This is a genomic window from Isoalcanivorax pacificus W11-5 (assembly GCF_000299335.2).
Lineage (GTDB): Bacteria > Pseudomonadota > Gammaproteobacteria > Pseudomonadales > Alcanivoracaceae > Isoalcanivorax > Isoalcanivorax pacificus.
The window spans coordinates 1,949,428-2,006,040 of sequence record NZ_CP004387.1 but is presented as its reverse complement, the minus strand read 5'-3'; the positions used below and the strand labels follow the sequence as shown (position 1 = coordinate 2,006,040).

General features: G+C 63.9%; 54 protein-coding genes (2 of these 54 cut by a window edge). 26 read left to right on the top strand and 28 right to left on the bottom strand.

Translation table 11 applies throughout. From position 1 onward, the window contains the following. Positions 1–107 carry the 3' end of a DsrE family protein gene (locus S7S_RS09035; RefSeq protein ID WP_008737676.1) on the top strand. Its footprint begins 223 nt before the window's first position, so only the last 107 of its 330 coding nucleotides appear in the window; its start codon lies off the left edge, out of view; the stop codon is at positions 105–107. A 2-nt stretch (positions 108–109) separates the two neighbouring features. Continuing rightward, positions 110–385 (top strand): hypothetical protein, encoded by a 276-nt coding sequence (locus S7S_RS09030; RefSeq protein ID WP_008737675.1) that lies wholly within the window; start codon positions 110–112, stop codon positions 383–385. A gap of 6 nt (positions 386–391) precedes the next feature. On the opposite strand, the gene cysG is transcribed toward S7S_RS09030, so the two are convergent. The 5 genes from cysG to S7S_RS09005 form a co-directional block, all read right to left on the bottom strand. Then, the gene (gene cysG, locus S7S_RS09025; protein WP_008737674.1) at positions 392–1,777 is read right to left on the bottom strand and encodes a siroheme synthase CysG; all 1,386 of its coding nucleotides are present in this window, start codon (positions 1,775–1,777) and stop codon (positions 392–394) included. Between the two features lies 1 nt (position 1,778). Further along, positions 1,779–3,071 (bottom strand): serine--tRNA ligase, encoded by a 1,293-nt coding sequence (gene serS, locus S7S_RS09020; RefSeq protein ID WP_008737672.1) that lies wholly within the window; start codon positions 3,069–3,071, stop codon positions 1,779–1,781. Positions 3,072–3,434: 363 nt separating this feature from the next. Further along, positions 3,435–4,760, bottom strand: a complete 1,326-nt coding sequence (locus S7S_RS09015) for a replication-associated recombination protein A (RefSeq protein WP_008737669.1) — start codon at positions 4,758–4,760, stop codon at positions 3,435–3,437. Further along, positions 4,757–5,371, bottom strand: a complete 615-nt coding sequence (lolA, locus tag S7S_RS09010; RefSeq protein ID WP_008737668.1) for an outer membrane lipoprotein periplasmic chaperone LolA — start codon at positions 5,369–5,371, stop codon at positions 4,757–4,759. The genes S7S_RS09015 and lolA overlap by 4 nt, the downstream gene beginning before the upstream one ends. Before the next feature lie 31 nt (positions 5,372–5,402). Then, positions 5,403–7,721 (bottom strand): DNA translocase FtsK, encoded by a 2,319-nt coding sequence (locus S7S_RS09005; RefSeq protein ID WP_008737665.1) that lies wholly within the window; start codon positions 7,719–7,721, stop codon positions 5,403–5,405. A gap of 376 nt (positions 7,722–8,097) precedes the next feature. On the opposite strand from S7S_RS09005, the gene trxB reads away from it, so the two are divergent. The 4 genes from trxB (at position 8,098) to infA (ending at position 10,942) form a co-directional block, all read left to right on the top strand. Further along, positions 8,098–9,042 (top strand): thioredoxin-disulfide reductase, encoded by a 945-nt coding sequence (trxB, locus tag S7S_RS09000; RefSeq protein ID WP_008737664.1) that lies wholly within the window; start codon positions 8,098–8,100, stop codon positions 9,040–9,042. Positions 9,043–9,048: 6 nt separating this feature from the next. Next, positions 9,049–9,846, top strand: coding sequence for a leucyl/phenylalanyl-tRNA--protein transferase (gene aat, locus S7S_RS08995; RefSeq protein WP_008737661.1), 798 nt, complete (start codon positions 9,049–9,051; stop codon positions 9,844–9,846). A 30-nt stretch (positions 9,847–9,876) separates the two neighbouring features. Continuing rightward, positions 9,877–10,593, top strand: coding sequence for an arginyltransferase (locus S7S_RS08990; protein WP_008737659.1), 717 nt, complete (start codon positions 9,877–9,879; stop codon positions 10,591–10,593). 130 nt (positions 10,594–10,723) lie between these two features. Beyond that, entirely contained in the window at positions 10,724–10,942 is a 219-nt protein-coding gene (gene infA, locus S7S_RS08985) for a translation initiation factor IF-1 (RefSeq protein WP_008737658.1), read from the top strand. Positions 10,943–11,364: 422 nt separating this feature from the next. On the opposite strand, the gene clpA is transcribed toward infA, so the two are convergent. Together clpA and clpS are read right to left on the bottom strand one after the other, a co-directional pair. Further along, positions 11,365–13,632 carry an ATP-dependent Clp protease ATP-binding subunit ClpA gene (gene clpA / locus S7S_RS08980; protein ID WP_008737656.1) on the bottom strand — a complete coding sequence of 756 codons (2,268 nt, stop codon included), beginning with the start codon at positions 13,630–13,632 and terminating at the stop codon, positions 11,365–11,367. A gap of 120 nt (positions 13,633–13,752) precedes the next feature. Further along, positions 13,753–14,121, bottom strand: coding sequence for an ATP-dependent Clp protease adapter ClpS (gene clpS, locus S7S_RS08975; RefSeq protein WP_082027795.1), 369 nt, complete (start codon positions 14,119–14,121; stop codon positions 13,753–13,755). A 317-nt stretch (positions 14,122–14,438) separates the two neighbouring features. Here clpS and cspD point away from each other — a divergent pair, with 317 nt between their 5' ends. Next, the gene (cspD, locus tag S7S_RS08970; protein WP_008737652.1) at positions 14,439–14,711 is read left to right on the top strand and encodes a cold shock domain-containing protein CspD; all 273 of its coding nucleotides are present in this window, start codon (positions 14,439–14,441) and stop codon (positions 14,709–14,711) included. A 196-nt stretch (positions 14,712–14,907) separates the two neighbouring features. On the opposite strand, the gene icd is transcribed toward cspD, so the two are convergent. Then, entirely contained in the window at positions 14,908–16,170 is a 1,263-nt protein-coding gene (icd, locus tag S7S_RS08965) for an NADP-dependent isocitrate dehydrogenase (protein ID WP_008737650.1), read from the bottom strand. Between the two features lie 163 nt (positions 16,171–16,333). Between icd and S7S_RS19255 the strand changes: the two genes are divergently transcribed. Next, positions 16,334–16,957 (top strand): pseudouridine synthase, encoded by a 624-nt coding sequence (locus tag S7S_RS19255; RefSeq protein WP_082027674.1) that lies wholly within the window; start codon positions 16,334–16,336, stop codon positions 16,955–16,957. On the opposite strand, the gene S7S_RS08955 is transcribed toward S7S_RS19255, so the two are convergent. The 3 genes from S7S_RS08955 to moaC are packed head-to-tail and all read right to left on the bottom strand — an operon-like array spanning position 16,863 to position 18,027. Further along, complete coding sequence (locus S7S_RS08955) at positions 16,863–17,327, bottom strand: molybdenum cofactor biosynthesis protein MoaE (RefSeq protein WP_008737645.1); 465 nt, start codon at positions 17,325–17,327, stop codon at positions 16,863–16,865. The two genes, S7S_RS19255 and S7S_RS08955, sit on opposite strands and share 95 nt — an antisense overlap. A gap of 2 nt (positions 17,328–17,329) precedes the next feature. Beyond that, positions 17,330–17,581, bottom strand: coding sequence for a MoaD/ThiS family protein (locus S7S_RS08950; protein WP_008737643.1), 252 nt, complete (start codon positions 17,579–17,581; stop codon positions 17,330–17,332). Next, on the bottom strand, positions 17,578–18,027 hold the full coding sequence (gene moaC, locus S7S_RS08945) for a cyclic pyranopterin monophosphate synthase MoaC (RefSeq protein ID WP_052269316.1): 450 nt from the start codon (positions 18,025–18,027) through the stop codon (positions 17,578–17,580). Before moaC ends, S7S_RS08950 begins: the two co-directional genes overlap by 4 nt. Positions 18,028–18,165: 138 nt before the next feature. On the opposite strand from moaC, the gene S7S_RS08940 reads away from it, so the two are divergent. The 7 genes from S7S_RS08940 (at position 18,166) to S7S_RS18850 (ending at position 23,996) form a co-directional block, all read left to right on the top strand. Next, positions 18,166–18,633, top strand: coding sequence for an NUDIX hydrolase (locus S7S_RS08940; RefSeq protein ID WP_035204906.1), 468 nt, complete (start codon positions 18,166–18,168; stop codon positions 18,631–18,633). Between the two features lie 46 nt (positions 18,634–18,679). Next, positions 18,680–19,789 carry a tRNA 2-thiouridine(34) synthase MnmA gene (mnmA, locus tag S7S_RS08935; protein WP_008737637.1) on the top strand — a complete coding sequence of 370 codons (1,110 nt, stop codon included), beginning with the start codon at positions 18,680–18,682 and terminating at the stop codon, positions 19,787–19,789. Continuing rightward, the gene (gene hflD, locus S7S_RS08930) at positions 19,786–20,424 is read left to right on the top strand and encodes a high frequency lysogenization protein HflD (RefSeq protein WP_008737636.1); all 639 of its coding nucleotides are present in this window, start codon (positions 19,786–19,788) and stop codon (positions 20,422–20,424) included. Before mnmA ends, hflD begins: the two co-directional genes overlap by 4 nt. Before the next feature lie 110 nt (positions 20,425–20,534). Continuing rightward, positions 20,535–21,902: an adenylosuccinate lyase gene (gene purB, locus S7S_RS08925; protein WP_008737633.1), complete on the top strand. Its 1,368-nt coding sequence runs from the start codon at positions 20,535–20,537 to the stop codon at positions 21,900–21,902. 2 nt (positions 21,903–21,904) lie between these two features. Further along, positions 21,905–23,050, top strand: a complete 1,146-nt coding sequence (locus S7S_RS08920) for a JmjC domain-containing protein (RefSeq protein ID WP_041025975.1) — start codon at positions 21,905–21,907, stop codon at positions 23,048–23,050. 7 nt (positions 23,051–23,057) lie between these two features. Further along, entirely contained in the window at positions 23,058–23,483 is a 426-nt protein-coding gene (locus tag S7S_RS08915; protein ID WP_008737629.1) for a GNAT family N-acetyltransferase, read from the top strand. 3 nt (positions 23,484–23,486) lie between these two features. After that, positions 23,487–23,996, top strand: a complete 510-nt coding sequence (locus S7S_RS18850) for a DUF7931 domain-containing protein (RefSeq protein WP_008737627.1) — start codon at positions 23,487–23,489, stop codon at positions 23,994–23,996. On the opposite strand, the gene trmB is transcribed toward S7S_RS18850, so the two are convergent. Beyond that, on the bottom strand, positions 23,993–24,679 hold the full coding sequence (gene trmB / locus S7S_RS08905) for a tRNA (guanine(46)-N(7))-methyltransferase TrmB (RefSeq protein ID WP_035204903.1): 687 nt from the start codon (positions 24,677–24,679) through the stop codon (positions 23,993–23,995). The two genes, S7S_RS18850 and trmB, sit on opposite strands and share 4 nt — an antisense overlap. A 61-nt stretch (positions 24,680–24,740) precedes the next feature. Here trmB and S7S_RS08900 point away from each other — a divergent pair, with 61 nt between their 5' ends. Further along, the gene (locus S7S_RS08900) at positions 24,741–25,490 is read left to right on the top strand and encodes a hypothetical protein (protein WP_008737623.1); all 750 of its coding nucleotides are present in this window, start codon (positions 24,741–24,743) and stop codon (positions 25,488–25,490) included. Between the two features lie 12 nt (positions 25,491–25,502). Here S7S_RS08900 and S7S_RS08895 read toward each other — a convergent pair whose 3' ends face one another. The 7 genes from S7S_RS08895 to S7S_RS08865 form a co-directional block, all read right to left on the bottom strand. After that, positions 25,503–26,021, bottom strand: coding sequence for a type II toxin-antitoxin system YhaV family toxin (locus tag S7S_RS08895; RefSeq protein ID WP_035204855.1), 519 nt, complete (start codon positions 26,019–26,021; stop codon positions 25,503–25,505). Continuing rightward, positions 26,018–26,347: a type II toxin-antitoxin system PrlF family antitoxin gene (locus tag S7S_RS08890; RefSeq protein WP_008737619.1), complete on the bottom strand. Its 330-nt coding sequence runs from the start codon at positions 26,345–26,347 to the stop codon at positions 26,018–26,020. The genes S7S_RS08895 and S7S_RS08890 overlap by 4 nt, the downstream gene beginning before the upstream one ends. 271 nt (positions 26,348–26,618) lie before the next feature. Continuing rightward, positions 26,619–28,790, bottom strand: coding sequence for a malate synthase G (locus S7S_RS08885; protein ID WP_008737615.1), 2,172 nt, complete (start codon positions 28,788–28,790; stop codon positions 26,619–26,621). A 150-nt stretch (positions 28,791–28,940) separates the two neighbouring features. Then, positions 28,941–29,804, bottom strand: a complete 864-nt coding sequence (ttcA, locus tag S7S_RS08880) for a tRNA 2-thiocytidine(32) synthetase TtcA (protein WP_008737614.1) — start codon at positions 29,802–29,804, stop codon at positions 28,941–28,943. 27 nt (positions 29,805–29,831) lie between these two features. Then, positions 29,832–30,635, bottom strand: coding sequence for an SDR family oxidoreductase (locus S7S_RS08875; RefSeq protein WP_008737611.1), 804 nt, complete (start codon positions 30,633–30,635; stop codon positions 29,832–29,834). 98 nt (positions 30,636–30,733) lie between these two features. Continuing rightward, positions 30,734–31,939: an acyl-CoA dehydrogenase family protein gene (locus tag S7S_RS08870; protein WP_041025974.1), complete on the bottom strand. Its 1,206-nt coding sequence runs from the start codon at positions 31,937–31,939 to the stop codon at positions 30,734–30,736. 12 nt (positions 31,940–31,951) lie between these two features. After that, positions 31,952–33,049, bottom strand: a complete 1,098-nt coding sequence (locus S7S_RS08865; protein ID WP_008737606.1) for an acyl-CoA dehydrogenase family protein — start codon at positions 33,047–33,049, stop codon at positions 31,952–31,954. A gap of 787 nt (positions 33,050–33,836) precedes the next feature. On the opposite strand from S7S_RS08865, the gene S7S_RS08860 reads away from it, so the two are divergent. Together S7S_RS08860 and S7S_RS08855 are read left to right on the top strand one after the other, a co-directional pair. Continuing rightward, the gene (locus S7S_RS08860) at positions 33,837–34,907 is read left to right on the top strand and encodes a GGDEF domain-containing protein (protein ID WP_008737605.1); all 1,071 of its coding nucleotides are present in this window, start codon (positions 33,837–33,839) and stop codon (positions 34,905–34,907) included. Between the two features lie 66 nt (positions 34,908–34,973). Next, complete coding sequence (locus S7S_RS08855) at positions 34,974–35,531, top strand: YecA/YgfB family protein (RefSeq protein ID WP_041025973.1); 558 nt, start codon at positions 34,974–34,976, stop codon at positions 35,529–35,531. A gap of 16 nt (positions 35,532–35,547) precedes the next feature. Here S7S_RS08855 and S7S_RS08850 read toward each other — a convergent pair whose 3' ends face one another. Continuing rightward, positions 35,548–36,105 carry a hypothetical protein gene (locus S7S_RS08850; protein WP_008737602.1) on the bottom strand — a complete coding sequence of 186 codons (558 nt, stop codon included), beginning with the start codon at positions 36,103–36,105 and terminating at the stop codon, positions 35,548–35,550. 787 nt (positions 36,106–36,892) lie between these two features. Here S7S_RS08850 and S7S_RS08845 point away from each other — a divergent pair. Continuing rightward, entirely contained in the window at positions 36,893–37,270 is a 378-nt protein-coding gene (locus S7S_RS08845; protein WP_008737600.1) for a DUF4398 domain-containing protein, read from the top strand. A 2-nt stretch (positions 37,271–37,272) separates the two neighbouring features. Further along, positions 37,273–38,031, top strand: a complete 759-nt coding sequence (locus S7S_RS08840) for an OmpA family protein (RefSeq protein ID WP_008737598.1) — start codon at positions 37,273–37,275, stop codon at positions 38,029–38,031. Between the two features lie 93 nt (positions 38,032–38,124). On the opposite strand, the gene S7S_RS08835 is transcribed toward S7S_RS08840, so the two are convergent. Further along, the gene (locus tag S7S_RS08835) at positions 38,125–39,702 is read right to left on the bottom strand and encodes a GMC oxidoreductase (RefSeq protein WP_008737596.1); all 1,578 of its coding nucleotides are present in this window, start codon (positions 39,700–39,702) and stop codon (positions 38,125–38,127) included. Positions 39,703–39,885: 183 nt separating this feature from the next. Between S7S_RS08835 and S7S_RS08830 the strand changes: the two genes are divergently transcribed. Next, positions 39,886–40,794 (top strand): ketopantoate reductase family protein, encoded by a 909-nt coding sequence (locus S7S_RS08830; RefSeq protein ID WP_008737594.1) that lies wholly within the window; start codon positions 39,886–39,888, stop codon positions 40,792–40,794. A 119-nt stretch (positions 40,795–40,913) separates the two neighbouring features. Next, entirely contained in the window at positions 40,914–42,038 is a 1,125-nt protein-coding gene (locus S7S_RS08825) for a prolipoprotein diacylglyceryl transferase family protein (protein WP_008737593.1), read from the top strand. An 11-nt stretch (positions 42,039–42,049) separates the two neighbouring features. On the opposite strand, the gene nirD (S7S_RS08820) is transcribed toward S7S_RS08825, so the two are convergent. The 7 genes from nirD (S7S_RS08820) to nirB all read right to left on the bottom strand — a co-directional run bounded on the left by nirD (S7S_RS08820) (position 42,050) and on the right by nirB (position 51,474). Further along, a complete protein-coding gene (nirD, locus tag S7S_RS08820) occupies positions 42,050–42,415 on the bottom strand; it encodes a nitrite reductase small subunit NirD (RefSeq protein WP_008737591.1) in 366 nt (121 codons plus the stop codon). Between the two features lie 127 nt (positions 42,416–42,542). Then, positions 42,543–43,751: an alginate export family protein gene (locus tag S7S_RS08815; protein ID WP_008737587.1), complete on the bottom strand. Its 1,209-nt coding sequence runs from the start codon at positions 43,749–43,751 to the stop codon at positions 42,543–42,545. A 75-nt stretch (positions 43,752–43,826) separates the two neighbouring features. Next, positions 43,827–44,669 (bottom strand): uroporphyrinogen-III C-methyltransferase, encoded by an 843-nt coding sequence (cobA, locus tag S7S_RS08810; protein ID WP_008737585.1) that lies wholly within the window; start codon positions 44,667–44,669, stop codon positions 43,827–43,829. Next, the gene (locus S7S_RS08805; RefSeq protein ID WP_008737584.1) at positions 44,663–47,347 is read right to left on the bottom strand and encodes a nitrate reductase; all 2,685 of its coding nucleotides are present in this window, start codon (positions 47,345–47,347) and stop codon (positions 44,663–44,665) included. The genes cobA and S7S_RS08805 overlap by 7 nt, the downstream gene beginning before the upstream one ends. Next, positions 47,344–48,558, bottom strand: coding sequence for an NAD(P)/FAD-dependent oxidoreductase (locus S7S_RS08800; RefSeq protein WP_008737582.1), 1,215 nt, complete (start codon positions 48,556–48,558; stop codon positions 47,344–47,346). The genes S7S_RS08805 and S7S_RS08800 overlap by 4 nt, the downstream gene beginning before the upstream one ends. Positions 48,559–48,562: 4 nt before the next feature. Beyond that, positions 48,563–48,931, bottom strand: coding sequence for a nitrite reductase small subunit NirD (gene nirD, locus S7S_RS08795; protein ID WP_008737579.1), 369 nt, complete (start codon positions 48,929–48,931; stop codon positions 48,563–48,565). After that, positions 48,928–51,474 carry a nitrite reductase large subunit NirB gene (gene nirB, locus S7S_RS08790; protein WP_008737578.1) on the bottom strand — a complete coding sequence of 849 codons (2,547 nt, stop codon included), beginning with the start codon at positions 51,472–51,474 and terminating at the stop codon, positions 48,928–48,930. Before nirB ends, nirD (S7S_RS08795) begins: the two co-directional genes overlap by 4 nt. A 612-nt stretch (positions 51,475–52,086) precedes the next feature. Here nirB and S7S_RS08785 point away from each other — a divergent pair. From S7S_RS08785 to S7S_RS08770, 4 genes are all read left to right on the top strand, one after another. After that, positions 52,087–53,562: a NarK family nitrate/nitrite MFS transporter gene (locus S7S_RS08785; RefSeq protein ID WP_008737576.1), complete on the top strand. Its 1,476-nt coding sequence runs from the start codon at positions 52,087–52,089 to the stop codon at positions 53,560–53,562. Further along, the gene (locus S7S_RS08780; protein WP_008737573.1) at positions 53,562–55,226 is read left to right on the top strand and encodes a bifunctional protein-serine/threonine kinase/phosphatase; all 1,665 of its coding nucleotides are present in this window, start codon (positions 53,562–53,564) and stop codon (positions 55,224–55,226) included. Before S7S_RS08785 ends, S7S_RS08780 begins: the two co-directional genes overlap by 1 nt. Before the next feature lie 341 nt (positions 55,227–55,567). Beyond that, complete coding sequence (locus tag S7S_RS08775) at positions 55,568–56,380, top strand: formate/nitrite transporter family protein (RefSeq protein ID WP_008737570.1); 813 nt, start codon at positions 55,568–55,570, stop codon at positions 56,378–56,380. 93 nt (positions 56,381–56,473) lie between these two features. Beyond that, a protein-coding gene (locus S7S_RS08770) for a bifunctional protein-serine/threonine kinase/phosphatase (RefSeq protein WP_035204849.1) crosses the window boundary here: on the top strand, positions 56,474–56,613 show its start. The gene runs 1,600 nt beyond the window's last position; the window shows 140 of its 1,740 coding nt (coding positions 1–140); its start codon is at positions 56,474–56,476; the stop codon falls past the right edge of the window.

Genomic DNA, 56,613 nt, shown 5'->3' with positions numbered 1-56,613 from the left:
CACACAGTGCGCTGGAAACGGTGACGCCGTTCGTGCCAGTCACTGCAGTGAACGACGATGCCCTGCCCGCGCTGCTGGCACAGGCCAGCCACGCCTGGGGGTGGTGAAGATGAGCACGTTGCATCTGGTGGCCTTTTCGCCCTCGCGTACCGACTTGCTCGCGCAGGTGGCCGCGTGCCTGGGGGAGAACGATGAGGTGGTACTGCTCGAAGCTGGCGTGTTTATCGCAGGTAACGCCGCCGCCTGTGCGACGTTCACCGGCACCCGGTGCTACGTGCTGCAGGATGAGACCGTACTGGCTGCGGATGGCATGGCGGCCATCGACTGGGCCACGCTGATCGCGCTCACCGAATCCCACCCACGCTGCCTGAGCTGGTGGCCGTAACCCGCGTCAGCCGAACCAGTTCAGTTGCGCGTGCAGCGCTACCACATCACCGATGATCAGCAAGGTGGGCGCCGGCAGTTGCGCCTGCGCCGCGAGGGCAGGCAGGTTTTCCAGCGTGCCGGTCACGACCTGCTGATCCGCCGTGGTGCCTTGGGACACCAGCGCTGCCGGCGTCTGCGGCGACTTGCCGGCGGCAATCAGGCCACGGCTGATATCCGGCAGGCTTACCAGCCCCATGTAGAACACCAGGGTTTCGTTTGGCGTGGTCAGCGCCGCCCAGGGCAGATTCAACTCGCCGTTTTCCTTGCGGTGCCCGGTGACAAAGCGCACTGACTGGGCATGGTCCCGATGGGTCAGTGGAATGCCGGCATAGGCGGCGCAGCCGGAGGCTGCAGTGATGCCGGGCACCACCTGGAAGCGGATGCCTTCGGCCACTACCCGCTCGATTTCCTCACCGCCCCGGCCGAAGATGAACGGGTCACCGCCTTTCAGGCGGCAGACTTTCTTGCCTTGCCGGGCGTATTGCACCAGCAGTTCGTTGATCTCGTTCTGGGGAATCACATGTTCGGAACGCTTTTTGCCCACGTAGACCAGCTCTGCATCACGGCGCGCCAGTTCCAGCACGCCCGGTGACACCAGCCGGTCGTAGAGCACCACGTCGGCTTTCTGCAACAGGCGCAGCGCCCGGAACGTCAGCAGGTCCGGGTCGCCGGGGCCGGCGCCGACCAGATAGACCTCACCTTCGGACAGCGTGGCGGCATCGGCCTGTTCAATGGCCTTGTCCAATAGTGCCCCGGCCTCTTGCGAACGCCCGGCAAGGCTCTGTTCCACCACCGGGCCGTCCAGTACATTTTCCCAGAACAGCCGGCGCGCCGACACCGCCGGCAGTTTCTCGGCCAGCGCCTTGCGGCGGCTGCCCATCAGGCTGGCCAGCTCCCCCCAGCGGGCCGGCAGCCAGGATTCAATGCGGCTGCGCAGCCAGCGCGCCAGCACCGGCGACGCGCCGCCGGAACTGATGCTCACCAGCAGCGGATCGCGGTCGACGATAGCGGGAAAAATAAAGGTACACAGAGACGGATTGTCGACCACATTGACCGGTATGCCCCGTGCCTGTGCAGCCTCTGACACGGCGCGATTGACGCTGTCGCTGTCGGTGGCCGCAAGCGCCAGTTGCACGCCGTCCAGTTGTGCGGCCTCGAACACCGAGGCCAGACGTTCACCGCCGGTCTGGTCCACCAGTTCCGCCAGTGCCGGCTCGATCTCCGGCGCCACGACCCGCAGGCGGGCACCGGCGCGCGCCAGCAGGCGCGCCTTGCGCAGGGCGATCTCGCCCCCGCCCACCAGCAGCACCCACTGTCCATCGACCCGCCAGGATACCGGCAGATACTGCATATCAGCCTCCGAGGCGTTCCGCCCCGCGCAGATAAGGCCGCAACGCGGCCGGCACGGTGATGCTGCCGTCGGCGTTCTGGCCGTTTTCCAGCAGCGCCACCAGAGTCCGGCCCACCGCCAGGCCGGAGCCGTTCAGGGTATGCACCAGTTCCGGCTTGCCGGTGTCCGGGTTACGCCAGCGCGCCTGCATGCGGCGGGCCTGGTAATCGCGGAAATTCGAGCAGGAGGAAATCTCGCGATAGGTATTCTGGGTCGGCAGCCAGACTTCAATGTCGTAGGTCTTGGCGGCCGAGAAACCGATATCACCGCCACACAGGGTGACGACACGATAAGGCAGCTCCAGCGCCTGCAGAATCGCCTCGGCATGGCCGGTCAGTGCTTCCAGTGCCGCATCGGAGTCCTCCGGGCGCACCAGTTGCACCAGCTCGACTTTTTCGAACTGGTGCTGGCGAATCATGCCGCGGGTATCACGGCCATGGCTGCCCGCTTCGCTGCGGAAACAGGGGGTGTGGCACACACGCTTCTGCGGCAGTTCGGCGGCGTCCAGAATCTCGTCCGCGTACAGGTTGGTGACCGGCACTTCGGCGGTGGGAATCAGATACAGCTCGCGTTCGCCTTCAACACGGAAGAGGTCTTCCGCGAATTTCGGCAACTGGCCGGTGCCACGCAGGGCATCCGGGCCGACCAGATACGGCACATAGGTTTCGGTGTAGCCGTGCTGGCTGGTGTGCACGTCAAGCATGAAATCGATCAGGGCACGGTGCAGGCGCGCGATGCTGCCGCTCATCACGGCAAAGCGGGCGCCGGACAGTTTCGCGGCACGTTCGAAGTCAATGCCGCCATTCATTGCTTCGCCGAGGTCGACGTGATCGCGCGGTGTGAAATCAAACTCGCGCGGCGTGCCCCAGCGGCGCACTTCGACGTTGTCGTCCTCGCTGCGGCCCGGCGGTACATCTTCGTGCGGCACATTGGGCACGCCCATCAAGAATTCACGCAGTTGCTCCTGGATCGCCTGGGCGCGTTGCACTTCGCGGTCCATTTCCGCATCGATCTGCGCCAGCGTCTCGGCCACCTGGGCCTTGGCAGCGTCCACCGACATGCCGGACTGGATCAGGTCACCCACCTGCTTTGAGGCTTTCTTGCGGTCCGCCTGCAGGGCCTGGGAACGCATGTCGGCGTCCTTGCGCTCGGCATCCAGCGCCTCGAAGGCGGCCAGATCCAGTGTGTATCCCCGCAGCGCCAGCCTGGCACTGATCTCTTCCCCTGCTTTGCGCAGCTCGCGAATGTCCAGCATGTGTCTGAATCCAGATCGGTGATAAGTGAAAGGCAGACATTATCGGGAAGTCGGCGCCGGGATGCGAGTGCCAGGGGACCTCTGAATAACTCCCCGGTGGTTCTGCGGGCGCTACAGCATGCAGTAGCAAGGCGCGGCGCGCCGGCAATGGCATCGCCCTTGCCAAGCGACGCAATACCCCATTCGGGGCACAGGCGCGGCTAATGCGTGCTGTAGCGCCCGCCCTTCGGGGCTTTCCGGGCGGCACCTGCTCCGCGTTGCGACTTCTCGACGTAGCCCGCTACGCCTTCGAAGTCGCGCCTTGATCAGGCGTCGCCCGGAAAGCCAGAACCACCGGGGAGTTATTCAGAGGTCCCCTAGCAGTCAGTCCTCGCGCTGCCAGTCGCTCTGGCGGTCCTTCTCGCGCAGGCTGGCCAGTTTTTCGGCCATGCGGATTTCCAGACCACGGGGTACCGGCTGGTAGAACGCCGGGCGCGGGATGGAGGTCGGAAAGTAACTTTCGCCCGGTACATAGGCGTCGGGAAAATCGTGGGCATAGCGATAGTCGTCGCCGTAACCCTCGGCTTTCATCAGCTTGGTGGGGGCATTGCGCAGGTGCAGCGGCACTTCGTCCGTGGGGTGTTCGGCGACGAAGCGGCGTGCCTGGTTGTAGGCGTTATAGACCGCGTTGCTTTTCGCGGCCACGGCCAGATAGACCAGCGCCTGGGCAATGGCCAGCTCGCCTTCCGGCGAACCGAGCCGCTCCTGGACCTCCCAGGCATCCAGCGCCAGCCGCAGCGCACGCGGGTCGGCGTTGCCGATATCCTCGCTGGCCATGCGCACCACGCGGCGGGCGATATACAGCGGGTCGGCGCCGCCGTCGAGCATGCGGGCAAACCAGTACAGCGCGGCATCCGGGTCGGAACCGCGCACGGATTTGTGCAGCGCGCTGATCTGGTCGTAGAAGATATCGCCGCCCTTGTCGAAGCGGCGCAGGCTGTCGCGGAACAGCTCCTTGAGCAGCGGCTCGGTGATCTCGCCGTCTTCCCCCCGGGCCAGGTCAGCGGCAATTTCCAGCAGGTTCAGCAAACGGCGGGCATCACCGTCCACCTGATCCAGCAACAGTGTGCGGGCGCCCTCGCCCATTCGCAGCCCGTCCAGTGGCTCGGTGGCCAGGGCCCGGTCAAGCAGTTGCGCCAGGTCATCGCGCTGCAGCGATTGCAGCCGATAGACCCGCGCCCGCGACAGCAACGCGTTATTCAGTTCAAACGAGGGATTTTCGGTGGTGGCACCGATGAAGATGAGGGTGCCGTCCTCCACGTGTGGCAGGAACGCGTCCTGTTGCGACTTGTTGAAGCGGTGCACTTCGTCCACGAACAGGACTGTCCGGCGCCCCATCGCCAGCCGGTCGCGCGCACGCTCGACTTCGGCACGAATATCCTTCACTCCGGCCAGCACGGCGGACATGGTGACGAAGGCGGCCTGGACATGGTGGGCCAGGATCAGCGCCAGGGTCGTCTTGCCGGTACCGGGCGGGCCCCAGAGGATCATCGAATGCAACTGGCCCTGGTCCAGGGCCCGGCGCAGCGGCTTGCCGGGGCCCACCAGATGTTGCTGGCCGACATACTCTTCCAGCGAGGCCGGTCGCAGGCGGGCCGCCAGCGGCTGATGGCGGCTGTCCTGCCCCGGACCGCTGAACAGGTCACTCATAGTTCGCTGACAACGTCGGCCCCTTCCGGCGGCTCGAACTCGAACAGGCTGCTGTCCAGCGCAGTGTTCAGGCGCACATTGCTGAAGTCGATGGTGGTTTGCTGACCCAGCGCATCCTCCAGCCGCATGCCGCGCGGAGTGTCACCCTCGAAGGTGACTTCCAGCAGACTGAACAACGGCTCCTCGCCTTTCGGACGCAGGCGATAGGTCACCCTGCCACGATGGCGATCGGCTTCCTCGATGGTGAATTCATTCGCGACTTCTTCCGGGTTGCCGCTGAACAGCAGCGCGGGCGTATTGCCCACCTGGTCGCCCAGCGCCCGCTCGATGACCTGATCCAGATCGACATCGTAAATCCAGACCACATCGCCGTTGGAGACCACCAGTTGTTCATAGGGAGAATCCGCATGCCAGCGGAACTGGCGCGGGCGGGACACCTGCATTTCCCCTTTCGCTTCCTGCAACCGGGAGCCGCCGCGATCCAGCACCAGTTGCTCGAAATCGCAGCTCATGGAGCGCACTCCGGCCAGCCGTGACACCAGGTCTTCCGTCGCTCCGGCCCAGGCTGCCGGCGACAACGCCAGCACCACTAACAGATACCATTTCTTCATTGCAGCTCCTGCTTGCATAATCCGGCGGCGCTCAGTCTGACCCGCCGGGCACAATCACTTCACGCTGGCCGTTATGGCCTGCCGCACTGACCACGCCCGCCATTTCCATCGCTTCCACCAGGCGGGCGGCGCGGTTGTAGCCGATCTTCAGCTTGCGCTGCACGGCAGAAATGGAGGCGCGGCGGCTTTCGATGACATGGGCCACTGCTTCGTCGTAGAGCGGGTCCTGTTCGGCGTCGTCGTCACCGCCGCCGTCCATGCCGCCGAAGGCGCCGCCGCCCTCGCCGCCTTCGAGAATCTCCGGCAGGTAGTTTGGCTCGCCCCGTTTGCGCCAGTCGTCGCAGACACGGTGCACTTCCTCATCTGAGACAAAGGCGCCGTGCACACGTTCCGGCACGCTCACGCCCACCGGCAAATAAAGCATGTCGCCATGGCCCAGCAACTGTTCAGCGCCGCCCTGGTCGAGCACGGTGCGGGAATCGATTTTCGAGGACACCTGGAATGCCATCCGCGACGGCACGTTGGCCTTGATCAGGCCGGTGATCACATCCACGGACGGACGCTGCGTGGCCAGGATCAGGTGAATCCCGGCGGCCCGCGCCTTCTGCGCGATACGCGCAATCAGTTCTTCCACCTTCTTGCCGACGATCATCATCATGTCGGCAAATTCGTCCACCACGATGACGATATAAGGCAGCTTCTCCAGCAGTGGCGCCTCTTCCGTCAGATCCATCGGGTCGTTCGGTTTCCACAACGGGTCTTTTAATGGCTTGCCCTGCTTTTCGGCGTCCAGCACCTTGCGGTTGAAACCGGCCAGGTTGCGCACGCCCAGGGACGCCATCAGGCGATAGCGGCGCTCCATTTCGGCCACGCCCCAGCGCAACGCGCTGGCGGCTTCTTTCATATCCGTCACCACCGGCGTCAGCAGATGCGGAATGCCGTCGTACACCGCCAGCTCCAGCATTTTCGGGTCGATCATGATCAGCCGCACATCATCCGGCGCTGATTTGAACAGGATCGACAGCAGCATGGCGTTCAGGCCCACGGATTTACCGGAGCCGGTGGTGCCGGCCACCAGCAGGTGCGGCATGCGCGCCAGGTCCGCCACCACCGGGCGGCCACTGATGTCCTTGCCCAGCGCCAGTGTCAGCGGCGACGGTGAATCATCAAAGGCCTTGCTGGCCACCGCCTCGGTGAAGCGGATCATTTCCCGTTCTTCGTTCGGGATCTCGATGCCCACGGTGGTCTTGCCGGGAATCACTTCCACCACGCGCACGGAAATCACCGCCAGCGAGCGGGCCAGGTCCTTGGCCAGATTGGTGATGCGGCTGACCTTGATGCCCGCCGCCGGCTGGATTTCAAAGCGGGTGATCACCGGTCCGGGCTGGACCGCCACCACTTCCGCTTCGATATTGAAATCACGCAGCTTGATTTCCAGCAGCCGTGACATGGCGTCCAGCGCCTCGTCGGAGAAACCGCCACGGCCGTTTTCATCCACCATATCCAGCAAGCCAATCGCTGGCAGCGTGCCGCTTACCTGGGTGGTAAACAGCGGCTGCTGCTTTTCCTTCTCGGCACGGGCGCTGGTTTCGACTTTCTTGACCGGCGCTGCAATTTTGGGCGGTACACGGGTCGCCGCCTTCTGCTTCGCCACTTCCACCACTTCGCGACGCTGGGCCACGACCACTTTCGCATGGCGCTGGTCCTCACGGCGCTCACGCGCTGCGGCAAACCACTTCAGCATTTTCTGCGCCAGCGCCATCACGCCGGCGCCGAGGCGCTCGGCCAGGCGTATCCAGGAGAGGTCGGTGAAGATGGTCATGCCGATCAGAAACAGCGTGATCAGTACCAGATTGCCGCCGGTGTAATTGAACGCGTGCAGCGAGCCGGTGCCGACGACCTGGCCGAGAATGCCGCCGGCATCTTCCGGCAGCGTGCTGCCATTGCCGGCGAAATGCATGTACGCCAGCCCGGTGCCCGCCATCATGGTCAGGACAAAACCCACCAGCCTCAGGCTGAACATCGGCCAGTTCCCGGCCAGTCCGGCGTGGCGCTCACGCAATACGCGGATACCCCAGAAGGCCACCAGCACCGGGAACAGGAACGCCAGATAGCCGAACAGGAAAAACAGCAGATCAGCGGCGAAGGCCCCGAAACGGCCGCCGGCATTGCTGACCTGGCGCACATCAGACACATAGGACCAGCCCGGATCAGCCGGGTGGTAGGTCACCAGTGCCAGCAACAGATACAGTGACAGCGCCAGCAGGCTGATGATCATGCCTTCCAGCAGCCCGCGCCGCAGATGGCGTGCCCAGCCGGGCGTTTCTGTCTGAACCTTGGAATTGCTCACGTGGGGTATCTCATCCTGCCGTTGCGTGACGTCCTTGCCGGCAAACAAAGAAGCAACTTAAAAAACCGGCGCTAACATAATGAATTTTCAGGGATGTTACGCTTATTGAGCCTGGGACTCCACTCTCCGGCGGCCCAGCGTGACGCGCACACCGGCCCCGGAACAGCCCCTATGATATTGATCGGAAAAAGCACTGGCCAGCCGGACAGCCCGAAAACCCTGCATCGCAGCCCCGGCGGCAGGCCGCAAGCCCCCGGCAAACGGCCCGTCGCGCTTCAACGCACCGGGGAATTAGTGTAGCTTCCTCGCTGCTTGAAGTATCAGTACACAACCCCATTTTTGCGCTGACTTTACGTTTGTTGTTGTGGAGGAATTCATGAGCACTGCCCAGCATCACCGCCTGATCATCCTTGGCTCAGGCCCGGCGGGCTACACCGCTGCGGTGTACGCCGCCCGTGCCAACCTGGCCCCGGTCGTGATCACCGGCATCCAGCCCGGCGGGCAGCTCACCACCACCACCGAGGTGGATAACTGGCCCGGCGACGTCGAAGGACTGCAGGGCCCGGACCTGATGGTGCGCATGCAGCAGCATGCCGAGCGCTTCAATACGCAGATGATCTATGACCACATCAACGAAGCGGACCTGCGCCAGCGCCCGTTCACCCTCAAGGGTGACAACGCCACTTACACCTGCGATGCACTGATCATCGCTACCGGTGCCTCGGCCCGCTATCTGGGCCTGGATTCGGAGGAAGCCTTCAAGGGCAAGGGCGTGTCCGCCTGCGCAACCTGCGACGGCTTTTTCTATCGTGGCCAGAAAGTGGCTGTGATCGGTGGCGGCAACACGGCCGTGGAAGAGGCACTGTATCTTTCCAACATCGCCAGCCATGTGTACCTGGTACACCGTCGCGACACCCTGCGCGCCGAGAAGATCCTGCAGGACAAACTGCTGGCCAAGGACAACATCACGCCGATCTGGCACCACACGCTGGATGAAGTGCTGGGCGACGACTCCGGTGTGACCGGCGCCCGCCTGCGCGCCACCGGCGACGACCAATCCACCCAGGACCTGGATGTCCAGGGCGTGTTCATTGCCATCGGCCACCAGCCGAACACGCAGATTTTCGAAGGCCAGCTCGACATGCACGACGGCTATATCCGCATCAGGAGCGGCAGCGAAGGCAATGCCACGGCCACCAGTGTCCCAGGCGTCTTCGCCGCCGGTGACGTGGCAGACCATGTCTATCGGCAGGCAATCACGTCCGCTGGTGCCGGCTGCATGGCCGCACTGGATGCGGAAAAGTACCTCGACGATCTCTGAGGCCACTTGAAGAACGATGTCGGAGCGCTCCCCTGGCTTGCGCCGGGGGCGCCCTTTCCTGATACCCGGCACGCGCTGGACGATCCGAACGGCCTGCTCGCGATCGGTTCCGACTTGCGGCCCGCGACATTGCTCAGAGCCTACCGCGCCGGCATCTTTCCCTGGTTCAGCGATGACCAGCCGATCCTGTGGTGGTCGCCCAGCCCCAGGCTGATCCTCGCGCCCGCCGAGTTTCACTACAGCACCAGTCTGCGCAAGTTACTGCGCCGCGATCACTTCCGCTTCTCCATCGACCAGGCATTTACCAGGGTGGTCCAGGCCTGTGCCCTGGCGCCCCGCGATGGCCAGGCCGGCACCTGGATTACTGACGACATGCGGGTCGCCTACGCGCAACTGCACCGGCTGGGCCATGCCCACAGCATCGAGGTGTGGCAGGCAGATGAACTGGTTGGCGGCCTGTACGGCATTCACATTGGACGCATGTTCTTCGGCGAGTCCATGTTCAGCGTCGCCGCGAATGCCTCCAAGGCGGCGCTGGCCCTGCTGTGCCTGCTGCAACCCGCACACGGCATTGATCTGGTCGATTGCCAGATGGAAACGTCGCACCTGATGTCACTGGGCGCCCACAGCGTCCCGCGCGCGCAGTTCGAACAGGCGCTGCGTGAACGTGTCGACGTACAGAATGACTGGTCCTGGCCGCACACCCCGACGGCTCTTGCGGAATACGCGCGACGTTATAGACTGGAAACAACGTTGGCCGGCCAGCGTGTCCTGCACCCCACCGCGCACGCCGGTCCGAACTGATTCTCCTGAGCCAGCAATGCCACGGGACCTATGAGCAACCTCGCCACACTCCGCTTCTTCAGCACGCCGGCCCACGCCTGCAGCTACCTGGAGGAACATCAGGCGACCACGCTGTTTGTCGACCCGAAAGCCCGCATTACGCCGGAGCTGTACGGCGACCTGACCCGCATCGGCTTCCGCCGCAGCGGCGACTATCTCTACCGTCCGCATTGCAATGCCTGTACTGCCTGCATCCCGGCCCGGGTGCGCGTGGCCGATTTCACTCCGCGACGCAATCAACGCCGGGTGCTGGCTCGCAATGCCGCCGTGCGTGTGGAAATGATCCGGCCACTGTTCACGAATGAGCTGTACCAGTTGTACAGCCGTTATATCGAGCGCCGGCATGGTGATGGCGACATGTTCCCGCCAACCCAGGAGCAGTTTGCCAGCTTCCTGATGTCCAGCTGGAGCGACACCCGCTTCTGCTGTTTCCGCGACCCGCTTGGCCAGTTGCTGGCGGTGGCGGTGGTCGACCTGCTCTCCGATGGCCTGTCGGCGGTCTATACCTTCTATGACCCGGCCCGCAGCGATCTCAGCCCCGGCTCGCTGGCGGTACTCTGGCAGATCGAGTTCTGCCGCGAGCGTGGCCTGCCCTACGTCTACCTGGGTTACTGGATCCGGCGCTGCCGGAAGATGCGCTACAAGCAGGACTTTCAGCCGCTGGAATTGCTGCTCGATGAGCAGTGGCAGGACTGCCCTCTGGATTGATTCCCCGGCACCGGACGCGGCACACTTCCTGCCCTTCGCCCTGCCGCGGGGAAAGGCTTTGCAGCCCCCGCCGGTTTCCGGCACAATTGCGCCTTCCTTGAAGCTGAGCACCCCCTGGGCTACTGATTGCATGGCGAAAGAAGAGCAGATTGAACTCGAAGGCGTGGTGGTCGACACCCTGCCCAATACCATGTTCCGCGTGAAGCTGGATAATGGTCACGAGATTATCGCCCACATATCGGGCAAGATGCGCAAGCATTACATCCGCATCCTCACCGGCGACCGGGTCAAGGTGGAAATGTCACCTTACGACCTCAGCAAAGGTCGCATTACCTTCCGCATGAAATAATCCTTTCCTGCCCGGGGCATGCCTTGTGCTCCGGGTGGTATCCGCCTTACCGACTCCCTCTTTGTTCCGGCACCGGCCTTGCTGGCGTATGCCTGCGTCTGCGTCATCGGAACAAGAAAGGTGTATCGCGGGTTAGCGGGGAAGGAGTGATGTCAGGGGCGTAGGTCTGACGTCGGACGTCGGACGTCGGACGTCTGACGCCAAAGCCAAAGCCAAAGCCAAAGCCAAAGCGATTCCCCCTCTTCGGGGGCAATCAGCCTGGAACAGGATCAAGCAAACATCGCGCGCCAGGGCAGTGCTGCCCTCCTCAGAATCAAGCGCTTTTGGCGTCCGACGTCAGACGTCCGACGTCCGACCCTTCCTTATCAATGAACCACAAAAAAGGGAGCCCGAAGGCCCCCTGCTCGTACTCTGCCACAACCTCAGGTCGCGGCTTCCGCCTCGGCCTCCTCGACCGTCAGAGACAAGGTGCCATCCCTGACCGACACCAGTACCCGGCCACCGTGCTCGGCCAGTTCGCCGAACAGCAGCTTTTCGGCCAGCGGTTTCTTCAGCTGGTCCTGGATCAGCCGCGCCATCGGGCGGGCGCCCATGTCGCGGTCGTAACCCCGCTCGGCCAGCCAGGCACGGGCAGCATCGTCCACCTGGATGGTAACGCCACGGTCGTCCAGCTGCGCCTGCAGCTCGGTGAGGAACTTGTCCACCACACCGAGAATGGTCTGCGGGTCCAGCGGGCCGAACTGGATGATGGCGTCCAGCCGGTTGCGGAATTCCGGCGTGAACATTTTCTTCAGCGCCTCCATGCCATCCGTGGTGTGGTCCTGTTTGGTGAAACCGATTGACGCCCGGTTCAGCAGTTCCGCGCCCGCGTTGGTGGTCATGATCAGGATCACGTTACGGAAATCCGCCTTGCGACCGTTGTTGTCGGTCAGCGTGGCGTGGTCCATCACCTGCAAGAGCAGGTTGAACACTTCCGGATGCGCCTTTTCAATTTCGTCCAGCAGCAGCACGCAGTGCGGTGACTTGGTAATCGCCTCGGTCAGCAGGCCACCCTGGTCAAAGCCGACGTAGCCCGGCGGCGCGCCGATCAGACGGCTCACGGTATGCCGCTCCATGTACTCGGACATATCGAAACGCACCAGTTCAACGCCCAGTGCCCGCGCCAGTTGCCGGCTGACTTCCGTCTTGCCGACACCCGTCGGCCCGGCAAACATGAAGCTGCCCACCGGCTTATCGGCCGACTTCAGCCCGGCGCGCGACAGCTTGATGGCTGCCGACAGCGCCTCGATGGCCTGGTCCTGACCAAAGACGGTCATCTTCAGATCACGTTCCAGATTGCGCAGCAATTCTTTATCCGATTGCGATACCGATTTCGGCGGAATGCGCGCGATCTTCGCGACCATGGCCTCGATATCACCCACCTCGATCACCTTGCTGCGCTCCGCTTCCGGGCGCAGCCGCTGCCAGGCACCGACCTCGTCGATCACGTCGATGGCCTTGTCCGGCAGGTGGCGGTCGTTGATGTAGCGTGCCGCCAGTTCCGCTGCACTGCGCAGCGCCTCGTCGGTGTATTCCACATCGTGGTGCGATTCGAAGCGTTTTTTCAGGCCGCGCAGAATGCCCACCGTTTCGTCCACGGTCGGCTCCACCACATCAATTTTCTGGAAGCGACGCGACAGCGCGCGGTCCTTCTCGAAGATGCCACGGTATTCCTGGAACGTGGTCGAGCCCATGCACTTGATATCGCCGGACGCCAGCGCCGGCTTGAGCAGGTTGGAGGCGTCCATGACACCGCCTGACGCCGCGCCGGCACCGATGATGGTATGAATCTCATCGATGAACAGGATAGCGTCAGGCTGTTTTTTCAGTTCGTTGAGCAGCGCCTTGAAGCGCTTCTCGAAATCGCCCCGGTACTTGGTGCCGGCCAGCAGCGCGCCCATGTCGAGCGAATACACCACGGCATCGGCCAGCGGCTCAGGCACCTTGCCCTCTTCGATCATCCACGCCAGACCTTCGGCGATGGCGGTCTTGCCCACGCCCGGCTCGCCCACCAGCAGCGGGTTGTTCTTGCGGCGGCGGCAGAGAATCTGTGCGGCGCGCTCGATTTCGAAGGCGCGGCCCACCAGCGGATCAATGCGATCCTGGCGCGCCAGTTCGTTCAGGTTGGTGGTGTAGTTATCCAGTGCGCTGCCACCCGCGGCTTCACCGCCCTCTTCCTGGGTTTCCTGCGGACGCTCGTTTTCCTCGCCTTCGTGAATGCGGGAAATGCCGTGGCTGATGAAGTTCACCACGTCGACACGGTTGATGTTCTGCGCGCGCAGCAGGTAGACCGCCTGGCTTTCCTGCTCGCTGAAGATGGCCACCAGCACGTTGGCGCCGGTGACTTCACGCTTGCCGGAGGATTGCACATGGAACACGGCGCGTTGCAGCACGCGCTGGAAGCCCAGCGTCGGCTGGGTATCGCGTTCCGGGTCATCGTCGGGAATCAGCGGCGTGGTGTCGTCGATGAAACGGTCCAGCGCTTCACGCAGCTCGACCAGATCGGCACCACAGGATTCGAGCACTTCGACAGCAGCCTGGTTATCCAGCAACGCCAGCAGCAAATGCTCCACGGTCATGAATTCATGACGATGGGTGCGGGCGTGACGGAACGCTTCGTTCAGGGTCAGTTCCAGTTCTCTGCTGAGCATGGCTCACCTCACTTGGCAACGTGCGATGCGTACCGGGACGGGTCATTCAAGGATGTGTTCCGTGTTCCCCCTGTCGCGACCTGTCCGGCCCGCTCCTCACGGACATTGGACCTTTTCAGCTTACGCCTGTTCAACCTGGCACATCAGCGGGTGCTGGTTCTCGCGGGCGTAGTCCACCACCTGTGCTGCCTTGGTTTCGGCCACGTCGCGGGTGAAGACTCCGCAGACGGCCCTGCCTTCGGTGTGGACGGTCAGCATGATGCGTGTGGCCTTTTCGCGGTCCATGGCAAAAAAGACCTCCAGTACCTCTACCACAAAATCCATCGGCGTGTAGTCATCGTTGAGCATCAACACCTTGTACATCGCCGGTGGTTTCAGCTTCGGTTTCGCTTCTTCCACCGCCAGATCGCCATGGCGATCCGGTTGCGAAGGCGCGCCGGGTGGCTCCTTCGGTGACGATCCAGACTGACGGGTAATGTGCAAATTCATGCTGCTCTCTGATCGTTTGTATACCTGTGATGCACCACAGGCAATCAAGATATGGTGAATCATCGGGGCTTTTTCAATCCTTGCAGGCAAAACAGCTGCCTGCACAGACCGGGGGACGCGATGTGATCCGGCAAGCCGCGACATCACCGCGATGGCAGACCCGCACTCGACCCAGGCAGGGCTTGACACTCCGCAGGGCTTGATTAAAAGTTGTACGACACCAGCCGGGACACGGGGTTCATTCTACCCCACACACGCGCTGGTCGGGATCATAACAACAAGCATTTCAGCCATCGGAAAGGCATGAGGGAAGCACCATGGCTACGGGAAAGGTCAAGTGGTTCAACAATGCCAAGGGCTACGGCTTCATTCGGCCGGACGCTGGCGGCGAGGACCTGTTCGTTCATTATTCTTACATTCAGATGGATGGTTACCGCAGCCTGAAAGCCGGCCAGCCGGTGGAGTATGAGCTGCAACAGGCCAATAAGGGTTATCACGCCGTGAACTTGCGCCCCGCTGACAACGGCGACGCGGACGGCGGGATGGTGGATGCAGTGGCCAGGGCGGGTACCCCTGTCACCGAGCATTGATCCTCTGATGACACAACAGCCCTGACGGGCTGTTTTGTTATGTCCAACTGTGAACAACCTGTGACATGAGACAACACCCGCCGGCCTGGCCGGAGGGCGTCTCTCATTGTGCCTGCCTGCATCCATTGCATCATGCGGGACGGGACGGCGACGCCGCCCCGGGTCGACCCGGCGTTGCGGCCGGGCCAGGGGCGTGTCAACGCTCCATGTGGCTGATGACAGCCTGACCGAACTGGGAGCATTTGAGCAGCTTGGCGTCCGGCATCAGTCGCTCGAAGTCGTAGGTCACGGTCTTCGCGGCGATGGCGCCTTCCATGCCTTTGATGATCAGGTCCGCCGCTTCGTCCCATTTCAGGTGACGCAGCATCATCTCGGCAGACAGGATCAGCGACCCCGGGTTCACCTTGTCCTGGCCGGCATACTTCGGCGCAGTGCCATGGGTGGCCTCGAACAGCGCCACGGAGCCGCCGATGTTGGCGCCCGGGGCGATACCGATGCCGCCCACTTCCGCTGCCAGCGCGTCGGAAATGTAGTCACCGTTGAGGTTCAGCGTGGCAATCACGCTGTACTCGGCGGGACGCATCAGGATCTGCTGCAGGAAGGCGTCGGCGATCACGTCCTTGATGACGATCTCGCGACCGGTGCGCGGGTTCTTCAGGGTCAGCCACGGGCCGCCATCCAGCAGCTCGGCGCCGAAACGGTCGCGGGCGAGTTCATAGCCCCAGTCTTTGAAGGCACCCTCGGTGTACTTCATGATGTTGCCTTTGTGCACCAGGGTGACGGAATCCTTGTCGTTGTCGATCGCGTACTGGATCGCCTTGCGCACCAGCCGCTGTGTCCCCTCGCGGGACACCGGCTTGATGCCGATACCGCAACCTTCCGGGAAGCGGATCTGGGTGACGCCCATTTCTTCACGCAGGAAGCGGATCAGCTTGGTCGCTTCCGGGCTGTCGGCGGCCCATTCGATACCGGCGTAGATATCCTCAGAGTTCTCCCGGAAGATGATCATGTCGGTGAGTTCGGGGTGGGTAACCGGGCTGGGTACGCCGGGGAACCAGCGCACAGGGCGCATACAGGTGTAAAGGTCGAGTTCCTGGCGCAGGGCCACGTTGAGGGAACGGATGCCGCCACCGACGGGGGTGGTCAGCGGGCCCTTGATGCCGACGGTGAATTCCCGCATGGCTTCAAGGGTTTCTTCCGGCAGCCACACATCCGGTCCGTAGACGCGGGTGGCTTTTTCGCCGGCATAGATCTCCATCCAGGTGATAGCGCGTTTGGTGCCGTAAGCTTTTTCTATTGCTGCATTGACCACGTCGATCATGACCGGCGTGATGTCCACACCAATACCGTCGCCCTCGATATAAGGAATGACGGGATGGTTGGGGACATTAAGGGATAGGTCCGCATTTACGGTGATTTTGTCGCCGTCTGCGGGAACCACGATCTTTTGGTATCCCATCTAACTACTCCCTCTGGAAAAAACCGTACAATTTCTTGGGTGGCGCGATTATAGCATCGGCGCGGCACAGTTTCCTGACCTTTTCAATGGCCGTCGTAACAAAAGGCTTTGCCTATACCTCCGGTGGGCGCGACGGCCAGCATGGCAATGCAACGAGGCTCCCATGGCGCGCCTGCTACTCCTGAACAAACCGTATCGGGTCCTTTCGCAGTTCACCGATGACGCCGGCCGCAGCACGCTGGCGGACCATGTCCCGGTGGCCGGGGTATACCCCGCAGGACGGTTGGACTGGGACTCTGAAGGGCTGCTGTTACTCACCGATGACGGCCCCCTGCAGGCGCGGATCAGCTCGCCCCGCTTCCACTTGCCGAAGACGTATCTGGTGCAGGTGGAGGGCATCCCGGACGATGCGAAGCTTCAGCAACTGCGCGACGGGATTCAATTGAACGATGGTCGAACGCGGCCCGCGCAGGCCACGCTGATCGAGCCGCCCGCGCTCTGGCCACGGCAGCCGCCGGTGCGCGAGCGCCGCCATATTCCCGATTGCTGGCTGAAACTGGTGATCACCGAGGGACGCAACCGGCAGGTGCGGCGCATGACCGCAGCGGTCGGCCACCCCACCCTGCGCCTGGTGCGCTGGCAGATCGGTGACTGGACGCTGGACGGCCTGGCACCGGGGCAATGGCGTGAACTCAGCGTTTATCTTCCACAGGCGGGTGCCAGCGCGCAGCGGCCTCGCGGTCCCGGTCGCGCGCCTCGACCCAGCCGTCCCCGCCGGGGCCGCTAAGTTTCTTCCATAACGGCACTTCCGTCTTCACGCGGTCCATCAGGCAGTCGCACGCTTCGAATGCCTCGCGGCGATGGGCTGCCGCCACGCCCACCAGCACGATGGTTTCGGCCGGCGTCATCACTCCAACGCGGTGCCAGGCCAGCACCCGGGCCAGCGGCCAGCGGGCGGCCACCTGCTCACACAGCTCGCGGAGCCTGCGTTCGCTCATGCCGGGATAATGCTCCAGCGTCAGCGTCTGTACCTGATCACCTTCATCACGCACCAGGCCCGAGAACAGCACCACCGCGCCGGCACCCGGCGCAGCCGCCAGCCACGCCTGCGCGTCTGCCGCCACCAGCGGCGACGGCTGGATACGGACAGAGAACATGCTCACCCTCCGGTGACCGGCGGGAAGAAGGCCACCACGTCGCCGTCGTTCAGTGCCGTCTCCGGCGAGGCCATGACTTCGTTCACCGCACACATCAGCAGGCGTGCACTGCCAAGCTGCGCCGACCAGAGCGGGTCAAGGTCGGCCAGTTGGGTGCGCAGCGCCGCCACCGTCAGGTCAGGCCGGTGCGGCCATTGCAGCGCATCGGTCTGCAACGCCTCACGCACACCGGCAAAAAAACGCACCGTAATCATGCTCCCTGTTCTCCTTCCTCGCGCCGGTAGTGGCCACTGCGGCCGCCGGCTTTCTCCTGCAGGCAGACCGCTTCAATCACCATGCCCCGGTCCACGGCCTTGCACATATCATATAGCGTCAATGCCGCCACGGACGCTGCGGTCAGCGCCTCCATCTCTACCCCGGTCGGGCCTTTTACCCGGCAACGCGCCTCGATCTCGACGCAATCCTCTGCCGGTGCACTCAGCGTCACCTTCACTGACGTCAGTAACAGCGGATGACACAGCGGGATCAGGTCCCAGGTCTTCTTTGCCGCCTGGATACCCGCCAGCCTCGCCACCGCGAACACGTCCCCTTTCGGGTGCCCGCCGGCGAGGATCATCGCCAGAGTGGCCGGCTGCATCCGCACCCGCGCCAGCGCCACGGCAGCGCGGTCCGTGTCCGGCTTGTCGGTGACATCCACCATGGCGGCACGGCCCTGGTCATCCAGATGGCTCAGGCGTGGAGAATCAGCGGGATCGGACACGGGGCCTCCGGCGGCAAACTGTTGGAAAACGGGTGGCTGTTGTACCATGCGCGCCTTGCCGACCGCACGGATAAGAGCATGAACAGTTTCCAGCCACATATTACCGTGGCCACGCTGGTGGAACAGGATGGCCGTTTCCTGCTGGTGCGCGAACAGGCCGATGGCCGCAGCGTGCTGAACCAGCCTGCCGGGCATGTCGAGGCCGGCGAACAGCTGGTGCAGGCCGCGTTTCGCGAGACCCTGGAAGAAACCGCCTGGCAGGTGCGCATCACCGGCCTGCTCGGCCTGTACGTGTACCAGCCCTACCGGGGTGCGGGGGTTTACCACCGTTACTGCTTTATCGCCGAACCGCTGAAGCACGACCCGGGCCAGAAGCTGGACACCGGCATTGAGGCCGCCGTGTGGCTGAGCCTGGATGAGCTGAACGCCTGCCGGGCAGACCATCGCAGCCCGCTGGTGCAGCGCTGTGTCGACGATTATCTCAGCGGCCGCCGGCTGCCGCTGGAGGCCATCTACGAGCACCCCTGGCCGTTGCAAAAGGGCTGAGTTGCCCCCACCTTTTGCCTCACCACCACAGAGAGCGGACCCGCGCATGACGCTGCCCCTGAACAAGCCCCCCGAGGAAACCCGCATCATCGTCGGCATGTCCGGCGGCGTGGATTCCTCCGTGGCCGCCTACCTGCTCAAGCAGGCCGGCTACCAGGTGGAGGGCCTGTTCATGAAGAACTGGAACGAGGACGACGGCACCGAATACTGCACCGCCCGCGAGGACCTGCTGGATGCCATGCAGGTGGCCGGCGTGCTGGATATCGAGCTGCACACCGCCAACTTCGCCAGCGAGTACTGGGACCGGGTGTTCGAGCACTTCCTGGCCGAATACCGCGCCGGCCGCACGCCGAACCCGGACATCCTCTGTAATAAGGAAGTAAAGTTCCGCGCCTTCCTGGACCATGCCCTGACCCTCGGCGCCGACGGCATCGCCACCGGCCATTACGCTCAGGCCAACCACAGCGTCGCACCGGCGGAGCTGCTGCGCGCCGTCGACACCAACAAAGACCAGACCTACTTCCTGCACGCCGTCGGCGGCGAGCAGTTCAGCCGCACCCTGTTCCCGCTCGGGCATATCGCCAAGCCGGAAGTGCGCCGCATCGCCGCCGAGTGCGGCTTTGCCAACCACAAGAAAAAGGATTCCACCGGCATCTGCTTTATCGGCGAGCGCCGCTTCAAGGATTTCCTGCAACGCTACCTGCCGGCGCAGCCGGGCGTGATCGAGGACGACCACGGCCACCGCATCGGCGAGCACAGCGGGTTGATGTACTACACCCTCGGCCAGCGCCAGGGGCTGGGCATCGGCGGGCGCGCCGACGCTGACGAATCGCCCTGGTATGTGGCGGCCAAGGACCTGACGCGCAACGTGCTGATCGCCGTACAGGGCCACGACCATCCCCTGCTGCACAGCCGCCGCCTGGACAGCGGCCCGGTGCACTGGATCAGTGGCGCGCCACCGGCGATGCCGGCGACACTGACGGCCAAGACCCGATACCGTCAACCGGACCAGCACTGCACCCTTGAGCCGCTGGCGGATGGCCGGGTCCGGGTGCATTTCGACACACCACAACGCGCCGTGACGCCGGGCCAGTCCGTGGTCTTTTATGATGGGCCACGCTGCCTGGGCGGCGCTGTGATCGAGACGACCGCATGAGCCATTCTGACGCCGACCTGCATCAAGTCATGGCCCTGGGCGCCATCTTCCAGTCCGCCGCCCTGGCCGACCGCGTCGCCAGCACCGGCCAGTGCCCGGAAGATCAGGCCCGGGTGCTGATCGAAGGCGCCATGAATCTGGCGCCGGCCTCCTATGCGGACGTGTTCCCGTCGGTCACCGCCCTGCGACCTGGCCTGGTGTTGCTGCGCGATGCACTCTCCGGCAGCCAGGACAAGACGCCCGCCAACGCCCGCACTGTGGGCTATGCCCTGGCACTGATGCACCTGTCCGGCCGGCTGCGCCGCGACAGCAGCCTGATGAGCGTGCTGCGCAACCGGCTGGAGGCACTGGATGCCCAGCGCAGCCATTTCGGCGATCTGGCCAGCACCGAGTTCTGCCATCGCCTGGCCGGCATTTACGTGGATACCCTGGGCACACTGAAATTCCGTATCAAAGTACAGGGCGAGCCAAACCACCTGCGCAACGAGGACAATGCCGCACGCATCCGCGCGCTGTTCCTGGCCGGTGTGCGCGCGGCGTTTCTCTGGCACCAGGCCGGCGGGCGTCGCTGGCACCTGCTGTTGCGCCGGCAACGGCTGCTTTCTGCTGCCGAGCACTTTATTAATATCAATTAGTTAAGCTGCTTTTTTAAAGCTGTTTCACGGCAATGCAACGGCGCCGACTTCACGGTCGGAATCATGTATCATGCGCGCCTGATTTCGCCCCGACTTGTGCAGGAGACCTCATGTCCACCCTCGATACGCTGACCGCGCTGTCCCCGGTCGATGGCCGCTATGCCGCCAAGTGCGATGCGCTGCGCCAGATCACCAGCGAATATGGCCTGATCCGTTACCGCGTCATGGTAGAAATCCGCTGGCTGGAAACGCTGGTGAAGACCCGCGAGATCGCCGAAGTCCCCCTGATCAGCGCGGATGCCGCTTACCTGCTGCGCCAGGTCGCCAACAAGTTCGACATGGCTGCCGCCCAGCGCGTCAAAGAAATCGAGCGCACCACCAACCATGACGTCAAGGCGGTGGAGTACTACATCAAGGAGCGCCTGGCCGAAGTGCCCGAGCTGGCCACCATCAGTGAGTTCGTGCACTTTGCCTGCACCTCCGAGGACATCAACAACCTCGCCTACTCGCTGATGCTGGCCAACGCCCGTGACGTGCTGCTGCCGGTGATGGACAAGATCATCGAGCAACTGCGCCGCACCGCGCACCAGTACGCCGACCAGCCGCAACTGTCCCGCACCCATGGCCAGACCGCCTCCCCCACCACGCTGGGCAAAGAGCTGGCGAATGTGGTGGCGCGCCTGCGCCGCCAGCGCGAGCAGTTTGCCGGTGTCGCGCTGATGGGCAAGGTCAACGGTGCCGTCGGCAACTACAACGCCCATCTGGCGGCCTACCCGGAAGTTGACTGGCAAGCCTTCGCGAAGCAGTTCGTCGAGGGCCTGGAACTGACTTTCAACCCCTACACCACCCAGATCGAACCGCACGACTGCGTGGCCGAATATTTCCATGCCCTGATGCGCTTCAACACCGTGCTGCTGGATTTCAACCGCGACGTGTGGGGCTACATCTCGCTGGGCTACTTCAAGCAGCGCACCGTGGAAGGCGAAGTCGGTTCCTCCACCATGCCGCACAAGGTCAACCCGATCGACTTCGAGAACTCCGAGGGCAACCTGGGCCTGGCCAACGCCATCATGGATCACCTGGCCGGCAAGCTGCCGATCTCCCGCTGGCAGCGTGACCTGACCGACTCCACCGTGCTGCGCAATGTCGGCGTCGGCCTGGCGCACAGCCTGATTGCCTATGAATCCACCCTGAAAGGTATCGGCAAGCTGGAAGTGAACAGCCAGCGCCTGAATGAAGACCTGGACAATGCCTGGGAAGTGCTGGCCGAACCGATCCAGACCGTCATGCGCCGCTACGGCGTTGAGCAGCCCTACGAGAAACTCAAGGCGCTGACCCGTGGCAAGGCGATCACCCGCGAAACGCTGGCCGAGTTCATCGACGGCCTGGCCATTCCGGACGACGCCAAAGAGCGCCTGAAAGCCATGACCCCGGCCAGCTATATCGGCAACGCACCGGCCCAGGCACGGAACATCTGAGCATGGCTGCACTGCCGCGCTTCACTCTGCCGCTGCCGGCGGCGGACTTTCTGCGTGACCACTGGCAGCGCAAGCCACTGGTGGCCCGTGGGGCCGCCACCGGCCTCGACCTGCTCGATCCGGACACGCTGGCCGGCCTGTCGCTGGAAGACGGTGTCGAATCGCGCCTGATCCAGGGCGCCGGCAACGGCCCCTGGTCGCTGCGCCATGGCCCTTTCACTGAGCAGGATTTCCAGACGCTGCCCGAGCGCGACTGGACGCTGCTGGTGCAATCCGTGGATCACTGCCTGACGGATGTTTCGCTGCTGCTGGATTGCTTCGATTTCCTGCCCGGCTGGCGCATCGAGGACATCATGGTCAGCTACGCCGTGCGCGGCGGCAGCGTCGGCCCGCATTTCGACCAGTACGACGTGTTCCTGATCCAGGCCAGCGGCCACCGCCGCTGGCAGATCGGGCCGGTCTGCGATGCCGACACCCCGCGCCAGCCCCACGACAGCCTGAAACTGCTGGCCGACATGCCGGTGCGGGAAGAGCATCTGCTCGGCCCCGGCGACGTGCTCTACCTGCCACCGGGCGTGGCCCATCATGGCGTGGCCGAGGACGACGACTGCGTCACCTGGTCGGTGGGCTTTCGCGCACCGCGCCTGGCCGACCTGCTGGCACGCATCACCGACGAAGCCCTGGCCGACACCCAGGACAGCCTGTTCACCGATGCCGGCCGCACCCTGCCCGCCTCATCAGGCCAGCTCAGTGAGACCGATGCCAGCGCCCTGGCACAGCAGGCACTGGGCCTGATATCCCCGGCGGTGACACAGCGTGCGCTCGGTCAACTCCTCAGCGAACCCCGACACCCGGGCCTTGATTTCGAGGTCGATAGCGGGCACATTCGCGCCGCGGCGCCGGAAGCGGTGCTGGTACGCCACGGCAGCACCCGGCTGGTGGCCGACGCGCAAGGCCTGTGGCTCAACGGTGAGCACTGGCCGTTACCAGATGAAACAAAGCCGCTGGGCACTTACCTGGCCAGCCGGCGTCTCTACAGTGCCAAGGCACTGTACCCGCTCCTCGATACCAACGGACGGACGTTAATCAATGAATGGATTGAACAGGGCTACTTCGTCGCACTGCACGAGCCCTTTGACGGCCAATGAGGCAGTTATGGCATTTACCGTGATCAAGACCACCTGGGCGGAGCACGAAGCCGCCTTGCGCGTCATTCGCGAGCAGGTGTTTATCCGCGAGCAGCGTGTGCCCGACGAACTGGAATGGGATGATCAGGACGGTGCCTCCGTGCACTTCCTCGCGCTGGACGGCGCTGGAGCACCGATCGGCTGCATTCGCCTGCTGCCCAATGGCCAGATGAGCCGCCTGTCCGTGCTCAGCGAACACCGTAACCAGGGTATCGGCAAAGCGCTGCTGATCGCGGCCGAGGAAGAGGCGCGTGGCCAGGGCCGCGACGAGATCTTCCTGCACGCCCAGACCCACGCCACCAGCTTCTACGAAGCGGCCGGCTTTTCCGTCACCGGGGGCATTTTCCTGGAAGCGGATATTCCTCACCGGCAGATGTTCAAGGTCCTGAACTGATCCGTGGCCCTGCCCGCCGACTGGCCGACCGAACAGGACAGCCAGCGCCATCCGCTGGAGCACGCTGACGACTTTCTTGGCGCGCTCCAGCGATTGATCCCGCGCACGCGCCGTCATCTGGTGATCCAGGCTCCCACGCTGGATACCGAACTGCTCGGCAGCGCCGACATCGGCGACCTGATCGGGCAGTTCATTCGCCAGAGCCGCTTCTGCCGCGTCCAGCTGCTGTTCAACGACGCCGACAGCGCGCTCGCCGGCAGCCACCGCCTGATCACCCTGGCACGCCGTTTCCCCAGCTACATCACCCTGTTGCAGGCCCAGCCCGACGACCGCCAGCGCGCCGCCTGGCTGATCGCCGACGCCCGGGCGCTGATCTGGCGCCCACGTGAGCGCTATGCCGAAGGGTATGCCTGTGCCGCCGCGCCCCTGGCCGCGCGCGGCCTGTTGCGGGATTTCGAGGACCGCTGGGCGCGGGGCCGGCCGGACCCGCGCTTGCGGCAGCTTTTTCTCTAACGCGCCCGCCGGGCCTCCAGATTGCCAAGCAACTCGCCCAGCGGGTGCTCGCTGGCGAGATACTTCTCCTCGAAATCAGTCACCGGTGTCACATCGCCCGGCAATGGACTGATACTCGCCGTCACACCGGCCAGCGCCAGCGCCAGCCGCATTTCCTCCAGATAGACAGGCCAGTTGCTGCGCAATCGCAGTTGCCCGCCCAGTTGCAGCAACACCGGGAACACCGGATGGCCATGCCAGCGCCGCCGCAGATGCGCGCTTTTTGGCCAGGGGTTGGGATAGAACAGACAGTGCTCCCGCACACGCCAGCCCGCCTCCACCGCCAGCCGCCAGAAATCCGCTGCTTCGGCGCGCAGCAGCAACAGATTCGCCGGCAACGGGTCAAAGCGCAGGTGGCCACGGCGCAGACGCTCACCGGACTGGTCCAGCCCGATCACCAGCGCCTCGGGGTAGTGCCCGGCCAGCCACACCGAGGAGCGCCCGGTACCGCAACCGCTGTCGAGTACCAGCGGCCGGTCCGCGCCCTGTGCGGCGCGCCAGTCAGCCGCCTCGGCAAAGGCCGCGCGGGTGTGTGCCGCCACCGGCGCCCGCCAGGGATGCGCCAGATGGCGCACCACCACCGCCGCCAGTTGCTCGTGCGGGCCGTCCTGGTTGCTGGCCACCTGATGACTGTTTCCGAACACTGACTCGCTCCGATCCACAAGGCCCGGCATGATACCCGATATGCCACGACAGGAGATTCCCATGCGCCCCCTGCTTACTGCCCTGCTTCTGCTGCTGAGCCTCAGCGCCCAGGCTGAACTGCGCACCTTTGTGGTGGAAACCCTGAACGGCGAGAGCGTGGTCGAGGTGATCCGCCCGATGCTGCCCGACGGCGGTTCAGCGGTGCACTATCAGGGCAAGCTGGTGCTGCGCACCACGCCGGAAAACTACGCCGAGATCCGCCGCGTGCTGGAGCAGGTCGATACGCTCCCGAGCACACTGCGCATCAGCCTGCGCCGGCGCGAAGACAGCCAGCGCAGTGACAGCGCCGTGCGCGGCAGCGGCGGCGTGCGTTACCCCGGCGGGCTGGAAGGCAACGTCACCATCATCCGCGAACACGAAGTTCTCAGCGGCCAGCAGGACTACAGCATCAGCACCCTGTCCGGCCACGAAGCCTTCATTGATCGCGGCAGCCTGCTCGCCATCACCGGCGGCTGGCCAGCCAACACCACCGTACTGCCGCTGCTCCAGGGCCTGGAAGTGACACCGGTGCTGCTGCCCAATGGCGACGTGCGCCTGTCATTGCAGCAGCGTTTCGACGAACGCCAGCGCGATGGCCGGCTCACCACCCAGCGCAGCGCCACCACGCTGGTGATCCCGCCGGGGCAATGGCGCAGCATCGGCCAGCTTGGCGGCACCGAACACCGCCAGCAACAGGGATTGAATGGTGTCGGTCAGCAAAGCAGCGAACAGAGCGTGCCGCTGCAGATCAGAGTGGATGTGGTGCGGTAACCAGGCAAGCGTTCACCGCCCGCCTGCAGGTCCGGCCTTTGCCGAGATCGCCCTTAACCTTGGCGACTCTTGCTTCGCCTCGGAAAGAAGATGCTCCCAGTCACCGGGGGGATGGCCGCGCTCCAGCATGCTGCGAAACACCTGATAGGCGTCGTCTGCACTGCCGTAAGCCCGCTTGCTGCCCTCATCGTTCACCCAGGCATAGACGATCACCTTGCTTGAGGCGTGATAGCGAAAGAACAACCGATACTGCTGGAAGAATTTGGCCCGAAACCAATGCCGGTGATCACCGCCGAGCGTATTGCCCTGACGGTATTCCGGCCTTGTCGGGTCCTGCGCTATGACATCGAAGGCCAGCTTTGCGATAGCTGCCAGTCGTCGGGTTGCATTACGGCGGGTGAACCCGGACGGATCTTTTTTCTTGAGTCTTTCAACTTGCAGGAACAACGTTTCAAGCTGATCAAGAAACAACGGGTGGGCATAGATTGTCCACCCGTTGATCATCAGCGGCCCTGATGCTCTCCTGCTCATTCATCGTCTTCCGGCAACGCGGCGTCCAGATCAAGGTCAATGCCACCCACCAGCGACTGGATACGTTCCACCAGCCCGGCATCGAGCCCCTGCAATCGCTCCGGGTGGGCGGCAATGTCATCCGCCAGAAAACCCAGGAACTGCCCCAGCACCGGATCATCGCCCTCATGGGTGGTCGCCCGCGTCAACACCACCTCGCCGTTCTGGCGAATGACATAATGGAGTTTGTCCCGCTTGCCCAGCTTGAGGGCACGGCGAACCGTTTCCGGGACGGTGGTCTGATACCGGTCAGTCAGCGTGGATTCGACTTCGAGAGTAATGGTCATGACGGGCTGCTCCAGAGGGGTGCAATGACCAGATGGTAATGCAGATGCATTACCATCGTCAACGCGCCCCCTTCCTTCAACCCCAACCCGCGCGGTCAAACCGCCAATGAGCGGGAGGTCCAACAGGCAGCTTCCGGTTTGGCGTCCGACGTCCGCCCCTGCTTTATCACGAACCACAAAAAATGCCCGCATCTCTCGATACGGGCATTTCCCACCCCGCTGGCCTGGCCTTTGACAGCCTCGGGTCAGCGAGGATTTTGCTACGGCGCTATCAGCAACCGTACTTGGCCTTCGCCTCCAGGCGGCGACGGTGCAGGACCGGCTCGGTGTAGCCGTTCGGCTGCGCGCGGCCCTGGAATACCAGCTCACAGGCCGCTTCAAAGGCGACGTTGCCTTCGAAATCCGGCGCCATGTTGCGGTAATGCGGGTCCGCCGCGTTCTGCTCGTCCACCACCTTGGCCATGCGCTTCATGGCTTCCATTACCTGCTCTTCCGTGCAGACACCATGATGCAGCCAGTTGGCGATGTGCTGGCTGGAAATCCGTAGTGTGGCGCGGTCTTCCATCAGGCCGATGCCGTTGATGTCCGGCACTTTGGAGCAACCGACGCCGTGGTCGATCCAGCGCACCACATAGCCGAGGATGCCCTGGCAGTTGTTGTCCAGTTCCTGCTTGATTTCCTCGGCGGACCAGTTGGTGTCCGGTGCCAGCGGGATCGTCAGGATCGCATCCAGTGAGGCGCGGGCACGGTTTTTCAGCTGTTCCTGCACGTCGGCAACGCTGACCTGGTGGTAGTGCATCACGTGCAGCGTGGCGGCGGTCGGTGACGGCACCCAGGCACAGCTTGCGCCGGCTTTCGGGTGGCCGATCTTGGCCTCCATCATCGCCTTCATTTCGTCCGGCATGGCCCACATGCCCTTGCCGATCTGGGCGTGGCCTTTCAAACCCGCTTCCAGGCCGATGTCCACGTTCCAGTCTTCGTAGGCGTTAATCCACGGCTGCTGTTTCATGGCCGCCTTGCGCACCACGGCGCCGGCTTCCATGGAGGTGTGGATCTCATCGCCGGTGCGGTCGAGGAAACCGGTGTTGATGAAGATCACGCGGTCTTTCGCCTGGCGGATGCACTCTTTCAGGTTCACGGTGGTGCGGCGCTCTTCGTCCATGATGCCGATCTTCAGCGTGTTGCGGGCCAGGCCCAGCGCATCTTCCACACGGCCGAACAGCTCCACGGCAAACGCCACTTCTTCCGGGCCATGCATTTTCGGCTTCACGATGTAGACCGAGCCGGCACGGCTGTTGCGGGCGCCGTCCTGCTTTTTCAGGTCGTGCATGGCGGCCAGCACGGTCACCATGCCGTCGAGGATGCCTTCCGGTACTTCCTGGCCTTTGTACAGCACCGCGTTGTTGGTCATCAGGTGACCCACGTTGCGCACCAGCAGCAGCGAGCGGCCCGGCAGCACCAGCTTGCCGCCGTCGGCCGCGGTGTATTCACGGTCCGGGTTCAGCGCACGGGTCAGTGTGCGGCCGCCCTTCTCGAACGACTCTTTCAGGTCGCCCTTCATCAGGCCTAGCCAGTTGCCGTAGGCCACCGCCTTGTCCTCGGCGTCCACGGCTGCCACGGAATCCTCGCAGTCCTGGATCGCGGTAATCGCGGATTCCAGCAGCAGGTCCTTCACATTGGCGGCATCTTCGGCACCGATCGGATGGCTGGCATCGATCTGGATTTCCACATGCAGGTTGTTGTGGCGCAGCAGCAGGCCTTCCGGCGCGGCGGCGTCGCCACGGTAGCCGACGAACTGGGCCGGGTCTTTCAATGCCACGTCACCGTCAGCGGTTTTCACCACCAGCTGGCCGTCGCGCACGATGTAGCCGGTGGACGCCTTGTGCGAGCCGGTCGCCAGCGGTGCCGCCTGATCCAGGAAGTTGCGCGCGTATTCAATCACTTTCGCGCCACGTTTCGGGTTGTAGGCACCACCACGCTCGGCGCCGCCTTCGTCGGAAATCACGTCGCCGCCGTACAGGGCGTCATACAGGCTGCCCCAGCGGGCGTTGGCCGCGTTCAGCGCGTAGCGGGCGTTCATCACCGGTACCACGAGTTGCGGGCCGGCCACGGTGGCGATTTCCGGGTCCACGTTCTCGGTGGTCACCTGGAAGTCATCGCCTTCCGGCAGCAGGTAGCCGATCTCGGTCAGGAAGGTCTTGTATTCCGCCATGTCGATCGTCTGGCCCTTGCGCGCCTGGTGCCAGGCGTCGATGCGGGTCTGGATCTCGTCACGCTTGGCCAGCAGTGCCTTATTCTTCGGCGCCAGGTCGGCCAGGATGTTTTCAAGCTCAGCCCAGAAATGCGCCGGGTCCACGCCGGTGCCGGGGATGATCTCGTTGACGACCAGGTCGTGGAGAACAGGTGCGATCTCCAGTGAGCCCTTCGTGATGCGATCGGTCATAGTGTGGCTACCCTTTCGGTCATTGATGCGTAACGACAAAACAGCCCGGGACGGGACCCCGGGCGCGTGGAAAGCGGCGATTCTAGCGAAAACCGGCGGGCAATTCATTGCCTGCCCTGACCTGTCGGTCAGCAGGCCCGGAGCCGCCGGTCAATGGAACAGGTTGACCACTTCGAGCCGGTGCGGCGCCGCACTGCCGGCGCGGCTGACACCCTCTTCCAGGCCGGCGAAGTCGAACAGCCGGGTGTCGGCCAGTTGCGACGGGGCGATGTTCTGCGCCGCCGCGAAGATGCTTTCGATCCGGCCCGGATACTGCCGGTCCCACTGCTGAAGCATGCCCTTCACCGCCTGCCGCTGCAGGTTTTCCTGCGAACCGCACAGGTTACAGGGAATGATCGGGAACTGCCGGTATTCGGCAAACTTCTCGATGTCCTTCTCGCGGCAGTAGGCCAGCGGACGGATCACCACGTTACGGCCATCGTCGCTGCGCAGTTTCGGCGGCATGGCCTTCATCTTGCCGTTGTAGAACATGTTCAGGAACAGCGTCTCGACGATGTCGTCGCGGTGGTGTCCCAGGGCGATCTTGGTGGCACCGATTTCTTCCGCGAACCCGTACAGGTTGCCACGCCGCAGCCGTGAGCAGAGCGCGCAGGTGGTTTTACCCTCCGGCGTCTTCTCGCGCACGATGGAATAGGTGTCGCGCTCGAGGATATGGTAGGCGACACCCTCTTTTTCAAGGTATTCGGGCAGCACATGCTCGGGGAAGCCGGGCTGCTTCTGGTCCAGGTTCACCGCCACCAGTTCGAACTGCACCGGCGCGGACAGCTGCAGGCTGCGCAGGATATCCAGCATGGTGTAGGAATCCTTGCCGCCGGACAGGCACACCATGATCTTGTCGCCGTCCTGGATCATGTTGAAATCGGCAATCGCGCGCCCGGCCTCGCGCCGCAGTTTTTTCTGCAGCTTGTTGAAGCGGGTACGGTCTTTCGGCAACAGGTTGTCTTCGGCGGCCATGGCACATCTGCAGGCTGGTGAACGGGATCAGGTGACCTTCACACGGCGGATCACCTTGCGGTACAGCGACGGGAACCAGCGTTTGAGGTAGATCCCGGCCGTTTCGCGGCCGCCAATGATAACCTGCTCGCGGCCGCGCTGCACGGCACGGATGACCCGCTCGGCACAGACCGCCGCCGGCAGGCCGGCGGCCTGGTAATCGTCCATGCGGCCATGGGCCGAACCGTCACCCGTGACGGCGTTGAGGGAGACATTGGTCCGGATAAAGCCCGGCATGACCATCAGCACACGGATGCCGTTGTCATACTCCTCCGCCCGGAGCGCCTCGAACCAGCCATGCAGCGCATGCTTGCTGGCGCAATAGGCCGAACGCAGCGGCGTCGGCAGCTCGCCCACCAGGCTTGAAACCACCACCACCGAGCCGCCGCCGGCAGCCCGCATGGACGGCAGCAGCAGTTTGGTCAGCGCCACGGCACCGAAGAAATTCACTTCCATCACCCGGCGATCCACCGACAGGTCGGTGTCGGCAATGCGCGAGCGCTGGCTGATGCCGCCGTTGTTGACCAGGATATCCACCCGGCCACAGGTGGCGAGCACCCCCTCGACCGCTGCCGGCAGGCTGTCGCTGTCGGCCAGGTCCAGCGGCACCGTGATGTGCCGGTCCGGGCTGTCCAGGGTGCTGCGCACCCGCTCCAGTTCCTCACGCCGACGCGCGGACAGCACCACGCGGGCGCCCTGCTGGCTGAACGCCTGCGCCACGGCTTCGCCGATGCCGCTTGAAGCGCCGGTGATCCAGACGGTCTTGCCGGAAAAGGATGATTCACTGCTCATGATGACTGCCCCCTCGGGAAAACAACCCGCTCAACATAGACGAGACAGCGCAGGCAGGGAAGACAGCGGCGGCCAGAGGCCGCCGTGTCAGGCAGGGATTACTTCAGTTCGCGGGACGAGAGCCCCAGCAGATGGCGGGCGACAATCAGTTGCTGGATCTGCTGCGTACCCTCGAAGATATCGATGATTTTCGAGTCGCGGGAGAATTTCTCCAGCAGCAGGTTTTCGCTGTAGCCCAGCTCACCACACAGTTCCACGCACTTGAGTGTTACCGCGTTGCCCATGCGGCCGGCTTTCGCCTTGCACATGGAGGCCTCTTTCGAGTTGGCCTGGCCATTGTCTGCCATCCAGGCGGCCTTGTAGGTCATCAGGCGCGCCGCTTCCAGGTCGGCTTCCATACGGTACAGCTCGGCTTCGATGGCGGTGCTGTTGTACAGCGTCTTGCTGTAGTCCGCCTTGACGCCTTCTTTTTCCAGCAGCTCGCGGGTGATTTCCAGCGCGGCGCGGGCCAGGCCCAGGGCCATCGCCGCCACCGCCGGGCGCGTGCTGTCGAAGGTCTGCATCACGCCGCCGAAGGCTTTCTTGCGCGCGGCCTCGGTATCGGCGACTTCCGGCGAACCGAGAATGTTTTCCTTCGGGATGCGACAGTTGTTCAGCGACAGCGCGGCGGTATCGGAAATGCGCAGGCCCATCTTTTCTTCCACGCGCACCAGCGACAGGCCAGGCGCACCCTGCGGGACGATGAACGATTTGATCGCCGCCTTGCCTTTCGATTTGTCCAGCGTCGCCCAGACGACAATCGCATCACCGCGTTCACCGGCGGTGCAGAAAATCTTCTCGCCGTTGAGCACCCACTCGTCGCCATCCAGCACGGCGGTGGTGGAAATCGCGGCGGAATCAGAACCGGCACCCGGCTCGGTGATCGCCATGGCGCAGTACAGCTTGCCGAATTTTTCTTTCTGTTCCGGCGTGCCCACGGCCAGGATCGCTGCATTGCCCAGCCCGGAACCGGGGATCGACAGCAGCAGGCCCACATCGCCCCAGCACAGTTCTTCGCCCGCCACGATGCCGGACAGGTTGGCGCCATTGCGGCTGCCACTGGCAGCCTCTGCCGCCACTTTGCTTTTGTCGCCACCTTCGCGCATGGCGGCGCGCATCTGCGCCAGCGGTTTCAGTTCTTCCGGTGTCGGGCCGTGTTCAATCCTGTCGTACTTGCGCGAGATCGGGCGGAACACGCCCGCCGCCACCTGGTGGCTCATCTTCTGCAGGTTCAGGAGTTTCTCTGGCAGTTCAAAATTAATCATCGTCGTCTCTCCTTACACCATTGCCGCGCCTTCGAGCACGCCAATGGCGCGCAGGTTGCGATACCACATTTCCAGCGGGTAATCGCGGATAAACCCGGCGCCGCCGAACAGCTGCACGCCGTTGGTGCCAATCTGCATGGCGCGTTCCGCGCAGGCCACACGGGCCAGGTATGCCTCGCGATGAAACGGCAAACCCTGTTCCGCACGGCTGGCCGCACGCCAGACCAGCAGGCGCATGCCTTCCAGCTCGATCGCCATGTCCGCCACCATGAACGCCACGGACTGGCGCCAGGCAATCGGCTCGCCAAATGCCTTGCGTTCCTTCACATACGGCACGCAGTAATCGACCACCGCCTGACAGCAGCCCACCGCCAGCGCAGCGATGCCAATGCGCGACAGGTCTACCAGCCGTTGCAGGTCAAAGTTGACCAGCCGGTGGGCGGCCGGGACACGCACATCCTTGAAGGTGACGGTGGCGGTATCCACCGCGCGCAGCCCCATGTATTCCTGTGCCTGGCTGCTCACGCCATGGCTGTTGCGCTCGACCACAAAGGCTGCGGGCGTGCCATCCAGCGCGGCAATGACCAGCATCAGCTCGGCACTGTTGCCGAGAATCACCAGCCGCTTTTCGCCGTTGAGCAGATAACCGTCACCGTCCGCACTGGCGGTGGTATTCAGTTCAGCGGGTTCAAACGTGGCACGACCTTCCATCAGCGCAATGGTCGCCGGCACGAAATGCTCCTGCGCCAGACGCGGCAGGAACGCTTCCTGCTGTGCCGCATCGCCGAAATCCAGCACGGCGTTGATGAAAGCCTGTGGCGCCAGTGTGGCCAGCGCCAGGGAAATGTCACCGCCGCCAAGGTCTTCCGCGTTCAGGGCGTTGGACATAGGCGAGCGCTCGATACCGGCACCGCCGAGCGCCTCGGGAATCGGCAGCAGTGCCAGCCCCAGCTCTGTGGTGCGTTCAAGGAAACCTTCCGGGGTCGCGGCAGCTTCGTCCGCCTGACGGGCGATGCTGCGCAGTTGCTGCTCGGCAAACCGCCGCATGCTCTCCCGGGTAATGCGCTGCTCCTCGGTCAGCGACAGGTCAAAGGGTAATGCCTGGCTCATGCCTACCTCTCCTGCGGGTCCTGGATCGTCTTGTTCTGGGCGAGTTAAGGAACCTCTGAATAACTCCCCGGTGGTTCTGCGGGCGCTACAGCATGCAGTAGCAAGGCGCGGCGCGCCGGCAATGGCATCGCCCTTGTCAAGCGACGCAATACCCCATTCGGGGCACAGGCGCGGCTAATGCGTGCTGTAGCGCCCGCCCTGCGGGGCTTTCCGGGCGGCACCTGCTCTTCGCCTGTGCCCCGAATGGGGTATTGCGACTTCTCGACGTAGCCCGCTATGCCTTCGAAGTCGCGCCTTGATCAGGTGCCGCCCGGAAAGCCAGAACCACCGGGGAGTTATTCAGAGGTTCCTCAAACGCTTGTTTGAGAGACAGCATGCTGACACAGCGCTTCTCTGACCGACAAGTCGCCGAAACCACCAATCCCCCGGCGGCCGCTGATCAAAATGGCCATTGCGACCACCTCCGAAGCATGCTTGCCGTGCCCGACAGAGTGCGTCCCGGAACGCAACCGTGACATGATATCGTTATGCCATGCGCGATCGTCGCCGCACCGCTCTGTGACCGCTCAGCCGGCTGGTCGGAAAACGGATTGCGCCACGCCACCGAATGAAGGCACCTTATGCGTGAGGGGCAAACTGTGAAGCAGCACACACACGACAGGCCAAACGCACCCGATCCGATGCGGCAGGATGACGCACGGCACAAGAGCCTGGGAGAGACACGGGAGAGCTTCCGCTGACAACCATCCACCACCAGCGCAGAGTGTTGCGTCTACGGCGCCAGCGGATGGCGGTGTACTCTTACCTCATGGTGTGGGCCGCCACGCTGCTCGGCATCCGGATCGGCTATTTCGAGCCCGACACCCCGCACTGGCTGCTGTTCGGCGCCACGCTGGCCGCCAATCTGGTGTTCTTCCTGATCATTCGCAGCGGCCGTTCAGAGCGCTGGACCGACCCCAGCCTGACCGTGCCGCAGATGATGGTGGGCATCATCCTGATCACCGCCCTGCTGCACTATTCGCGCGAACTGCGCGGGGCCATGATCGCCATCTACTTCATGGCCATGACCTTCGGTGTATTCGCGCTCAGCCGGCAACGCATGATCCTGATGTCCGGCTTTGTACTGCTGTGTTTCTGCGGGCTGGAAGCCTGGGAATGGCAGCAGGCACCGGAGACGAAGATCCTCAGCATCTCGTTCGGGCACACCAGCATCCTGTTGCTGGGCCTGTTGTGGTTCGTCTACGTCGGCGGGCACATTCGCAACCTGCAGCAGCGCAACCAGCAGCAACGCGCCTCTCTGCGCGCCCAGCAGCGCCACCTGGAACAGATCAACGTGCAACTGCAGGATGCCATGGCACGCCTGGAAGACGTGGCCATCCGCGACGCGCTGACCGGGCTGTTCAACCGGCGTCACTTCATGGAGCGTATCGACGAGGAAATCGCCCGCGCCGAGCGCAGCGGCCGCCCGCTGCATCTGGCACTGATCGACCTGGATCATTTCAAGCAGATCAACGACAGCCATGGCCACCAGGCCGGCGACCAGGTGCTGCGCACCTTCGCCGAGACCGCGCGCCAGACCTTGCGCCGCTCGGACCTGCTGGCGCGCTACGGCGGCGAGGAATTCGTCGTGCTGTTTACCGACGGCGAGGCCGAGGATATTCGCCAGGTGCTGGAGCGCCTGCGGCAGGCGCTCTCCCAGCACCGCTTCAACGGCCCGCCGGCGTTCAGCGTCACCCTCTCCGCCGGCGTGGCAAGCTGGCATCAGAGTGATACCGCCGACACGCTGATCCAGCGCGCCGACGAAGCCCTTTACCGGGCCAAACATAATGGCCGCAACCAGCTGGTGGCGGTGGACTGACGTCCCCGCCCGGTTATACTCGCCGGCAACTCACCCTCTTTTTCTCCCGCCGACCAGGACACGCTCATGGACAGCCTCGACAATCCCGCCCTGCGCAAACAGATCGACGACTTCATCCGCGAGGCCGGCGAGGACGCGCTGACCTGGGTGGAAATCCATGGCCTGCTGTGTGCCGCCGCCGTCGGCCCGCAGTTGCCGGATCAGTGGCAGCAGGTCTGCCACGCCGGTGACGCCCCGATTCCCCCCGCCGTGGCGGCCGCACTGGCCAGCCTGCGCGACCGCGTCGCCGCCACCCGTGGTGCGGGCGAACGCATTCAACTGCCCTGCCGGCTGGACCCCTATGCCGACGACGAAGGCAACGACCTGGCAAGCTGGTGCGCCGGCTTCATGGCCGGTGTGTTCATGCAGGAGGAAGCCTGGTACGAGATCGACGAAGAGCAGATGGCCAACCTGCTGCTGCCTTTCGTGCTGATCGCCGGGCTGGACGAGGACCCGGACCTGGATGCGCTATGGCAGGACAGCAAGCTGGTCCGGCAGATGGCGCTGGGCCTGCCGGAGCTGCTGGAAGAGCTGTTCCTGCACTTCCACGCGCCGGAGGCCCCGGACGAGCGCGACGACGCCTGACAGCGGCGCTGCCGGTTCAGTCATCTCCCGACAGGTCTGCCCCGGCGGGCGCCACGGACAGGTGGCTGAGGTCCGGCACGGGCACCGCCGCCGCGCGCGGCAACTCTTCCAGATCGGTGCCGGCAGGCGCCATGCTCAGATGGCTGATATCCGGTACCACCGCGCTTGGTGCGGTGGTACCGCTGGACAGTTCACTGCCTGCCGCTGCCACATCGAACGGGCCACTGAAGCCTGTGCCACCTGTGCGGATGGTGCCGACGGTCTCCAGTTCACCGCCCCGCGGTGCTGCCGCAGCCGGGGGCACCTCGGCGGCCTGCGGTGGCGCAGGCGGGACAGGCGCCCCCACCTCTTCCACCTCGCACAGGGCACCGGCCTGCTTCATTGCCGCGCGAAACTTCATCATGGTGGCCTGATCGGCATCCCGCTTGATGACCACCCGCTGGCCGCTGAACAGGGCTTCGACCCGGGCAGCGTCCATCCGGAACAGCCGGCCCAGGTTCTCCCGCACGGCCTCCGGGGAAGCCCCCTGATCGATGCGGCCCTGAAAGATGATATGGAAACGCTTGTCGGTCATACCGTCGCCTGCTTCTTCTTATATATCTTGATGCGCCACGTCATCTCGCGGACGCATAGCCCCAAAACCCATTGGGCATAGCGTACCAGCAGCGCGCCATCTCGTCCTGCCCCCGGGCAACCGCCACGCAACGGACGTCCGTCCTGTTTGCGCCGGCCTGCCCCCAGGTCACGTCTGTGACAACCGGTTTCCCCGGCGCGATTTTTGTGAACACGGTTCGTCAATGTAAAAACAATATAACGCTACCTGTACAAAACAACCGGAAACCCTGTCCATTTTCTGTTCTGAATAGCCCGACAGGAAAAATATCGTGCACGTTGTTTCCATCCCTTCACGTAAAAACGATATCCCCTGATTCACCGTGAGATGAATAATTGCCCTGCGCCATCAAGGCGTTCAAGCCGTAACCTGCCGCGCAGAAGATGGCCGAAAAATTGCTTACAGCCCGAATTTTTCAGCTCAAAGTATTGGAAATTTAATAATCTGGAAGCATGTAAAATAAAGCGCGTGCATCTGTTTGCGGTACATGCCATCGCTTAGGATGAATTTGTGTCCTGATATTTCAGCCCGTCACAAAAGCCGGAAGCAGGACACGTGATCCGTCAGGTCAACGCAGCCACCGATGCCCCGGCAGTACGCTGCCGGTCGCTCCAACACACTGCGCCGACAGGACAGACCAGAACGAAGCAGGTGATTGCGGGCTGGATGCCGCTGCCCTGATTCGGCGCCGGCAGGCTGCTGATCCCGGTGTTGTTCTACGTCAAAACTTGCACACAAGGAGATGTCCATGAGGAACGTGAGATGTGCGCGCTTTGCCACCGTGTCAGCAGCAGCCCTGCTGCTGGCCGCCTGTGCCAGTGCGCCAGCCCCCACAGAACAGGTCCAGGCTGCGGAGCTTGCCATATCCCGTGCCCAGAGCACCGATATTCCGCTGCAAGGCCAGGTTGACCTGACCCGCGCGCGGGAAAAACTCGCCGCCGCGCAAAAAGCCATGCAGGACAACGACAACGAACGCGCGGCAAGACTGGCGGCTGAATCACGTGCAGATGCCGAACTGGCCATCGCCAAGGCCGAAACGGGTAAAGCCAAACAGGCAGCCGAAGAGATGCAGAAGAGCATCCAGACGCTGCAGGATGAAATCCGCCATGGGGCAGGAGGCCGCTGATCATGATGAGCATAAAGAAAACTGCACTGACCGCACTGATGGTGGGTTCGGTCGCCATCACCGGCTGCGCCTCAACACCGGAAAACAACCCGGAACTGGATGCCACCCGTGACCGCCTGTCTGCATTGCAGAACGACCCGCAACTGAGTTCACGCGCTCCGGTTGCCATCGTACAGGCTGAACGCGCCGTCACCACGGCGGAAGGCGCCGTGGAAAGCAAAGCGGACAAGGCCGACATTGATCATCTGCTCTACATGGCCAACAACCGCATCGAACTGGCCCGCGCGGAAGCCGAGCGCCGTCTGGCTGAAGATGAAGTGAAAAAGCTGGGCGAAGAACGCAACCGCGTCATTCTGGACGCACGTACCCGCGAAGCACAGATGCTGCGCGAGGAACTTAACGCCAAGCAGACCGACCGGGGCATGGTCGTCACGCTCGGTGACGTGCTGTTCGAAACCGGCAAGGCCGATCTGAAACCCGGCGCGCGCAGTAATCTGGATAAACTGGCGCAGTTCATGCAGCAGTATCCGGAGCGCACCGTACAGGTGGAAGGCCACACTGACAGCACCGGCAGTGACGCGATCAACCGCCGCCTGTCCCAGGCACGTGCCGACGCGGTGAAAAACTACGTCGTCGGCCAGGGCATCAGTGGCGCACGCATTACCGCCGTAGGCAAAAGCAAGGACTTCCCGATTGCGGACAACAGCACCGCAGCGGGCCGTCAGCAGAACCGTCGCGTGGAAATTATTATTTCCCAGTAATAATGACACGCCGGTAATCGCGGGCCGGTCTCGTACCGCAAACGCCCCCTGCGGGGCGGGCCCGGCCCGCGGTTTTTTGAACCATTCCCCTCATCACAGACGTGACGCGGCATACTCCGCCAGCGCTGCAATGGTCCGCGACGGATTCAGCCCGAGCGCCACCGGCACCACACTGCCATCCATCACGAACAGGTTCGGATATCCGAACACTTCGCCCTTTGCATCCACCACGCCCTGCTCCACCGTATCGGCCATGTTGCAGCCACCCAGCGGGTGTGGCGTGACCAGATTGCGGAACAGGCTCCAGGTGGGCGGCACCATGGCCTGTCCACCCGTGGCCTCACTCAGGCGCCGGTGCATGTCGGCCAGCCCCTGCACGGCCTTTTCCGCCGCGCGGTAATCCCATTTCAGCTTCAGCCGGTCGCGCCGCCAGGGCATGTACCAGCGCCGGCCCAACGAGAATTCACCGCCGGGCTGATCCACCGCCTGACCGAACCAGGGCATCATATTGTCCAGCGGATCGCGTCGTGCAATCAGTGCGCCCAGCATGCGCGCGAGCAGGTTCTGCTCCATTGGCACACGCCGCAGCAGCCGCCGTTTACGACGTCGCAGCAGGTTGCTCAGGACATCGGGGAAACCGCCGTCCTCGACAAAAAAACGCGCGCCGTCTTCGCTGCCATCGAGAAAATCAATGGCAGCGGAAATTGTTGGCCCATGGGAAGGCGATATCGTGCGGTGATCATAGAAGGCCGGGGTCATGAAATCGCCGTTGGACAACCAGCCCTTGCCAAGCCGGCCACTGAGCGCCGGCAACGTGCGGTGCTGATCACGGCAACGCAGCAACAGTTCGGTGGAGCCGATACTGCCGGCAGCCAGCACCACCCGATTCGCTTCCAGTTCCGTATCACGTCCCTGATCCAGCCGCCGCACGCGCAAACGGTAGCCGCCGTCAGGCAGCGGCGTGATGCAACGCACCTGGTGCAGCGGGCGCACGTCGACACCCAGGTCTTCCGCTGCCGCCAGGTAATTCAGGTCGAGCGTATTCTTGGCCTGCACCGGGCAGCCAATATCGCAGTTGCCGCAATGCACACAGGTGCCCTGCTGCCGGCCCTGGTCATTGGTCCAGGTCCGCGAGTGACGGTAGTCAAACGGTTGCGGCAGTTGGTAGTGCCAGTCCGGATCGAATGTCACCGCCTGTGGCAACACCCGGAAACGCTCGCCCGCCCCGATCGACTCCGCCGCGTCGCGCATCAATCGGGTGCGGGGCGTGTACTGGTTCGCCGGCAGCGGCTGCACATTCATCATGCGCGCCACTTCGTCGTAATGGGGACGCAGCACTGCGTGCGAGATCGCCGCCGGCCAGCCCTGCTGGAAACGCTCCGGCGGCGCCTCGACACTGATATTGGCATAGATCAAAGATCCGCCACCGACCGCCGCCCCCACCGCCACGCTCATATCGCCGAAATAGCGGAAATCAATCCAGCCGTTCTGCTTTTCCGGTTCGTCTTCATCCCACAGCCAGTGCCGGCCACTGACACTGGGATAATCCGACGGTGCCCAGCGTCGTCCGCGCTCCAGCACCACCACCTTCGCCCCCTTCTCGGCCAGCCGCAGCGCCATCACGGCACCGCCAAAACCGCTGCCGATCACCAGCGTATCCACCCGTTCCATGCTGTCTTCCTTCCCCTGACGACGTGCACAGTTTACGCACGCCTGTTTACGGCTTATCCGCCAACCCCACCCTGAAAGCACCACTCGGCAGAGAATGCTGGCGCTGTCACAAAAGCTACAACACTATACCGGGAAAAATAATAACCCGGGGGCGTCCCGCACCGGCCATCGAGAACGCATGCTATGCGGCCACGTCATATCCTGATTGCCGGCCAGGGCGCCACCGCCACCGTGTTCGCCACCCATTTGCAACGGGCCGGCGTGCAGCCAGTGCTGCTGCGCCGTCCCGGCAGCCCGCCACATGCACACGCCCTGCACCGCCTGCGCCGGCGTCACGCGCCAGAGAGCGTGACAGTGCACCTGCCCAGCGTGACCCACCTGAAAGAACTGCCCCGGCGCCCGGACCAGTTCTGGCTTTGCCTGCCCTCGCAGGCATTGCTGGATGGCTGGCTCGGCGAACAGCTGCAGGCGCTGGGCAACGCCACCCAGGTAGTGAGCTGGACCCCGGACGTGCGTGATCGCACGCGCCTGCGCCAGTACTACGCAGGCCCGATTCTGCAGGGCATGGTGACCTTTTCTGCATTCCGTACGCCACAGCCCTTTACCGACCTGCCCGCCGGCACCGCCTGGTACCTGCCGGCCACCGGCGCGGTGGTGCAGCGTTGTCCGGCCGGGCGCGACCTGGCCCGGCTGTTGCGCGCCGGTGGCCTGCCGGCACTGACCAGCCGCGACCTGCCCTGGCTCGCCGCGCGTGTGAACGCCTTGCTGACTCCATCGGCGGCGGCGCTGGAGCACTGCGACTGGTCGTTGCAGGCGCTGCGGCGATCCGCACAACTTGGTCTGGCGGCACGCGGTGCCGATGAAGCCCTGCGTATCAGTGCGCATTATCTGGATCACGGCGTTGGCCGCCCGCTGCCCCGTGGCCTGTTGCTGCATGCGCTGACCCGGCTGCTGCCGGTGTTCAGCCCGATGCCGCTGGCGCCGTTTCTCGCCCAGCATTTTCGCAAACTGGCGCCACAGACACGACTGATGCTGGATTCATGGATCGAACTCGGTCATCGCCATGCCCAGCCGTGCCAGGCGCTACAGTAACTACGCCAGCAACTGCCCGGCTGACGCCTGTCATAAACACTTCACCGGCCTGTCACCAAAGCGACGGCGGCAGCGGCGACGCTCTGCGCAGCATCACACGGCTTTGACGGAGGTGACTCATGACGCAGACCGCACTGGCCGATCTGTTCCTGCTCTGTATCGGCGCCGCATTCGCCCTGCTTTACCAATGGCTGTTTCGCATCCTGCCCCGCGCGCGCTGGCAGTTTATCGCGGTGCTGCCGCTGGGCCGCGACGCGCAGGGCCACTGGCGTGGCCGCAACCTGACCTTTTACGGTTTCTTTACCGCCTGTGCCGGCGCCATCGCGGTGGCGACCTTCATCCTGCTGACCTCGGCGGTGGGCGCCGACCTCGGCCTGACCCTGTTGCTCACCGTGGTGGTGCTCGCGCTGTGCCTGCCGGCCGCAAAGCTGATCGCCGTGGTGGTGGAAAAAAACCGCCACGGTTTCACCGTCGGTGGCGCCAGCTTCGTCGGCATCATCGTGGCGCCGATCCTGCTCTGGTGGCTGGATACACGCGCCCAGGCATGGTTTGGCACCTCGTTGCCGGTGTTGCCGATGCTGGCCGCCATGGCCATTGCCTACGTGATCGGCGAAGGCGTCGGGCGGCTGGCCTGCATCAGTTTCGGTTGCTGTTACGGCAAGGCGGTGGATGAAAGCCCTGCCACACTGCGCGCACTGGCACAGCGCTACGCCCAGGTGTTTGAAGGGGAAACCAAGAAAATCGCCTTTGCCGGCGGCATGGAAGGCCGTGCCGTGATCCCGATCCAGGCGATCACCTGCTCGCTGTACACCCTGCTCGCCATTGCCTGCGCAATACTGTTTTTCCATCAGCAGTTTGAACTGGCGTTCGGCATTGCGCTGGTGGGCAGCCAGCTCTGGCGGCTGTATTCGGAAACACTCCGCGCCGATTATCGCGGCGGCAGCAAACAGATCTCTGCCTACCAGGTGATGGCCCTGATTGCCTGTGGCTGGGGCATCGGCATTACCCTCGCGCTGCCGATGCATACCGGCATGGCTGCAGACCTCGGCGCTGGACTCGCCGGCCTGTGGCATCCCGGCGTGCTGATCGCGCTGCAGGGTATCTGGGCGGTGATGTTCGTGTTCAGCGGCAGCAGCACCATCACCACCAGCACGCTGCGCTTTGGCCTGGCACCGGACTGGCGCTGCCAGGCCGGCTGTGAGCATCCGCCGGCCTCGCAGCCGCTGGCGCCACCGCGCTATTGAGCCACCGGCTATCAGGCTGCGCGGGCGTGCCGCGACACCAGCAGCCGCCCGTCGCGGACGGTGACCGGCCAGGTTGATAACGCCTGCGTCATGTCCTCCAGGCAGATGCCGGTGCGCAGGCAGAAATGCCGGTCGCTGCCCGGCACCGCCACCACCAGCTTGCCGCGAATTTCGCCAACGCGACCTTGCCAGAGCACATTGCGCTGGGAAAACGGGTCACGGTTGCTGACCGCAAAAAAGCCATCCACGGTGTGAAAGACCGCCACCGGCTGGCCGTTCACCTGCACGGCAATACCGCCATCGAGCACGATATCGGTCACGCTACAGATGTCCTGCCAGCCACTGATCACATCGGACGTCATGTCGTTGTCGCGCATCCCTGTCCTCCCGTCAGTTTTCCTGCGGCCGTCATTGGCCAGCATGACCTGAAGCACTGCAAATGCTGCGCCACATTCAGCGACGGCTGCCGACGAATTTACAAAGCCATGACGCCGTACGCAGCGATCAGAAATTCAGCGTGGCCTGCAGCCATAATTTGCGCGTATCGACGGAAAATTCACGCGCCTGGTAGTCAGCCGCCTTCACCAGCAGATGCAGCCAGTCACGCGCCTGCCAGCCGGCGGACAGATTCCACTCGCGGCCATACGCCGCGTCGCCCGTGGCCGCCTCAAAGCGGTGCGCGCCGAGCGTCCACTGCACCGCCCCGGTGGGCACTGCAACGCGCACATACTGATCCACCAGGCCCGCCGGTGGCGTCGTCAGGAACACATCGGTGAAGCCCTGAAACGCGTGCAAGGTCGCCAGCGGGGTCTGCAACGCCACACCGGCATCCCGGTCGGCGCCCAGCCGCTCCTGGCCAAGCGTCAACAGATAGCCGCGCCAGCCGGCACCCGCTTCCAGCAGCAGGTAATCGGCGCGGTAGCGTTGCGGGTTGTCGTCGTGATCGCGCTGGCGCGCCGCCTCCGCTGTCAGCGGAAAACGCCAGTCGCCCGACACCGGGGAGGCCTGCGCCCGCAGGCCGGCGGTCAGGCTCGACAGCGCCGGTGCATTGTCGAAGGCCAGCGCATAACCATAGCCGACCAGCGTCACCGGCCCGGCCAGCAGGCGCGCATTCAGCAGATGGCTGTTGCTGTCGAGTACGGCAGGTGGCGCGCCCTCTTCCGGGCCGAACACGCGCCGGATGTGCCCCAGCCAGGCGTAGTGCCAGGTGAGTGCCGCCGGCATCCGGTAACGCAGGCTCACCGCATCGAATGTCTGTTCGTTCTGGCGCCAGCCCACCGCGCCGACAAAGCGCTGGTTATCCAGTTGCAGCCGCTGCCGCCCGAGCGTCAGCGCCAGCTGTTCATCCGGTTGCCAATGCAACGCAAACTGGTTGAGATCAGCGCCCTTCGGATCAGCCACCGTCGGGAAGGTACTCTGGCCGTTGCGGGTGCTGTTGAAACGGTCATCGAACAGCCAGGCAACCTGATCGAACTCCGCCTGCAAGCGCCAGCCTGCCCATTCGCCGGAGCGGTAGCCAAGCCGGGTGCGCAATGTGTTGGCCACCGCATCCTGGTCAAAGGCATCAGGCTGCCGTACCTGTTCGAGGCGATAGCGCCAACCCAGCGACAGCTTCCCCCCGGCCAGTGCGTCCAGCGGTGACGCGAGCGTGTTTTGCGGAGCAGAAAACAGCGACAGCGCGACAACCAGCGCACACAGTAAATAGTTGGACATGACGACTCCCCCTGTGATGAATTGACATGCCCTGTCCAAAAAAGCGCCGTGCTGACCGGCGCGAACCACTTGTCGTTATGCCGTGGCCATCTGCTCGATGGCGCACAGTTGTGTCGGGTCACCCAGCGCCACTACCTGCCCGATAATCAGCAGGCAGGGTGACGCCATGGCCGCCTGCTGTGCGGTGTCGGCCAGTGTGTCGAGACGGCAGCGTACCGCGCGCTGCGCCGCCGTGGTGCCATGGCAAATCAACGCCGCTGGCGTCGACGCCGGCAAACCATGCTGTATCAGTTGCTGGCTGATCCGCGCCAGTTCACTCAGGCCCATGTAGCACACCAGCGTGCGCGACGGTTGGGCGGCCAGCGCCGCCCAGTCGGTGTCGGCCGCACCGTCGCGGCGGTGGGCGGTGATGAAGGTGACGCCATCGGCCAGATCACGATGCGTCAAAGGCATGCCGGTGGCGGCGGCACAACCGTGCGCGGCGCTGATGCCGGGCACCACCGACACCGGCACGCCCGCTGCGCGCAGCGCCAGCATTTCCTCGCCCCCGCGGCCGAACACAAACGGGTCACCGCCCTTGAGCCGTACCACGCGACGGCCGGCCTGCGCTTCGCGCACCAGCAACGCATTGATCTCCTGCTGCGGCACACTGTGTGCGCCGCTGCGCTTGCCGACATAAAGGCGGCGCACACCGCGCCGGCAGTGCGCCAGCAACGCCGGCGCCACCAGCCGGTCGTAGACCACTACGTCCGCCTGTTGCAACAAGCGCAGGGCACGTACTGTGATCAGTTCCGGATCACCGGGGCCGGCGCCGACCAGCCACACCTGTCCCTGGCGTGCCGCGCTGCGCCAGCGCGCGAACCAGCGCGGACGCGATGCATCAATGCCCCGATCCCAGGGTGCAAACAGACTCAACATTGGGCGATCTCCTCAGGCGTCCCGGTGCGCACGCGCGCCAGCAGTGTCTTGATTTCCGGCAGGCAGGAACCGCAACCGGTGCCGGCGCGTGTGCATTGCCCCAGTGCCGCCACATCGTGGCAACCGTTTCGCACCGCGTCTTCCAGTGCCGCTTCACGCACCTGGTGACAGCTGCAGACCACAGGGCTGGTGTCACGCGCCCCACCGGGTTGCCCCGCCATCAGTTGCAGTGCATCGGCCGGCGCTGACGCACGCAATTGCTGCACCAGCCAGTCTTCATCCAGCGTGACCAGTGACGGGGCCAGCGCGGCGAAACACACGGGCCGGCCATGGCGATATCCCAGCAGACGAAAATGCCCGCGCGCAGCGTCCACCATCTCGGCCCAGTCGGTGATGGTCGGGCAACGGGCTTTCAGCCAGTCGAGCGTGACGGCACGGCTGCCGGCCATGCGCCAGCGCACCAGCGCACCATCGGGCACACGGCACCAGTAATACTGGCTGTCGGGTGTCTGGACCGGCTCTGCCGTGATCACACGCGCCTGCCACCGGGCGGCATAGCGCTGCAGCCGCACCGGCGTTTGCTTGAACGCCGGCTGGCCGGATTCCTCATCGCAGATCGCCGCCACCAGCGCATCAACGCGGGCCGCGCTGGCAAAACAGTCGTTCCAGTGAATCGGCATGAACACTTCACCCGGCGTCTGTTCATTGCTGGCACGCGCGGCGACCAGGCATTGCCCGAGCGGGCTTTCCACCTGCACCAGTTCACCGTCATCCACACCGGCCGTTGCCAGGTCTGCGGGATGCACCGCGATGTAAGGTTCGCTGACGTGGCTGAGCAGACGGGCAGCCCGGCCCGTGCGCGTCATGGTGTGCCACTGGTCGCGCAGGCGGCCACTGTTCAGCAGCAGCGGCCATTCGGCGGTAGTACGCGCCATGGGCCGGCGCGGTGTCACCGGCGTACAGTGCGCGCGGCCATCGGGAGAAAAAAAGTGGCCGTCAGCAAACAGGCGCTCGGTGCCAGACGCACCGGGCCTGAACGGACCTTTACCGCTGAGCGGCCACTGGACAGGTAAAAGCTGTTCGTACTGCTGGTCGGTCAGTTGCGCCAGCGCGCTGATGTCGAACGCGCGGCGGCCATCGTTTTCATAGCCGGACAAGGCCGCGTGTTCACGAAAGATCTGTGCCGGCGACTGGTACGGGAAGGCCGCTTCGAAGCCCATTCGCCGCGCCACTTCACTGATGATCCACCAGTCCGGCCTTGCTTCGCCAGGCAACGGCAGGAACGGCCGCTGGCGTGAAATACGCCGCTCGGAATTGGTCACCGTGCCGTCCTTTTCGCCCCACGCCGCCGCCGGCAGCCGGATATGCGCCAGCCGCAGCGTGTCGGTATCGGCCACGCAATCGGACACGATGACCGTCGGGCAATGCGCCAGTGCGGCGCGCACCAGGTCCGCCTCCGGCATGGACACGACCGGATTGGTGGCCATGATCCACACCACTTTGATACGCCCCTCGCCCACGGCACGGAACAGGTCCACTGCCTTGAATCCGGGGCTGCGGGCGATGCGGTCGGTGCGCCAGAAACGCGCGACCCGTGCGCACGCCTCGAAGCCCATGTGCGCCGCCAACTGGTTTGCCAGCCCGCCCACTTCGCGGCCGCCCATGGCATTCGGCTGGCCGGTAATCGAAAACGGTGCGGCACCGGGTTTGCCAATGCGGCCGGTGGCCAGATGGCAATGAATAATGGCGCACGCCTTGTCGACACCGGTATCGGACTGGTTGATGCCCTGGGAAAAAACCGTCACCGTGCGTGGCGACTCAGCGAACCATGCGAAGAAAGTGCGCAGTGTTTCCAGTGGCAATCCGCACTGCTGTGCAGTGCTGGCCAGATCAGGACAGGCCTGCGCCGCCGCAGCCAGACACTCTGCGAAACCGCGCGTGTGCGCATCAATGTAGGCCTGGTCCAGCAGCCCTTGCCGCGCGCACCAGGCAAGCAGGCCCGTAAACAGGAAACCGTCGGTACCGGCGGCCAGCGGCAGATGCAGATCGGCCAGGTCGCAGGTGGCCGTTTCGCGCGGATCAATGACCACCACTTTCATGGCGGGGCGCGCCTGCTTCGCGGCTACCAGCCGCTGGTACACCACCGGATGTGTCCAGGCCATGTTCGAGCCGGTGAGGATCACCAGGTCGGCCAGCGCCAGGTCCTGGTAGCAACCGGGCACGGCATCGGCGCCAAAGATTTTCTTGTGCGCGGCCACGGCACTGGACATGCACAGGCGCGAGTTGGTGTCGATGTTCGCCGCGCCGATAAACCCTTTCATCAGTTTATTGGCGACGTAGTAATCCTCGGTGAGCAACTGGCCGGAGACATAGAACGCCACGGATTCCGGTCCATGCGTCTGCATCGCTTCCCGCAGGCGGGCCGCGACCGTGTCCAGCGCCCGATCCCAGTCCACACGGCAGCCGTCAATCTCCGGCGACAGCAGCCGCTCCTGCAGGCCAAGCGTTTCACCCAGTGCGCTGCCTTTCACGCACAGACGGCCAAAATTGGCGGGATGCTGCGCCAGCCCCGTGGCACGCCAGCCGTCCTCCTCACGGTGCATGCTGACGCCGCAGCCGACGCCACAATAGGGACAGGTCGTGTCGCGCTGTGCACCGAGCACCGGAATGGCCGTCATGCCGCCTGCTCCGGCAAGCGGTCACCAAACAGCAGGCTGTCGCGGCAGCCAGACACGTCCTCACCCAGGCGTTGCTCAAACCAGGCCGCGCCGCTGGTATCGCCATACAGCACCACGCCACGCAGCCGGTCGCCCTGCAACCACAGCCGGCGGTAAACACGGGCGCTTGCATCACGCCAGTACAGATCGCTGTCGCCCTGAATATCACCGGCGGAGAACATCGCCACGCCACTGACTTTCAATCGCGTCGCGCTGTCCCGGTAGCAATAGCGCCGGTGGCCCTGCTCGGCCAGATGCGCAGCGCACACGCGGGCCTGTTCGTACAGCGGCGCGACCAGGCCAAAGGTACGCTGCCGATGCTGCACGCATTCGCCCACGGCATAGATCGCCGGATCATACGTCTGCAGGGTGTCGTCGGTGAGTACGCCCTGCTCGCAATGCAGGCCGGCGGCACGGGCAAGCCGTGTATCCGGCGTGATGCCGATGGCCTGCACCACCAGGTCGGCCTTCAGTCGGTGACCGTCCTGAAGACGCACCGCACGCACCTGCCGCCGATGGTCCTCCTCGAACGATGCCGTGCGGGATTGCAAGCAGACCTGCACCCCGCGGCGTTGCAGTTCATCGTGCAGCAAGTTGCCGGCTTCACGGTCCAGCTGACGGTTCAGCAACCACGCGCCCGTGTGCAGCAAGGTCACCGCCACGCCACGCCGGTGCAACGCTTCGGCGGCTTCGATACCGAGGAAGCCCCCGCCGATCACCACCGCTGCACGGCTGCGCGTGCTCGCCTGAATCAGCGCACGGGTGTCGCGCAGATCACGGAAAGTGGTAATGCCCTGTGCGTCGGCCCCGGCGCATTGCAGACGCCGTGGCAGTGATCCGGTGGCCAGCACCAGCCGGTGATACGGCACGCACAACCCCGAACGGCTGGTAACTTGACGGCGACGGCGATCGATCGCGCACACCGGGTCACCGGCGACCAGATGGATGCCCCGGTCGCGATACCACGCTTCATCATGGGTAACGATACTGCTCTCGTCTTTTTCACCACCCAGCACCGGCGACAGCAACACGCGGTTGTAGCCCGGCGCCTGTTCCGCGCTGAACACGGTGATCTGATACCGCGTCGGCGCCAGCGCCAGCAATTCCTCCAGCAGACGGGTGGCCGCCATGCCGTTGCCCACCACCACCAGATGTGGCCGTTGTGTGTTCATGCGCTCACACCAGCCGTGCCTGATGGGACACCAGCACGCGTCCGTCCCGCACCGTCACCGGCCAGGTCGGCAACGCCACCGTCATGTCTTCCAGACAAATGCCGGTGTGCAGGCAAAAGTGTTGTTTGTAGACCGGCGAGGCCACCACCAGTTTGCCGCTTATATCTCCGAGAATGCCGCGCGAGAGCACATTGGCGTCGCTGAACGGATCATGGTTGGCGATGGCAAAGAAGCCGTCCTCGGTATGAAACAGCGCCACCTGGATACCCTGGATGCGGGCAGCCACGCCCGTGCCCGGCATGACGTCGTCGGTTGCGCAGACATCCTGCCAGCCGGCGGAATTCATGTTGTCGAGGTGCACTTTGCTGTTCATGCCGGCTCTCCCTTGGCAGGCGTTTCCATTGCATTGACGGCGAGACGCTCCGCAGCGGTGGCAGGACGTTTCTGGCCCCGCTCACGCACATAGACGATATGTTCATCCGCCGATTCATCGTTCACGAACGAGCGGAAGCGTTTCAGCGCCTGTTCGTCTTCCAGCGTGCGTTTCCATTCGCAGGCGTAGGTATCGACCACCGCCTGCATCTGCATTTCCAGCTCCTCGCCCAGGCCCAGCGAGTCATGAATGATCACGTCCTGCAGATAGGCCAGCCCGCCTTCGAGGTTGTCGCGCCATACCGAGGTGCGTTGCAGCCGGTCTGCGGTGCGGATGTAGAACATCAGGAAGCGATCGATGTAGCGGATCAGCGTGGCGTCATCCAGGTCACTGGCGAACAGTTCCGCATGCCGGGGACGCATGCCGCCGTTGCCGCAGATATACAGATTCCAGCCTTTTTCCGTGGCGATGATGCCGACGTCCTTGCTCTGCGCCTCGGCGCATTCGCGGGTGCAGCCGGACACCGCCATTTTCAGTTTGTGTGGCGAACGCAGGCCGCGATAGCGCTCCTCGACATAGATCGCCATGCCAACGGAATCCTGCACTCCGTACCGGCACCAGCTGCTGCCGACACAGGATTTCACCGTGCGCAGTGACTTGCCGTAGGCATGCCCGGATTCAAAACCGGCGTCCACCAGTTCGCCCCAGATCAGCGGCAGCTGTTCCACCCGTGCGCCAAACAGATCGATGCGCTGGCCGCCGGTGATTTTCGTGTAGAGGTCGTATTTTTTCGCGACGTCGCCGATCACCAGCAGCTTGTCCGGGGTGATCTCGCCACCGGGCACGCGCGGCACCACGGAATAGGTGCCGTCCTTTTGCAGGTTGGCGAGGAAGGCATCGTTGGTGTCCTGCAACCCTGTGTGTTCCGGTCGCAGCACATAGTCGTTCCAGCAGGACGCCAGGATGGACGCCACGGTCGGCTTGCAGATCTCACAGCCTTTGCCCTGGCCAAAGCGGGCCAGCAGATCCGTAAAGGTGCGCACCTCGTGCACGCGTACCAGGTGGTAAAGCTCCTGGCGGCTGTAGGCAAAATGCTCGCAAAGGTGGTTATTCACCTCGATGCCCTGGCGCACCAGCTCTGCATCCAGCACCTGCTTGACCAGCGCCGCGCAGCCACCGCAACTCGCCGAGGCACGGGTTTCACTTTTCAAGGCGCCCACGGTGGTACAGCCGGCACTGATGGCCGAACACAACTGCCCTTTCGAGACGTTATTGCACGAGCAGATTTGCGCACTGTCCGGCAGGGCATCGACACCGAGCGCGGGCTTGCCACCAGCGTCCGGCAGAATCAGCGACACCGGTTGCGGTGGCAACGGCATGTCGTTGAGGCAGAACTGCAGCAGCATGCCGTAGTCGGCCACGTCCCCCACCAGCACCGCGCCCAGCAGTCGCTTGCCCTGCGGGTCGAGCACCAGTTTCTTGTAGACGCCGCTGGCGCCGTCCTCGAATACACAGCTCAGGCTGCCCGGTGTGCGCCCGTGCGCATCGCCAATGGAACCCACATCCACGCCCAGCAATTTCAGCTTGGTGCTCATGTCCGCGCCGGTAAAGCACCGCGTGTCATCACCCAGCAGGCGTGCGGCGCAGGCACGGGCCATGTCATAACCGGGCGCCACCAGGCCAAAGATCCGTCCCTGCCACAGCGCCACTTCGCCGATGGCAAAAATGTCCGGGTCCGAGGTCTGGCAGGCGTCATTGATCACCACACCGCCGCGCTCGCCGAGTTCAAGCCCGGCGTCGCGCGCCAGCGCATCCGCAGGACGGATACCGGCGGAAAATAGCACCAGATCCGTCTCCAGCGATTCACCGTCGGCGAATGCCAGCCGGTAACGGCTACTTTCGCCGCTGACAATCGCCGATGTGGCCTTGCCGGTATGCACCCGCACACCCAGCGCCTCGATCTTGCCGCGCAACAGGCGGCCGCCGTTTTCATCCAGTTGTACCGCCATCAATTGCGGCGCGAATTCCACTACATGGGTTTCCAGCCCCAGCCCGTTCAGGGCACGCGCCGCTTCCAGGCCCAGCAGGCCACCACCGATGACCACGCCGCGTTTCGATACGGCGGCGCTGTCGCGAATGGCTTCAAGGTCCTCGATGGTGCGGTACACCAGACAATGCGGCTGGTCGTTGCCTGGAATGGGCGGTACGAACGGATAAGAGCCAGTGGCCAGCACCAGCCTGTCATACGCCACCCGGTCGCCGTTGCTGCTCAGTACCACGCGTGCCTCGCGGTCGATCCGCTCCACCCGTTCACCCAGGCGCAACCTGATCCCGTGCTGCTCGAAAAAAGCCGTGCTGGTCAGCGCCAGGTCTTCGGTGGTGGCGCCACTGAACCAACTGCTGAGCTGCACCCGGTCATAGGCTGGCCGGGGTTCTTCACAGAACACCGTAATGTGATAGCCATGTTCGCGGGCAACCAGCTCTTCCAGCAGGTGCTGCCCGACCATGCCGTTGCCGATAATCACCAGTTCAGGTCTGCTCATGAACGCAACGCTCCTTCACCTGTCCGGCCTCTCCGCCCTGCCGGCACACAGGCCAGCGAAGTATGGAAAAGAGGCACAAAAAAAAGCGCTCACTGCCCGGGGGTGACCGGACCGTGAGCGCCTTTGCTCATTCATTCATCATGTTTTGCGATGCATACACCCAGGCTCGCCATTGAGCCGGGCGTGTTATGCACCGGACTGTCTCGGCAAGAGTCTCAGCAAGAGTTGTGCCAGCTTTCCGGCATGGGCGCCGACCAGCGCCAGAGCGCCCTCACAGCCGTCTTTCGCCATCGTGCAGCATCACGACTCGGCTGCGCGTGGAATTTCCCTGCATCACGCTTGTGCATCGCGCACCACAAGCATGCACGCCAGCGCAGCGCCGGCGACGAACAAACCGGCCCATGACCGCAGAACATCAGGTGTCCGCTTGCTGGTATGCATCCTGCATCCTGCCCTGCGGACAGCGCGCGGCAATGATGCCGCGCGCCACCTGTAACACGGGCAACGGCGCCCACCCACCCGGTTTTTCCGCCGGGCAGGTCCGGCGCCGTGGCATGCACGACACCCGGACGGGTGGGCCCGGTCCCCGCTATTCGCGAGTACGGAGACCTCATGGCTGCACAGCACGCGCGACTCAATCTGCTGAACCTGTCCGAACCCCGCATACGCCTGTTGCACCTGAGCTGGATGGCGTTCTTTGTCAGCTTTGTGGTGTGGTTTTCCCATGCCCCGCTGATGGGCGATATCCGCGAGGTGTTTGATCTCACCAGCGACCAGGTCAAGGCGCTGCTGATTCTCAACGTGGCGCTGACCATTCCCGCCCGCGTCGTCATTGGCTCACTGGTGGACCGCTTCGGTCCACGGCGGGTGTTTGGCTGGTTGCTGATCATCGCCGCACTGCCCTGCTGGGCATTCGCGCTGGCCACTACCTATGAACAACTGGCCGTCACGCGGCTGCTGCTCGGTTTTGTCGGCGCCGGCTTTGTGGTCGGTATCCGCCTGATCAGCGAATGGTTCCCGGCCAGGGAAGTGGGGCTTGCGGAAGGCGTGTACGGCGGCTGGGGCAATTTCGGTTCAGCGGCGGCGGCCATGAGCCTGCCGACGCTGGCGCTCCTGTTCGGCGGCGACAACGGCTGGCGCGGGGCTGTGGCCTGTACCGGCGTGCTGTCCTGCGTGTACGGTCTTGTCTTTCTCTGGCGGGCGCGCAACACGCCCGCCGGCGCATCCTATTTCCGTCCGAAAAAAGCCTCGGCACTGGAAGTCAGCAGCCGCCGCGATCTGTTTTTCTATCTGGCCATGTGTGTACCGCTGTACGGGGCGCTGCTGGTGATCGTCTGGCGTCTGGGACCGGGCCAGCTCGGCCTGTATGGCCTGAACGCACAACTGGCGCTGGTCGCCGTCATCCTCAGCCTGGCCATCGTGCAACTCTGGCAAATCTGGCGCGTCAATCATGCCCGGCTGCGCCAGGGCGTGCCCGAACACGACCGCTATCGCTTCCGGCAAGTGGCGATTCTTGACCTGGCCTATATGGTGACGTTTGGTTCCGAACTGGCCGTGGTGTCCATGCTGCCGCTGTTCTTTATCGACACCTTTGACCTGACCGCCGTCACCGCCGGCCTGCTCGCGTCCGGTTTTGCCTTCATGAATCTGGTCGCCCGCCCCGGCGGTGGCTGGCTGTCCGACCGCTTTGGCCGCAAACGCTCGCTGGCGCTGCTGCTGGCCGGTCTGGTGCTCGGCTATGGCCTGATGAGCCAGATCGGCAGCGGCTGGCCACTGGCCCTGGCCGTGATGGCGACCATGCTTTGTTCGTTCTTCGTGCAGGCGGGCGAAGGCGCGGTGTTTGCCACCGTGCCACTGATCAAGCGCCGCCTGACCGGGCAGATCGCCGGCATGGTGGGCGCCTATGGCAATGCCGGTGCGGTCTGTTTTCTCACCGTGCTGACGTTCGTCGATGCTTCGGTTTTTTTCCTGGTCATCGCAGGCTGTGCCGCCGTGACCCTGGCCACGGTGCAATGGCTGGATGAACCGCGCGGCCACATCGCCGAGGTGGATGAACACGGCCAGGTGCAACTGATCGAGGTGAACTGATGACGAGCATGCCGGCCACGCCTGACGTGGGCCAAGCGACGCTGCATGTGCGTGTGGGCCAGTACAGCGAAGCGGGCGTCAAAGCGGATAATCAGGATGCGCTGGCGCTGCGCCTGCCCTTTGGTGAGCCGTTGCGCACCAAGGGGCTGGTTGCCGCGCTGGCCGATGGCCTCAGCTCCGCTGGCGCCGGCCGCGAAGCGGCCGAGGCCGCCGTGCTCGGTTTTATCCATGACTATTACGCCACGTCACCGCTCTGGAGTGTGCCGCGTTCGGCGCAGCGGGTGCTGGAAGCCCTCAACCGCTGGCTGTGCCGCCGCACGCTGGCCGGCGAGGATCATCTGTGTACGCTGTCGGTACTGATCCTGCGCTCGCGCGTGGCGCATCTGTTCCAGGTCGGTGATTCGCGTATCTGGCGGCTGCGCGGACAGCAACTGGAATGTCTCACCGAAGATCACAGCCGCCAGGCCGGCGGGCGGCGCCTGCTGACCCGCGCCATGGGCGCCGACACGCGCCTGGACGTGGATTATCGCCACTGCGCGCTGCAACAGGGCGACGTCTTTCTGCTTACCAGCGACGGCATCCACGATGTGCTGTCCGCCACCATAATAGCGGCCACTCTGTCCGCATCGGAAACGCCACAGGCCGCCGCCGAACAACTGGTGCAGCGCGCTCTTCAGCACGGCAGCCGCGACAACGTCAGTTGTCAGGTTCTGGAAGTGCTGACCCTGCCGGAGGCGAGCGCCGACGACGCACTGGCCTCATTGCGCGGGCTGCCCCTGCCGCCGCCGATGATTGCAGGCATGCGTATTGATGGCCTGACCGTGGTGCGCGAACTGTATGCCAGCGCGCGCAGCCACCTGTATCTGGTGCGTGACAGCGACGGCCAGCTCAGTGCACTCAAGGCGCCTTCGGTGAACCTGGAAGACGATGCCGCGGCCCTGGCCCGCTTTGCCCTGGAAGGCTGGATCGCGGCGCGCCTGCGCAGTGCCCACCTGCTGAAGCCCCTGGCCGGCGTGGCAGCGCAAAGCTGCCTGTACCAGCGGCTGGAATACATCGACGGCGTCACCCTGCGCCAATGGCTGCGTGAACACCCGGATGCCGCCGTGGAAGAAAAACTGTATCTCGCGGATCAGTTGCTCAACGGCGTGCGCGCCCTGCACCGTGCCGACGTCATGCATGGCGACCTGAAACCCGACAACATCATGGTGGACCGCAACGGGCTGGTGAAACTGATCGACTTCGGCAGTTGCCATTGCCGTGGACTGGAGCAGCCACCGCCCGCCCTGCCACTCGGCACCCGTCACTATAGCGCACCGCATATCCGTGCTGGCGCCAGACCGGATGAACAGGGGGACCTGTATGCGGTGGCGGTGATCATTCACGAAATGCTGACCACCACGCTGCCGGAACCGGACAGGCCGACACTGCGCCTGCAGCAACACAATGCGTTTGTGCCAGCCTGGCTGAACAACGTCCTGCACCGCGCACTGCATCCCGAGGCCACGCCCTATGCCGATGCTGCCGAGTTCCGCGCGGCGTTGCGCAGCCCGGCCACACAACCGGCGGTCATTCTCCATTCTGAACGCAACACGCTGCGCTGGTGGCAGGCCGGCTGCATGATTCTGCTGGTGCTGCTGATCACAAGCCTGGCCCTGCACGGGTGAAAAAAACACCCGGCACCGCCCCACCGGAATGCACGCGCACCAAAACAAGGCGGGGATTTTTCCGCTTTGTCATGCAGCACAGCGCATATTTGCTGACCGCAGCACGAACAGAACCTCTGGCATACTTCCTGCATCACTGCAGAGGCAACACAGCGACAGGGACATGCCCAATGGCGGGCATGCACTGATCGCAGGGCGGCTCTTTTTCAGGCCGTCGCGGTAACACAGGGCAATGGCGCCCACACGCTTCATCGGCCATCTGGCCGGGCAGCGGGTGGGCGCTTTTTTTTTGTGCGCCGGAAACGGCCACGTGTCTCTACACTGGAAAGCAGAGAATCGCTATGTCTTATCTGGTCCCGTCGGAATTTGTTTCGAAAATGGTGGACGCCGGTGAATCCAAACTCTACATGGCCACCCGCGACGCCTTGATCCGCGCCTACATGGCCGGTGCCATTCTCGCCCTGGCTGCGGTCTTTGCCGTGACTGTCTCGGTGCAGACCGGGTTTCCGATCCTCGGCGCGATGCTGTTCCCGGTCGGCTTCTGCATCCTTTACCTGATGGGTTTCGACCTGCTCACCGGCGTATTCGTACTGACACCGCTGGCACTGTTCGACAAGCGCCCCGGCGTGACACCCGGTGTCATCCTGCGCCATTGGGGCGTCGTCTTTACCGGCAATTTTCTCGGCGCACTCACCGTCGCCCTGATGATGGCCATTGTCTTTACCTACGGTTTCTCCACCGAACCCAATCAGGTAGGCCAGGTGATTTCCCATATCGGCGAAGACCGGACCCTGGGTTACAAGGAATACGGCGCCGCCGGCATGCTGACCATTTTCATTCGCGGCGTACTGTGCAACTGGATGGTGTCGTTGGGTGTGGTGGGCGCGATGATCTCGACCACGGTGGGCGGCAAGGTGATCGCCATGTGGATGCCGATCATGCTGTTCTTCGCCATGGCCTTTGAGCATTCAGTGGTGAACATGTTTCTGTTCCCCTCCGCGCTGATCATGGGCGGTGATTTTTCCGTCATGGATTATCTGATCTGGAACGAAATCCCGGTGGTGCTTGGCAATCTGGTCGGCGGCCTGTCGCTGACCGGCCTGACGCTCTACACCACCCACCTGCGCACCGGCGCGGCCCGCGTATTGCGCTGAAGCACGCGATACATTCCACGGTTCACCAAGCCCATCGGCCTGCCCCGAGCCCACGCGGGTCAGGCCGGTGGCACCCCCCTTACCGAGGCGCGCATGAGCGAGGCAAGCATGAGCGGGTTGTCCGTTTCCTTCGGCCAGTACAGTGACAAGGGACGCAAGCCGGCCAACCAGGATTGCCACGGCCTGTTCCTGCCCGACGAACCGCTGCGCAGCACCAAGGGTATCGCCGTGGC

Excerpts from the sequence above, each read along its gene's own strand:
- S7S_RS09030 (WP_008737675.1), top strand. The coding sequence starts at position 110 with ATGAGCACGTTGCATCTGGTGGCCTTTTCGCCCTCGCGTACCGACTTG.
- cysG (WP_008737674.1), bottom strand. The coding sequence starts at position 1,777 with ATGCAGTATCTGCCGGTATCCTGGCGGGTCGATGGACAGTGGGTGCTG.
- serS (WP_008737672.1), bottom strand. The coding sequence starts at position 3,071 with ATGCTGGACATTCGCGAGCTGCGCAAAGCAGGGGAAGAGATCAGTGCC.
- S7S_RS09015 (WP_008737669.1), bottom strand. The coding sequence starts at position 4,760 with ATGAGTGACCTGTTCAGCGGTCCGGGGCAGGACAGCCGCCATCAGCCG.
- lolA (WP_008737668.1), bottom strand. The coding sequence starts at position 5,371 with ATGAAGAAATGGTATCTGTTAGTGGTGCTGGCGTTGTCGCCGGCAGCC.
- trxB (WP_008737664.1), top strand. The coding sequence starts at position 8,098 with ATGAGCACTGCCCAGCATCACCGCCTGATCATCCTTGGCTCAGGCCCG.
- S7S_RS08990 (WP_008737659.1), top strand. The coding sequence starts at position 9,877 with ATGAGCAACCTCGCCACACTCCGCTTCTTCAGCACGCCGGCCCACGCC.
- infA (WP_008737658.1), top strand. The coding sequence starts at position 10,724 with ATGGCGAAAGAAGAGCAGATTGAACTCGAAGGCGTGGTGGTCGACACC.
- clpA (WP_008737656.1), bottom strand. The coding sequence starts at position 13,632 with ATGCTCAGCAGAGAACTGGAACTGACCCTGAACGAAGCGTTCCGTCAC.
- clpS (WP_082027795.1), bottom strand. The coding sequence starts at position 14,121 with ATGAATTTGCACATTACCCGTCAGTCTGGATCGTCACCGAAGGAGCCA.
- cspD (WP_008737652.1), top strand. The coding sequence starts at position 14,439 with ATGGCTACGGGAAAGGTCAAGTGGTTCAACAATGCCAAGGGCTACGGC.
- icd (WP_008737650.1), bottom strand. The coding sequence starts at position 16,170 with ATGGGATACCAAAAGATCGTGGTTCCCGCAGACGGCGACAAAATCACC.
- S7S_RS19255 (WP_082027674.1), top strand. The coding sequence starts at position 16,334 with ATGGCGCGCCTGCTACTCCTGAACAAACCGTATCGGGTCCTTTCGCAG.
- S7S_RS08955 (WP_008737645.1), bottom strand. The coding sequence starts at position 17,327 with ATGTTCTCTGTCCGTATCCAGCCGTCGCCGCTGGTGGCGGCAGACGCG.
- S7S_RS08950 (WP_008737643.1), bottom strand. The coding sequence starts at position 17,581 with ATGATTACGGTGCGTTTTTTTGCCGGTGTGCGTGAGGCGTTGCAGACC.
- moaC (WP_052269316.1), bottom strand. The coding sequence starts at position 18,027 with ATGGTGGATGTCACCGACAAGCCGGACACGGACCGCGCTGCCGTGGCG.
- S7S_RS08940 (WP_035204906.1), top strand. The coding sequence starts at position 18,166 with ATGAACAGTTTCCAGCCACATATTACCGTGGCCACGCTGGTGGAACAG.
- mnmA (WP_008737637.1), top strand. The coding sequence starts at position 18,680 with ATGACGCTGCCCCTGAACAAGCCCCCCGAGGAAACCCGCATCATCGTC.
- hflD (WP_008737636.1), top strand. The coding sequence starts at position 19,786 with ATGAGCCATTCTGACGCCGACCTGCATCAAGTCATGGCCCTGGGCGCC.
- purB (WP_008737633.1), top strand. The coding sequence starts at position 20,535 with ATGTCCACCCTCGATACGCTGACCGCGCTGTCCCCGGTCGATGGCCGC.
- S7S_RS08920 (WP_041025975.1), top strand. The coding sequence starts at position 21,905 with ATGGCTGCACTGCCGCGCTTCACTCTGCCGCTGCCGGCGGCGGACTTT.
- S7S_RS08915 (WP_008737629.1), top strand. The coding sequence starts at position 23,058 with ATGGCATTTACCGTGATCAAGACCACCTGGGCGGAGCACGAAGCCGCC.
- S7S_RS08900 (WP_008737623.1), top strand. The coding sequence starts at position 24,741 with ATGCGCCCCCTGCTTACTGCCCTGCTTCTGCTGCTGAGCCTCAGCGCC.
- S7S_RS08895 (WP_035204855.1), bottom strand. The coding sequence starts at position 26,021 with ATGAGCAGGAGAGCATCAGGGCCGCTGATGATCAACGGGTGGACAATC.
- S7S_RS08890 (WP_008737619.1), bottom strand. The coding sequence starts at position 26,347 with ATGACCATTACTCTCGAAGTCGAATCCACGCTGACTGACCGGTATCAG.
- S7S_RS08885 (WP_008737615.1), bottom strand. The coding sequence starts at position 28,790 with ATGACCGATCGCATCACGAAGGGCTCACTGGAGATCGCACCTGTTCTC.
- ttcA (WP_008737614.1), bottom strand. The coding sequence starts at position 29,804 with ATGGCCGCCGAAGACAACCTGTTGCCGAAAGACCGTACCCGCTTCAAC.
- S7S_RS08875 (WP_008737611.1), bottom strand. The coding sequence starts at position 30,635 with ATGAGCAGTGAATCATCCTTTTCCGGCAAGACCGTCTGGATCACCGGC.
- S7S_RS08870 (WP_041025974.1), bottom strand. The coding sequence starts at position 31,939 with ATGATTAATTTTGAACTGCCAGAGAAACTCCTGAACCTGCAGAAGATG.
- S7S_RS08865 (WP_008737606.1), bottom strand. The coding sequence starts at position 33,049 with ATGAGCCAGGCATTACCCTTTGACCTGTCGCTGACCGAGGAGCAGCGC.
- S7S_RS08860 (WP_008737605.1), top strand. The coding sequence starts at position 33,837 with ATGGCGGTGTACTCTTACCTCATGGTGTGGGCCGCCACGCTGCTCGGC.
- S7S_RS08855 (WP_041025973.1), top strand. The coding sequence starts at position 34,974 with ATGGACAGCCTCGACAATCCCGCCCTGCGCAAACAGATCGACGACTTC.
- S7S_RS08850 (WP_008737602.1), bottom strand. The coding sequence starts at position 36,105 with ATGACCGACAAGCGTTTCCATATCATCTTTCAGGGCCGCATCGATCAG.
- S7S_RS08845 (WP_008737600.1), top strand. The coding sequence starts at position 36,893 with ATGAGGAACGTGAGATGTGCGCGCTTTGCCACCGTGTCAGCAGCAGCC.
- S7S_RS08840 (WP_008737598.1), top strand. The coding sequence starts at position 37,273 with ATGATGAGCATAAAGAAAACTGCACTGACCGCACTGATGGTGGGTTCG.
- S7S_RS08835 (WP_008737596.1), bottom strand. The coding sequence starts at position 39,702 with ATGGAACGGGTGGATACGCTGGTGATCGGCAGCGGTTTTGGCGGTGCC.
- S7S_RS08830 (WP_008737594.1), top strand. The coding sequence starts at position 39,886 with ATGCGGCCACGTCATATCCTGATTGCCGGCCAGGGCGCCACCGCCACC.
- S7S_RS08825 (WP_008737593.1), top strand. The coding sequence starts at position 40,914 with ATGACGCAGACCGCACTGGCCGATCTGTTCCTGCTCTGTATCGGCGCC.
- nirD (WP_008737591.1), bottom strand. The coding sequence starts at position 42,415 with ATGCGCGACAACGACATGACGTCCGATGTGATCAGTGGCTGGCAGGAC.
- S7S_RS08815 (WP_008737587.1), bottom strand. The coding sequence starts at position 43,751 with ATGTCCAACTATTTACTGTGTGCGCTGGTTGTCGCGCTGTCGCTGTTT.
- cobA (WP_008737585.1), bottom strand. The coding sequence starts at position 44,669 with ATGTTGAGTCTGTTTGCACCCTGGGATCGGGGCATTGATGCATCGCGT.
- S7S_RS08805 (WP_008737584.1), bottom strand. The coding sequence starts at position 47,347 with ATGACGGCCATTCCGGTGCTCGGTGCACAGCGCGACACGACCTGTCCC.
- S7S_RS08800 (WP_008737582.1), bottom strand. The coding sequence starts at position 48,558 with ATGAACACACAACGGCCACATCTGGTGGTGGTGGGCAACGGCATGGCG.
- nirD (WP_008737579.1), bottom strand. The coding sequence starts at position 48,931 with ATGAACAGCAAAGTGCACCTCGACAACATGAATTCCGCCGGCTGGCAG.
- nirB (WP_008737578.1), bottom strand. The coding sequence starts at position 51,474 with ATGAGCAGACCTGAACTGGTGATTATCGGCAACGGCATGGTCGGGCAG.
- S7S_RS08785 (WP_008737576.1), top strand. The coding sequence starts at position 52,087 with ATGGCTGCACAGCACGCGCGACTCAATCTGCTGAACCTGTCCGAACCC.
- S7S_RS08780 (WP_008737573.1), top strand. The coding sequence starts at position 53,562 with ATGACGAGCATGCCGGCCACGCCTGACGTGGGCCAAGCGACGCTGCAT.
- S7S_RS08775 (WP_008737570.1), top strand. The coding sequence starts at position 55,568 with ATGTCTTATCTGGTCCCGTCGGAATTTGTTTCGAAAATGGTGGACGCC.